The 55,244-nt window shown below is 66.9% G+C and carries 56 protein-coding genes (1 of these 56 cut by a window edge); 20 read left to right on the top strand and 36 right to left on the bottom strand.

The features are described from left to right. Positions 1–124: 124 nt before the first annotated feature. The 12 genes from ISN75_RS09825 to ISN75_RS09770 form a co-directional block, all read right to left on the bottom strand. Positions 125–475, bottom strand: coding sequence for a hypothetical protein (locus tag ISN75_RS09825; protein ID WP_343821251.1), 351 nt, complete (start codon positions 473–475; stop codon positions 125–127). Continuing rightward, positions 472–1,089: a hypothetical protein gene (locus ISN75_RS09820; RefSeq protein WP_343821253.1), complete on the bottom strand. Its 618-nt coding sequence runs from the start codon at positions 1,087–1,089 to the stop codon at positions 472–474. Before ISN75_RS09820 ends, ISN75_RS09825 begins: the two co-directional genes overlap by 4 nt. Positions 1,090–1,100: 11 nt before the next feature. Continuing rightward, positions 1,101–2,840, bottom strand: coding sequence for a putative porin (locus ISN75_RS09815; RefSeq protein ID WP_343821255.1), 1,740 nt, complete (start codon positions 2,838–2,840; stop codon positions 1,101–1,103). A gap of 29 nt (positions 2,841–2,869) precedes the next feature. Then, positions 2,870–3,532, bottom strand: a complete 663-nt coding sequence (locus ISN75_RS09810; protein WP_343821257.1) for a TonB family protein — start codon at positions 3,530–3,532, stop codon at positions 2,870–2,872. 2 nt (positions 3,533–3,534) lie between these two features. Further along, a complete protein-coding gene (locus tag ISN75_RS09805; RefSeq protein ID WP_167257445.1) occupies positions 3,535–3,942 on the bottom strand; it encodes an ExbD/TolR family protein in 408 nt (135 codons plus the stop codon). Between the two features lie 14 nt (positions 3,943–3,956). Beyond that, a complete protein-coding gene (locus tag ISN75_RS09800) occupies positions 3,957–5,747 on the bottom strand; it encodes a DUF2341 domain-containing protein (protein WP_343821259.1) in 1,791 nt (596 codons plus the stop codon). 50 nt (positions 5,748–5,797) lie between these two features. Then, positions 5,798–7,396: a ShlB/FhaC/HecB family hemolysin secretion/activation protein gene (locus ISN75_RS09795; RefSeq protein ID WP_343821261.1), complete on the bottom strand. Its 1,599-nt coding sequence runs from the start codon at positions 7,394–7,396 to the stop codon at positions 5,798–5,800. 863 nt (positions 7,397–8,259) lie between these two features. Then, complete coding sequence (locus ISN75_RS09790) at positions 8,260–9,231, bottom strand: FecR family protein (RefSeq protein ID WP_168647525.1); 972 nt, start codon at positions 9,229–9,231, stop codon at positions 8,260–8,262. A 5-nt stretch (positions 9,232–9,236) separates the two neighbouring features. Next, positions 9,237–9,779, bottom strand: coding sequence for an RNA polymerase sigma factor (locus ISN75_RS09785; RefSeq protein ID WP_168647526.1), 543 nt, complete (start codon positions 9,777–9,779; stop codon positions 9,237–9,239). Between the two features lie 7 nt (positions 9,780–9,786). Continuing rightward, on the bottom strand, positions 9,787–10,476 hold the full coding sequence (locus ISN75_RS09780) for an STN domain-containing protein (RefSeq protein ID WP_168647527.1): 690 nt from the start codon (positions 10,474–10,476) through the stop codon (positions 9,787–9,789). A gap of 146 nt (positions 10,477–10,622) precedes the next feature. Continuing rightward, entirely contained in the window at positions 10,623–11,795 is a 1,173-nt protein-coding gene (gene ampC / locus ISN75_RS09775; RefSeq protein ID WP_343821264.1) for a class C beta-lactamase, read from the bottom strand. 119 nt (positions 11,796–11,914) lie between these two features. Further along, positions 11,915–12,685 (bottom strand): SDR family NAD(P)-dependent oxidoreductase, encoded by a 771-nt coding sequence (locus tag ISN75_RS09770; protein ID WP_343821266.1) that lies wholly within the window; start codon positions 12,683–12,685, stop codon positions 11,915–11,917. A 162-nt stretch (positions 12,686–12,847) separates the two neighbouring features. Between ISN75_RS09770 and ISN75_RS09765 the strand changes: the two genes are divergently transcribed. The 3 genes from ISN75_RS09765 (at position 12,848) to ISN75_RS09755 (ending at position 14,866) form a co-directional block, all read left to right on the top strand. Next, a complete protein-coding gene (locus tag ISN75_RS09765; RefSeq protein WP_343821268.1) occupies positions 12,848–13,741 on the top strand; it encodes an AraC family transcriptional regulator in 894 nt (297 codons plus the stop codon). Between the two features lie 105 nt (positions 13,742–13,846). Continuing rightward, positions 13,847–14,044, top strand: coding sequence for a hypothetical protein (locus tag ISN75_RS09760; protein ID WP_167257453.1), 198 nt, complete (start codon positions 13,847–13,849; stop codon positions 14,042–14,044). A gap of 153 nt (positions 14,045–14,197) precedes the next feature. After that, positions 14,198–14,866 carry a DoxX family protein gene (locus ISN75_RS09755; protein ID WP_343821270.1) on the top strand — a complete coding sequence of 223 codons (669 nt, stop codon included), beginning with the start codon at positions 14,198–14,200 and terminating at the stop codon, positions 14,864–14,866. Here the strand turns inward: ISN75_RS09755 and ISN75_RS09750 are convergent. Continuing rightward, on the bottom strand, positions 14,838–16,025 hold the full coding sequence (locus tag ISN75_RS09750; RefSeq protein ID WP_343821271.1) for an acyltransferase: 1,188 nt from the start codon (positions 16,023–16,025) through the stop codon (positions 14,838–14,840). The two genes, ISN75_RS09755 and ISN75_RS09750, sit on opposite strands and share 29 nt — an antisense overlap. 121 nt (positions 16,026–16,146) lie before the next feature. Continuing rightward, positions 16,147–16,383, bottom strand: a complete 237-nt coding sequence (locus ISN75_RS09745; RefSeq protein WP_343821273.1) for a hypothetical protein — start codon at positions 16,381–16,383, stop codon at positions 16,147–16,149. A 97-nt stretch (positions 16,384–16,480) separates the two neighbouring features. Between ISN75_RS09745 and gnd the strand changes: the two genes are divergently transcribed. After that, positions 16,481–17,386: a phosphogluconate dehydrogenase (NAD(+)-dependent, decarboxylating) gene (gene gnd, locus ISN75_RS09740; protein WP_343821275.1), complete on the top strand. Its 906-nt coding sequence runs from the start codon at positions 16,481–16,483 to the stop codon at positions 17,384–17,386. Positions 17,387–17,389: 3 nt separating this feature from the next. Here gnd and tkt read toward each other — a convergent pair whose 3' ends face one another. Together tkt and tal are read right to left on the bottom strand one after the other, a co-directional pair. After that, positions 17,390–19,438, bottom strand: coding sequence for a transketolase (gene tkt / locus ISN75_RS09735; RefSeq protein ID WP_343821277.1), 2,049 nt, complete (start codon positions 19,436–19,438; stop codon positions 17,390–17,392). A 36-nt stretch (positions 19,439–19,474) separates the two neighbouring features. After that, positions 19,475–20,557 (bottom strand): transaldolase, encoded by a 1,083-nt coding sequence (tal, locus tag ISN75_RS09730; RefSeq protein ID WP_343821279.1) that lies wholly within the window; start codon positions 20,555–20,557, stop codon positions 19,475–19,477. A 383-nt stretch (positions 20,558–20,940) separates the two neighbouring features. On the opposite strand from tal, the gene ISN75_RS09725 reads away from it, so the two are divergent. Further along, positions 20,941–21,768 (top strand): alpha/beta hydrolase, encoded by an 828-nt coding sequence (locus tag ISN75_RS09725; protein WP_343821281.1) that lies wholly within the window; start codon positions 20,941–20,943, stop codon positions 21,766–21,768. An 84-nt stretch (positions 21,769–21,852) separates the two neighbouring features. Here the strand turns inward: ISN75_RS09725 and ISN75_RS09720 are convergent, their stop codons facing one another. Genes ISN75_RS09720 through dbpA form a run of 5 tightly spaced genes read right to left on the bottom strand, consistent with a single transcriptional unit; the run spans position 21,853 to position 25,629 of the window. Beyond that, a complete protein-coding gene (locus tag ISN75_RS09720; RefSeq protein ID WP_343821282.1) occupies positions 21,853–22,185 on the bottom strand; it encodes a hypothetical protein in 333 nt (110 codons plus the stop codon). A 21-nt stretch (positions 22,186–22,206) separates the two neighbouring features. Next, positions 22,207–22,491, bottom strand: a complete 285-nt coding sequence (locus ISN75_RS09715; RefSeq protein WP_343821284.1) for a hypothetical protein — start codon at positions 22,489–22,491, stop codon at positions 22,207–22,209. 59 nt (positions 22,492–22,550) lie between these two features. Next, complete coding sequence (locus ISN75_RS09710) at positions 22,551–23,915, bottom strand: amino acid permease (protein ID WP_167257463.1); 1,365 nt, start codon at positions 23,913–23,915, stop codon at positions 22,551–22,553. A gap of 50 nt (positions 23,916–23,965) precedes the next feature. Further along, on the bottom strand, positions 23,966–24,205 hold the full coding sequence (locus ISN75_RS09705; RefSeq protein ID WP_167257464.1) for a putative hemolysin: 240 nt from the start codon (positions 24,203–24,205) through the stop codon (positions 23,966–23,968). A gap of 44 nt (positions 24,206–24,249) precedes the next feature. Continuing rightward, complete coding sequence (gene dbpA, locus ISN75_RS09700; RefSeq protein WP_343821286.1) at positions 24,250–25,629, bottom strand: ATP-dependent RNA helicase DbpA; 1,380 nt, start codon at positions 25,627–25,629, stop codon at positions 24,250–24,252. A gap of 284 nt (positions 25,630–25,913) precedes the next feature. Between dbpA and ISN75_RS09695 the strand changes: the two genes are divergently transcribed. Both ISN75_RS09695 and ISN75_RS09690 read left to right on the top strand, forming a co-directional pair. Beyond that, on the top strand, positions 25,914–26,192 hold the full coding sequence (locus ISN75_RS09695; RefSeq protein ID WP_343821287.1) for a type II toxin-antitoxin system RelE/ParE family toxin: 279 nt from the start codon (positions 25,914–25,916) through the stop codon (positions 26,190–26,192). Positions 26,193–26,201: 9 nt separating this feature from the next. Continuing rightward, a complete protein-coding gene (locus tag ISN75_RS09690; protein WP_214571815.1) occupies positions 26,202–26,486 on the top strand; it encodes a HigA family addiction module antitoxin in 285 nt (94 codons plus the stop codon). A 19-nt stretch (positions 26,487–26,505) separates the two neighbouring features. On the opposite strand, the gene ISN75_RS09685 is transcribed toward ISN75_RS09690, so the two are convergent. The 3 genes from ISN75_RS09685 to ISN75_RS09675 all read right to left on the bottom strand — a co-directional run bounded on the left by ISN75_RS09685 (position 26,506) and on the right by ISN75_RS09675 (position 28,727). Beyond that, complete coding sequence (locus ISN75_RS09685; RefSeq protein ID WP_343821290.1) at positions 26,506–27,672, bottom strand: AAA family ATPase; 1,167 nt, start codon at positions 27,670–27,672, stop codon at positions 26,506–26,508. A gap of 98 nt (positions 27,673–27,770) precedes the next feature. Next, on the bottom strand, positions 27,771–28,034 hold the full coding sequence (locus tag ISN75_RS09680; RefSeq protein WP_343821292.1) for an Imm32 family immunity protein: 264 nt from the start codon (positions 28,032–28,034) through the stop codon (positions 27,771–27,773). Between the two features lie 27 nt (positions 28,035–28,061). Further along, positions 28,062–28,727: a TetR family transcriptional regulator gene (locus tag ISN75_RS09675; RefSeq protein WP_343821294.1), complete on the bottom strand. Its 666-nt coding sequence runs from the start codon at positions 28,725–28,727 to the stop codon at positions 28,062–28,064. A gap of 91 nt (positions 28,728–28,818) precedes the next feature. On the opposite strand from ISN75_RS09675, the gene ISN75_RS09670 reads away from it, so the two are divergent. From ISN75_RS09670 to ISN75_RS09655, 4 genes are all read left to right on the top strand, one after another. Beyond that, a complete protein-coding gene (locus ISN75_RS09670) occupies positions 28,819–29,472 on the top strand; it encodes an O-methyltransferase (protein ID WP_343821296.1) in 654 nt (217 codons plus the stop codon). Between the two features lie 43 nt (positions 29,473–29,515). Further along, positions 29,516–29,752 carry a hypothetical protein gene (locus ISN75_RS09665; protein WP_343821298.1) on the top strand — a complete coding sequence of 79 codons (237 nt, stop codon included), beginning with the start codon at positions 29,516–29,518 and terminating at the stop codon, positions 29,750–29,752. Positions 29,753–29,927: 175 nt separating this feature from the next. Beyond that, positions 29,928–31,118, top strand: a complete 1,191-nt coding sequence (locus tag ISN75_RS09660; protein ID WP_343821300.1) for an arabinose transporter — start codon at positions 29,928–29,930, stop codon at positions 31,116–31,118. A 99-nt stretch (positions 31,119–31,217) separates the two neighbouring features. Continuing rightward, complete coding sequence (locus ISN75_RS09655) at positions 31,218–31,943, top strand: hypothetical protein (RefSeq protein WP_343821302.1); 726 nt, start codon at positions 31,218–31,220, stop codon at positions 31,941–31,943. Here the strand turns inward: ISN75_RS09655 and ISN75_RS09650 are convergent. The 3 genes from ISN75_RS09650 to ISN75_RS09640 form a co-directional block, all read right to left on the bottom strand. Beyond that, complete coding sequence (locus ISN75_RS09650) at positions 31,912–32,646, bottom strand: hypothetical protein (RefSeq protein WP_168647549.1); 735 nt, start codon at positions 32,644–32,646, stop codon at positions 31,912–31,914. The two genes, ISN75_RS09655 and ISN75_RS09650, sit on opposite strands and share 32 nt — an antisense overlap. A 135-nt stretch (positions 32,647–32,781) precedes the next feature. Beyond that, a complete protein-coding gene (locus tag ISN75_RS09645; RefSeq protein WP_343821304.1) occupies positions 32,782–33,270 on the bottom strand; it encodes a nuclear transport factor 2 family protein in 489 nt (162 codons plus the stop codon). 81 nt (positions 33,271–33,351) lie between these two features. Then, the gene (locus ISN75_RS09640) at positions 33,352–34,188 is read right to left on the bottom strand and encodes a plasmid replication/partition related protein (RefSeq protein ID WP_168647550.1); all 837 of its coding nucleotides are present in this window, start codon (positions 34,186–34,188) and stop codon (positions 33,352–33,354) included. Positions 34,189–34,398: 210 nt separating this feature from the next. Here ISN75_RS09640 and ISN75_RS09635 point away from each other — a divergent pair, with 210 nt between their 5' ends. Then, positions 34,399–36,372, top strand: coding sequence for a ferritin-like domain-containing protein (locus ISN75_RS09635; protein ID WP_343821306.1), 1,974 nt, complete (start codon positions 34,399–34,401; stop codon positions 36,370–36,372). A 912-nt stretch (positions 36,373–37,284) separates the two neighbouring features. On the opposite strand, the gene ISN75_RS09630 is transcribed toward ISN75_RS09635, so the two are convergent. From ISN75_RS09630 to ISN75_RS09605, 6 genes are all read right to left on the bottom strand, one after another. Then, the gene (locus tag ISN75_RS09630) at positions 37,285–38,103 is read right to left on the bottom strand and encodes an alpha/beta hydrolase (RefSeq protein ID WP_343821307.1); all 819 of its coding nucleotides are present in this window, start codon (positions 38,101–38,103) and stop codon (positions 37,285–37,287) included. After that, positions 38,103–38,993 carry a hypothetical protein gene (locus ISN75_RS09625; RefSeq protein WP_343821308.1) on the bottom strand — a complete coding sequence of 297 codons (891 nt, stop codon included), beginning with the start codon at positions 38,991–38,993 and terminating at the stop codon, positions 38,103–38,105. The genes ISN75_RS09630 and ISN75_RS09625 overlap by 1 nt, the downstream gene beginning before the upstream one ends. 132 nt (positions 38,994–39,125) lie before the next feature. Next, complete coding sequence (locus tag ISN75_RS09620; RefSeq protein ID WP_343821310.1) at positions 39,126–39,956, bottom strand: PhzF family phenazine biosynthesis protein; 831 nt, start codon at positions 39,954–39,956, stop codon at positions 39,126–39,128. Positions 39,957–40,022: 66 nt separating this feature from the next. After that, positions 40,023–41,207, bottom strand: a complete 1,185-nt coding sequence (locus ISN75_RS09615) for a hypothetical protein (RefSeq protein ID WP_168649562.1) — start codon at positions 41,205–41,207, stop codon at positions 40,023–40,025. Positions 41,208–41,488: 281 nt separating this feature from the next. Continuing rightward, a complete protein-coding gene (locus ISN75_RS09610; protein ID WP_343821312.1) occupies positions 41,489–44,206 on the bottom strand; it encodes a TonB-dependent receptor in 2,718 nt (905 codons plus the stop codon). 98 nt (positions 44,207–44,304) lie between these two features. After that, the gene (locus ISN75_RS09605; protein WP_167257642.1) at positions 44,305–45,354 is read right to left on the bottom strand and encodes a glucokinase; all 1,050 of its coding nucleotides are present in this window, start codon (positions 45,352–45,354) and stop codon (positions 44,305–44,307) included. Positions 45,355–45,590: 236 nt separating this feature from the next. On the opposite strand from ISN75_RS09605, the gene ISN75_RS09600 reads away from it, so the two are divergent. Beyond that, the gene (locus ISN75_RS09600; RefSeq protein WP_343821314.1) at positions 45,591–46,484 is read left to right on the top strand and encodes a class I SAM-dependent methyltransferase; all 894 of its coding nucleotides are present in this window, start codon (positions 45,591–45,593) and stop codon (positions 46,482–46,484) included. 70 nt (positions 46,485–46,554) lie between these two features. Here the strand turns inward: ISN75_RS09600 and ISN75_RS09595 are convergent, their stop codons facing one another. Further along, positions 46,555–47,844 carry an alpha/beta family hydrolase gene (locus ISN75_RS09595; protein WP_343821315.1) on the bottom strand — a complete coding sequence of 430 codons (1,290 nt, stop codon included), beginning with the start codon at positions 47,842–47,844 and terminating at the stop codon, positions 46,555–46,557. Positions 47,845–48,059: 215 nt separating this feature from the next. On the opposite strand from ISN75_RS09595, the gene ISN75_RS09590 reads away from it, so the two are divergent. Together ISN75_RS09590 and ISN75_RS09585 are read left to right on the top strand one after the other, a co-directional pair. Beyond that, on the top strand, positions 48,060–48,248 hold the full coding sequence (locus ISN75_RS09590) for a hypothetical protein (protein WP_423385148.1): 189 nt from the start codon (positions 48,060–48,062) through the stop codon (positions 48,246–48,248). Between the two features lie 55 nt (positions 48,249–48,303). Next, the gene (locus ISN75_RS09585) at positions 48,304–48,813 is read left to right on the top strand and encodes a ferritin-like domain-containing protein (protein ID WP_167257645.1); all 510 of its coding nucleotides are present in this window, start codon (positions 48,304–48,306) and stop codon (positions 48,811–48,813) included. Position 48,814: 1 nt separating this feature from the next. On the opposite strand, the gene ISN75_RS09580 is transcribed toward ISN75_RS09585, so the two are convergent. Further along, the gene (locus ISN75_RS09580; protein WP_343821317.1) at positions 48,815–50,458 is read right to left on the bottom strand and encodes an ABC1 kinase family protein; all 1,644 of its coding nucleotides are present in this window, start codon (positions 50,456–50,458) and stop codon (positions 48,815–48,817) included. A gap of 298 nt (positions 50,459–50,756) precedes the next feature. Here ISN75_RS09580 and ISN75_RS09575 point away from each other — a divergent pair, with 298 nt between their 5' ends. The 4 genes from ISN75_RS09575 (at position 50,757) to ISN75_RS09560 (ending at position 54,077) form a co-directional block, all read left to right on the top strand. Then, positions 50,757–51,248 (top strand): hemerythrin domain-containing protein, encoded by a 492-nt coding sequence (locus tag ISN75_RS09575; protein WP_167257647.1) that lies wholly within the window; start codon positions 50,757–50,759, stop codon positions 51,246–51,248. 196 nt (positions 51,249–51,444) lie between these two features. Continuing rightward, on the top strand, positions 51,445–52,161 hold the full coding sequence (locus tag ISN75_RS09570) for an HAD family hydrolase (protein ID WP_168649558.1): 717 nt from the start codon (positions 51,445–51,447) through the stop codon (positions 52,159–52,161). Beyond that, entirely contained in the window at positions 52,158–53,000 is an 843-nt protein-coding gene (locus tag ISN75_RS09565; protein WP_167257649.1) for an NAD-dependent protein deacetylase, read from the top strand. The genes ISN75_RS09570 and ISN75_RS09565 overlap by 4 nt, the downstream gene beginning before the upstream one ends. Before the next feature lie 165 nt (positions 53,001–53,165). Then, positions 53,166–54,077 (top strand): CHAD domain-containing protein, encoded by a 912-nt coding sequence (locus ISN75_RS09560; protein WP_343821319.1) that lies wholly within the window; start codon positions 53,166–53,168, stop codon positions 54,075–54,077. 105 nt (positions 54,078–54,182) lie between these two features. On the opposite strand, the gene tadA is transcribed toward ISN75_RS09560, so the two are convergent. Then, positions 54,183–54,674: a tRNA adenosine(34) deaminase TadA gene (gene tadA / locus ISN75_RS09555; RefSeq protein WP_167257651.1), complete on the bottom strand. Its 492-nt coding sequence runs from the start codon at positions 54,672–54,674 to the stop codon at positions 54,183–54,185. Positions 54,675–54,752: 78 nt separating this feature from the next. Here tadA and ISN75_RS09550 point away from each other — a divergent pair, with 78 nt between their 5' ends. Then, positions 54,753–55,244 carry the 5' portion of a hypothetical protein gene (locus tag ISN75_RS09550; protein ID WP_343821322.1) on the top strand. Its footprint extends 258 nt past the window's final position, so only the first 492 of its 750 coding nucleotides appear in the window; its start codon is at positions 54,753–54,755; its stop codon lies beyond the right edge, outside the window.

Below are 55,244 nucleotides of genomic sequence, written 5' to 3'. Positions count from 1 at the left end.
CGCATCGTCGCGTCCCCACGGCGTAGGTTGGGGTGAGCCGCAGGCGAACCCCAACGATGCGAGACATCCGAAGGTGACGATGTTGGGGTTCGCCTGCGGCTCACCCCAACCTACGCCGGTATCGTCAGTGGCCACCGGTCGCTCCCGGCGGCATCAGTTGCGGATACGTCGGCGCAGGCCGCTGCGGAACCACGCTGTGTCCAAGACTGGAACCCATGCGATGTTCCAGCGCCGCCGCGTTGTACTGCCCCACCTGCCGATTCGACGGCTCGCCGCTCACCGCATCCAGCAATGGCGGTGGCGGCGCCGCCTTCTTGCTGCCATCGCCACTCAACTGCCGGCTGAGACAGTCGTACGCCAGCGCCGCATGCTGATTGACACTGACGTCGACGCAGCTTTCCTGCTGCTGCGCCCACGCGTGGCCCGCGATCAGGCAGCCCCACGCGACCAGCACGCGGGCTGCCCGGCGCGTCACGGCTGCCGCCCCGCGGGCGCGACGTAGCGCTGCTCGTACAGGCGGTCGCCATAGGCCTGCGCGGCGTTCTCCAGCTTCACCCGCGCCGACGCGGCGAACGGCTGGCGCGCGCCGAGCACCGAGCCCATGTCCATATGCACATAGGCATCGAGGATCTCCTGCCCCACCTCGTACAACTTCTGGTTGCGCGCGCCGCAGGTGACCAGCGATTGCTTCGCTTCGTCCAGCTGCGCCTGGAACGCGCCGTCGCGGCCCTGCTGCTCCTTCAGCTTCGCCACCGCGTCGGCGTTGTCCTTGCGCGCCTGCTGCAAGGCGGTCTCGGCCTGCTGCCTGGCGCCGCGTTCGGCGGCCACCGCCTTGCCGTCGCCGGCGAAAGCGCGCAGCTTCGCCACCTCGGCCTGCGCCTGTTCCAGCGCCTTGCGCGCCTGGTCGCGCTCACCCTCGATACCCGCCTTCTGCGCCTGCCATGCGGCTTGTTGCCCCTGCAGGTCCTGCAGCTGGCTGCGTGCGTCGCGCAGCTGGGTGCGCAGCTGTTCTTCCAGACTTTGCGCGAACGCGCCCTGGGCCAGCATCAGCGCCGCCATGGCGACGCCCGTGCGTATCACGGTCTTCATCGTCGCCTCCATCAGAACTTGCTGTTGATCTCGAGCTGCACCACGTCGATCGACAGCGGCGGGCCGAATACCTGCCTGGCGTTGAAATAGCGCGCGGTCAGCCAGGTGCGCTCGGCGATGCCGTAGTCGGCGCTGACGATAAAGCCCTTGGCATTGGTGCCGCCGAGGTGGAAGTTGGGATCGGTGAGGCCGTCGAGCACGGCATCCGGCTGCAGGTACTTGTAGCCGAACGCCACATTCCAGTCGTGCGCCTTCATCGGGCTGGGATTGCCCAGGATGCCGCGCAGCAGCCAGCCCACCGGGCCGCTCTTGTACGGGCCGGATTCGTTGGCCGCGGTGCTGGCCTCGTAGTTGTTCACCGGCTGGCCCAGGCCGTTGGGATAGCGCTGGAACGCGTCCTTGGCGTGGTAGGACATGTTGCGCACGTAGTCGGCCTGCACGCGTACCGGCGTGCTGCCCACCGCGAAATCGAACTGGCTGGTGAGGTTGAGCAGGTGGTAGTCGTAGGCCAGGCCGACCAGCTGCGGCTGCGCGTAGTTACCCGGCGAGGATGGATCCGGCACGATGTTGCGCAGCAGGAATACCGAGTTGCCCTTCTGCATGTACTGCGGCGCGTCGTCGTCGGTGCTGCAGAAATTGATGCCGGTATAGATCGGGCACGGCTGCGACAGGCTGCCGCGCATCTTGTCGTAGTAGTAGTACGCCAGCGCGGCGCTCCACTGCATGTCCTCGTCGATCTTCCAGTGCGCGCCCAGCTGCACCGCGGACAGCCACTTCTGGTCGCTGCGGTTCTTCTGGTAGCCGAAGGCCTGGCTGGGCGTGTCGTTGCCGGCGTACTGGATCGGGAACACGCCGGCATTGGCGAAGCCTTCGATATCGCTGGCCAGCTTCCAATGGCCCTGCCCGACGATGCCGTCGAAGTTGAGCTCCGGCGAATAGATCAGGTCGGTGGCGAAGAACGGGTTGGCGAAGCGGCCCGCGGTAAGCGCGCCCCATTCCAGCGGCTGCCAGCGCAGCCAGGCGCGGTCCAGCCACAGGTTCTTCTTGGCCAGGCCGCCGCCCAGCGCCTGGGTGGTCGATACCGGATTGTTGTCGTTGCCCGAGCCGATGCGGATGCCGGCGGTGATGGTGTCGCCCAGCTTCACGTCCACGCCCAGGTGCGCCTGGATCGACAGGATGTTCGGGCGGTTCTGCTGGGTGTTGGCGATGGGCGGATTGACGCCGCGGCCGATCTGGTTGACGTCGAACGGACCGCCGCGGTTGAGCGCGGCGTAATCGATGAAGTACGGCGAGTTGCTGCGGCTGAAGTAGCGCCCCTCGTCGCGCACGCGGATGTCGCCGGACCAGGCGATGCGGTCCAGCCATTCCGGCAGCGCATCCGGCTGCGCCCAGTGCTCGCTGCGCGCCTGCGCGATCACTTCCTGCTTGACCTGCTCACGGATCTCGTTGCGCACGCTCTGCGGCACATAGGGCACGCGCACGTCGCCGGGCTGCGCGCCGTCGTTCGCGGCCAGCGCGGACGAGGCCTGCGCCTTCTGCGCCTGCGCGGCTTCGGCATTCGCCTCGGCGATCAGGCCGTCGGCATCGGCCTGGGTGATCAGGCCCTTCTTCACCATCAGGCGGATCAGGTTGATGGTGGCGTTGGGCGACGGCGCGGCGTTCTGCGCCAGCGCGGCCGGCGCGGCGCCGGCCAGCAGCAGGCCGATCGCCAGGCACAGTGCGCGTTGTTTGGAAAACCTCGAAACATCCATGATCTGCTCCAGAGAAAAGAATGGCGTGCTCATACAGGTCGCCTGCCGCGGATGGACGCGCGCACCGGCATGCTCAGGCGCGGCGGCGGCGGGCTATCGATGCTCAGGCCGCGCAGCACCTCGAGCAGCGCTTCGTCGGTGGCGGGCGCGCCGCTGGGCGCGAGCATTTCGGCGCGGGTGATGCGGCCGCTGGGGTCGATCCACAGGCTGACCTTCACTTCGAACACCAGGCGCCGCGTGCGCTCGTCGCGCTGAATCGCCTGCTGCAAGGCATAGCCCAGGTATTGCTCGTACGAGGAGCCGCCGACGCCGTTGCCGCCGCCGGCCCCGACCATGCCACCGCCGTCGCCCGCGCCGATGTTGAAGCTGTCGTTGCCGGCCTGCGCCGCGCCGTTGATGGTCACCTGCCGCGCCACGTCCGGCGCCTTCGGCGCTTCCACCGGTTTGGCCGGTTCGTTCGGCTTGGGGAGTTCCTGCCTGGTCTCCTCCAGCTTCTTCGGTTCCGGCGGTTTTTCCTTCGGCGGCGGTGGCGGCGGCGGCAATGGCGTGATGGTGGGCACGCGCGGCGCCTCGCGCCGCACGCCGACCTGGTGCCCGGCGTAGTGCCATACCAGGGCGCCGGCCAGCAGCACGGCGGCGATGCCGATGATGCGGCCGCGCCAGCGTTTCGGACTCGGTCCGGACTTGTTCATCGTCAACCGCCCGGCGCCTTGCCGGTGACCAGGCCGACCTGCGAGAGATCCAGCCGGCGCAGCAGGTCGAGGATGTCGACCACCTTCTGGTACTGCACGTTGGCGTCGCCCTTGACGATGATCGGGAATTCCGGCGTCAGCGCCTTCTGCGTGCGCAGCCGCGCTTCGAGTTCGCCGAGGGTCACCGGGAACGCGTCGAGGAAGATCTGCCCGCTGTCGGACACGGTGATCGCCTTGGTCTGCGGCTTGGCCAGGCTGACCGAGGCGCTGGCCTTGGGCAGGTTCACTTTCACGCCCTGCACCGAGGCGGTGGTCATGATGATGAAGATCACCAGCAGCACGTAGGCGAGATCCAGCATCGGCGTGATGTTGATGTCGTCGTAGGGCTTGTCGTCGTCCTGTACCTGCATGGCCGCGCCCTCCCTTAAGCCGCCGCGCCGAGGTCGGCGTCGCGGTGCAGTTCGGCCAGGCGGGTGACGAACTCGTCGACGAACACCTGCATGTTCGCGGTGACCGCCTTGTTGCGCGTCAGCAGATAGTTGTAGCCAAACAGCGCCGGGATCGCGACGAACAGGCCGGCCACCGTGGCCAGCAGCGCGGCGGAAATGCCCGGCGCGATGGCGTTGACGTTGACGTCGCCCGCGGCGGCGATCGCCGCGAAGGTGATCATCACGCCGACCACCGTGCCGAGCAGGCCCAGGAACGGGCCGCCGGAGATGGCGATGGTGAGCATGACCATCGAGCGCGACAGCTTCTGGTTCTCGCGCACCAGGGTGGAATCCATCACCGCGCGGATCGCCTCGATCGATTCGGTGGCGATCACCAGGCGGCCCTTGGCGTCCTTGCGGCGCCACACTTCCTTCTTGCCCACTTCGTAGAGGCGGTACAGCGAGGAGTCGGCCAGGTCGCGCGGCGTGCCTTCGTCGCCCATGCCGAGCAGGTTGGTGCCGAGGTCGCGGTAGCGCTCCAGGAAGCGGTCGTTGGCGTTGGTGACGCTGCTGACGTAGCGGCCCTTCTGCCACATCACCATCCAGGAGATCGCCGCCATCACCAGCAGGATGGCGATCACCACCCAGGCGTCGAGCGTGACCGACTTGATGATGACGCCGAAGTAGCCGAAGCCGGCGCCGGATTTCTTTTCGTCCTCGCCGTACTGCACCAGCTTCGATTCGGCGCCCTGCGACAGTGCGTCGACGCCGATCGCGGCCGCCGAGCGCGCTACGCGCGACAGGCGCACTTCGTCCATCAGGCCAAGGAAATTCGCCAGCGCCGCGCCCTGCCCGGCCGCATCGCCGCCCAGCGTGGCGGCGGAACCCAGCGCCGGCATCGCGCCAGCCAGCGTCGAATACTTCTGGCCGTTGACGTAGAGCGTGGCCTGCTGCGCGTCGAAAGTAACGGCGAGCTGCGTCCACTGCCCGGCCTTGAGCGGCTCGCCCGCGCCGCTGCGCTGCGCGCCCTGCCCGGCGTTCGCTTCCACATAGGGCGCGCCGCCGTTGAGGCCGATCACCACCGAGCGGCCGTCCTGGTGCCGCGCGTAGATGGCGGTGGGCGTGGTGGGCAGCGCGTCCAGCTTGATCCACGCGCTGAAGGTGAAGGCGCTGCCGGCCGCTGCGTTGAGCGAAGCGCTGGATGGCAATGTCACCACCTGGTTGCCGTCGAAACGCGCGGCCTTGCCGACGATGCCGCCATCCACCGGCTGTACGCTGCCCGACTGCGCATGATTGCCGTAGGCGGTGGCGTCCTTGGGCGCCCCCGCGGCGGCTTCCTCGAAGTGGTAGACCAGGGTGTGGTCGGCGTCGAACGCGGCCGGGCCGCTGCTCTGCGCGGTGGCCTTGGGGTTGCCGTAATACATCCAGATGGTCTGCTTCGCATTGGCCGGCAGTTCGCTCACATCCACCCAGACCTGGCCCACGCCCATCACCGGATCGAAGCTGTCGATCTGGTAGTTCAGCGGCGTCTTGCCGTCGGCGGCGATGAAACGCAGGTCCGCGCCGTCCTTCGCCACGCCGTCGAACTGGAAGTTGCCCGGATGCAGGCGGATCAGCACCGGCATGCGGCCCGGCGACTGCGGCAACGGCGCGCCGGTGGGGCTGGTGTCCAGCGTGATGGATTTGCGGTAGGACCAGTCATCGTTCCACCAGGCCGACTCGGCCGCCAGCGAGAGGCGCGGCAGGCAGGCCAGGCACAGCAGCCACGCAAGGATCAGGTAACGCATCGTCGTTGCACCCCTAGAAGAAAAAGAAAGCCGTGTCATCGCCGCGCTCCTCAAAGCCCGGCCTTGAGGCTGAACAGCCAGCGCCCGTCGTGGGCGCGCGTGCGCGAGCCGTCCTTGAGCGGCCAGGCGTATTCCAGTTCGCCGCTGACGGTGTCGAACAAGGTGAAGCGCGTACCCAGGCCCGTGCTGAGCAAGGTGAAGCGGCCGCGCTGCTCCGGCAGCGGATCGATCAGCAGGATGCGCGAGCCGTCGACGAACCAGTGGAAGCGCCACTCGTTGACGTACTTGCCGAACCACGAAGCCACCGACGGGCTGCGCAGTTCCACCGTGGCCGAGCCGCCGTTGTCGCCGGTGTCTTCCGCCGACAGGAAACCGCGCACGCTGTTGGCGCCGCCGGCGGCGAACTGCTCGCTGGACACCAGCGGCGAATCGGCCAGCTGCCCGCTGGCGTGGAAGGCGAACGCATAGCCGTTGGCAAATGCGCGCGTGTAGTTGGCATCCACGCGCAGGTAGGCAAAGTTCTGCCGCGCGTTGTAGCGCTGGTTGTCGAATTCGAGACGCCCGCTGCCGGCGCCGCGCACGCCGAAGTTGCCGGCGATGGACAGGCCCAGCGAGGAGCTGTCGCGCGTGCGCTGGCCGGTATAGGCCACCGTCAGCGGGTAGTAGGTGATCGGCACCGCCTGCTGCTGTTCGCCCACGGTCAGGCGCTGGTCGAAATGCTTGCGCGCCACGCTGAGCGAGAACGACTGGCTGTAGTCGCCCAGGGTCGGCAGGTTGCGGATCGCCTGCAGGCTCACCGCATTGCCCTTGCCCAGCACCGTGGTGCCGCCGAGCGTGTTGGCATTGCTGTTGGACTTGTAGCCGGAGCCGAGCAGGCTCCATTGGCTGTCGAGCGGCGCCAGGTAGGACAGCGCATACACCTCGACGGCGTGGCGATCCTGCGGCGCCACGATGTAGGTGGCGGAAACGGTATGGCCCAGCTGCCACAGATTGTCGTAGCGCACGTTGCCGACGGTGCGCAGCGCGGGCGTGTCGGCGCTGTGGTCGTTGTTGACCTCAAGGCTGGCGTGCAGCGGATAGCTGTCTTCCACCTTCAGCGTGACGTCCATGGTCTGCGGCAGGCTGCCGGGCTTCAGCAGCGGCACCACCTGCCGGCCCGGCTGGCGGTTCACCTGCGCGAGCTGTTCCTGTGCCTGGTTGAAGTTCGGCACCGCGCCTTCGGCCAGCGCCGGCACCGCTTCGCGGATAGCCTGCGGCGAGTGGTAGCGCGAACCTTCCACGCGCACGCGGCCGATGCTGTTCTCGGTGACCTTCAGCAGCAGTACGCCGCCGCGTACCTGCTGCGGCGGCACTTCCACCGTGACCGACTGGTAGCCCCTGGCCTGGTAGATCTTCTGCAGCGCGTCGCGCGCACCGTGCACGTCGTCCAGGCTGCGTCCCGGCCCCAGGAACGGCTCCACCGCCTGCTCGATCTCCACCGCCTGCAGCAGCGTATTGCCGCGCACCAGGTATTCGTTGACGTCGAAGCGCTGCGGCGCTTCCTGCGCCGGGGCGGCGGCCTGCTGCGCCTGCGCCGTGCTCAAGGCCAGCGCCAGCATGACGGCGAGAGCCAGCGGCCGGCGGCCCTTCATCGCGACGCTCCGGTCCATGCGGTCGTCCCTTTCCTGATGTCCCCGTAGCTAAGCGCCGACGCATAACCGCCTCGCGACAGCCACATGTCCGATCCAAGGCCACCCATGCATGCGGGCCGTCCATACGGCCGAACCGCTTTGACAATGAAACGCACACCATCCCCCGGGGCGCGCCACACCAGCCGCGCCCATAGCCCGATCGAGATTTCCGGCACACCCACAAGCGCACCGGGCGAAGAAATTCCGGTGGGCATCCCAGCCCGTACCGCCTTCCTTTGCCCTTAGACGGAACCCTTCCGAGGGAACTGAACCTGCGTCACGAAAAATTCATGACGGAGGATGTTTCGGCTTGTTTGCGGCCAGCAATGACATGGGAATGTCATATGGATGGACATGCTGGACGTGGAATTCACGCGGCAAAGAAGAGCAAGCGGGAGCTTTTGCACATGAGGCAAGACCCCACGCGACGCTCCGCCCGACCCCTCACCCTGCCCTCTCCCCGGAGGGGAGAGGGGTGATGTCGTGAGGTAGGCAGGGGCAAAGAGCAGAAGCTGGCCGCAGTTCTTGAACGTCCTCTCGGCAACGGCACGTTGAAGCACGCGTTACGTAAACGCACTGCCGTTTCGTGTAGACCCAGGTTAATCAAGTTACCGCAGCCGCCCACTGCTCCTTCTAGTCGCGTCGCGAGCCGTTGCTCTTAGGCTATTTCTCTTTGGTTACTTTCTCTTTGAGCCAGCAAAGAGAAAGTGACTCGGGCGCCGGCAGGCGTCCGAAATGCCCGCTGCATAAGCGGCCAGTTCGCGTCACCGCGAAAATCAAACGATACCGTTACTGGATCCCGGCCCACGCCGGGATGCCGAACCTAAGAGCGCAAGCGCCCATCAACTCAGGAGAACGATGCCCCCCGGCAACTCCGTCACTCGAGCGCCGAAGGCCTCCCGAATCAACGTCGCAACATCCGCCAGCTGATTAAGCGAAAACCGCGCATGCACCATCCGCGCCCCCAACACATCGTTGGTCAACACCAACCTCCCCGGCCGATAGCGATTAATCTCCGCCACCACATACGACAACGGCCGGTTATCAAACACCAACACCCGCCGCCGCCAAGCCATCGCCTGCTCAAGATCCGCCGACGCCGGCGGCGTCAGTTCACGCTCACCGTAACTGGCCCGCTGCGCAGCACCGAGCGCCTCACTCTGCCCACGGTAGTCAACGCGCACCGAGCCATCCAGTGCGGTGACCTCCACGTCGCCCCCAAGGCAACGCACATTGCACTGCGACCCCGGCTTGGCCAGCAGGCCACCCTTCGCCGCCCACACCGTAAAATTCCCGGCGCCCTCAGCCAGCTGCAGCTGAATCTCTCCATCCAGCAATTCGATGCCGGCCAACTGGTCATCCACCTTGCGCAGATTGAACGCAGTCTGCGTATTCATCTCCACCGTGACCCCAGGCGCAACCTGCACCGAACGCTGTTCACCGGTCGCAGTGCGGAAATCCGCCGCCATATCGGAGATACCGGGCCACAGCCGGAACGGCGGCTGCGCCAGCAGCAACGCCGCAGCGGAAGCCGCCACCGCCCCGCCCAGAAAAGCGCGCCGCGTCATGCGCCGCGGCGCCACCGCAGGCGCCCGCTCGCGCTGAGCCACATGGGCCGACGCGGCACCCAGCCGCTCCCACATCAACCGCGTCTCGGCGAACGCACGCGCATGCGCCACGCTCTGCGCCACCCAGTGGCGAAAACCCTGGGCATCCGCAGCCGTGGCGCGGCCGGATTTGAGCAGCAGCAGCCAGTCGCGCGCCTCGCGGTGCAGCGGCGAATCGTGGCTCAGGCTGGCGGAATTCGGTTCCATACCCTTCAAGACGCTTTTCCGGCCCCGGGACCGAACCGTTGCACCACGCGGCGATCCAGGCGCTCGCCGCAATGCTCCAGGGCCCTCTTCAGTTCCTTGCCCACCATGCGCACCGAAATGCGGAAACGGTCGGCGATTTCCTGCTGCGGCAGGTCGTCCACCCGGGCGGCGATCAGAATCTCGCGCTGGCGCAGGGTGAGCTCGCCCATGGCATGCTCCAGCGCGGCGATCTCGATGCGGGCATGGGCGATGCGCGCCGGGTCCAGCGCCTCGTCGGCGATGTGCAGCAGGTCTTCGACCTCTTCGCCGGTGAGGTAGCGCGATTCGGCCTGGCGCTGGTCGGCCGCCACGTTGAGCGCCATGCGGAACAGATAGCCGGCCGGGTTGTGCGAGACCGGCGAGCTGTCGCCCAGGCGCTCCACGCGCAGATAGGTTTCCTGCAATACGTCGTTGACCAGTTCGTCCGAGCCCAACCGCCGGCGCAACCGCTTGCGCAGCTCCGGTTGCCATTCCAGGAACAGGCCCATCAGCGACAGCGAGGTCGACATCGCCAACTCAGCAGTGCGCCGGACGCGAGGCGCCGGCGGGCAGCAGCAACAATGTGAGCGGCTGGGCCAGGCCAGGCGGCGGCGGATCGACATGCAAACCGCCAAGGATCGACTCCACTGCCTTGTCGCGCTCTTCGCGCCCCGTGCTGCCGAGCAGGCGCAGGCGATACAACTGGCCGGAGCCGTCGACCCAGACCTGCAGGGCGAGGCGATATTCGCCCGGGCGCGTGAGCGACGTGCGGCAGAGCGCGGCTTCCACCGCGGTCTGCAAGGCGGCGCCGTAGCTGGCGACGACGGTGTCGGCGGTTTCCGCGGGTGCAGCGGACGGCGCCATGTTGGCGATGCCTATGTCGGTGTCCACCGCGGGCATCAAGGTAAAAGCCTTGTCCGAGGTGTAGCGCTCGCGCAGCCCCGTGCCCGCCAGCAGCCGACGCAACGCGTCCTCCGGCGTGAATTCCCCGCGCACGCCGGGGGACACACGCCCCACCAGCAGGCGCTCGTCAACCAGCAAGGCCTGTCCCGTCACGTCGCTGAATGCCCTCACCGCGCTACTCAAAGGCTGCGGACCGATGTCGAAAGACCAGCGCCCGCGCGCATCGTCGGCCGGCCCCACGTCCGCCACCTGCTGCTCCACGGCATGGCCCGCCCCCCCACAAAACCCACACGCTGCCAACAGCACCCACCAGGCGTACTTCATAGACCGTCTCCGGATCGCCGGTCGGCCCGACCTCGCGCCGGGTGAGGCTTTATACATCGGCTACACGTTTTGGGAGGCTAGCAGTGGGTTGTGTCAGTTCTGTAACTGTGGCGTAAGGCAAGGCCCGGTTCACCGTTGTGCTTCGATCAGTGCGTGGCTCCGCCCAACCCATCCGGATCCATCATCTTCAACACCTCATACGCAAACTCCACCCTCGCCTCAGTCGGATGGCTGCGATTGGTGAGGATCACCAGCCCCAGCTTCTTCGCCGGCACGAAGGCGATGTAGGCGCCGAAGCCGTTGGTGGCGCCGGTCTTGTTCACCAGCACGGCGTCAGTGGGCGGATGCGGGGGCTTGATCGCGGTCACGGGCTGGTCTTCGCGGATCATCCGGCTGCTATTGCCGCGCAGCAGGTCGTCGCGGGTGACGGGATAGGGGTACTGCTCCCAGGCCAGGTCCTGGATCATGGGGCCGCTCCGGTAGTAGGCGATGCGGGTGTCTGCGATGGCGCGGCGGATGAGCGCATCGACCGGCGTTTCGCCAAGCTGCACGTGGACGTAATGCAGCAGGTCTTTCGCGCTGGAGATCACGCCGTATGCTTCGTCGCCAAGCACACCGGGGTTGACGTGCACGGGGCTGTCGTCGCCGTTGTAGCCCTGCGCGTAATCGGCCTTTTTGTCAGCCGGTATGCGGATAAAGGTATCGGCCAGACCCAGCTTGGGCAGCAGCGTGTGCTCGACCGCGTCGGCATAGTGCTGGCCCATCCGGCCGGCGGTGATCAGGCCGAGCATGCCGATGCTCGGATTGGAATAGCTGCGCCTGGTGCCTTCCGGGTAGCGCGGTTGCCACGCTTTCAGCCAATCGATGAGTTGCCGATGATTGCCCACTTCGTCAGGCACCTGCAGCGGAAAACCTCCGGCAGTGTGCGTACCCAGGTCGAACAGCGCGACCTTGCCGAACGGCTTGCCTTTAAATTCCGGCAGGTAATCCTCGACTTGATTATCGAGCGACAGCTTGCCTTCGGCCTGCGCATAAGTGGCCAGCGTCGCGATAAAGGTCTTGCTGATCGAACCCAGCTCGAACAGCGTGTCGCTGCTCACCTTCCGCTTGCTCTGCTTCGATGCCACGCCGAAGTTGTAGTAGCACTCCTTGCCGTCCACGGTGATGGCGATGGCCATGCCGGGGATGTGGTTGTCGCGCATGAAAGTATCGGCGATGCGGCGCAGTTCGCTGTCGAAGTCCGGTTGGGTGGCGGCGTGGACGGAACCTGCGGCCAGCAGCAGGCCGGCGGTGCAGAAGCTGGCGAAAAAAGACGGCAAGGTAATGGCTCCGATCCGATAGCGGTGCGGGATAGTAAAAGCCTCGCTGCACCGCCATCGGGCGAAATCCTGGCAATCGGCGGGCAAGCGCCTCGCCGATGCCAACCGGGGAGGCTGCCTCAGATCAGCATGCCGCCGGATACCTCGATGCGCTGCGCATTGACCCAGCGATTGTCCTCCATCAGCAGCGAGGCGATCATCGGGCCGATATCGTCCGGCAGGCCGGGGCGTCCAAGCGCGGTAGATTCCGCCACGCGACGGTTGATCTCGGGATTGTCGCGCACCATGCCGCCGCTGAAATCGGTTTCCACCGCGCCGGGCGCCACCGTGTTGACGGCAATGCCGCGCGGGCCCAGCTCCGTGGCCAGATAGCGCGTCAGCACTTCGACCGCGCCCTTCATCGAGGCATACGGCGCGCTGCCGGGGAACGAAAAGCGGGTCAGGCCGCTGGAGATGTTGACGATACGGCCGCCGTCGTTGATCAGCGGCAGCAGTTTCTGGGTGAGGAAGAACACGCCCTTGAAGTGCACGCGGTACAGGCTGTCCATGTCTTCTTCCGTGGTCTCAGCGATCGGCGCGTGGTGCGAGGTGCCGGCGTTGTTGACCAGGTAGTCGAAGCGCTCCGCACCCAGCGCGGCCAGCGCCTTGCGCACCTCGCCGACGAAGCCGTCGAACTGCGCGGTATCGCCGGTGTCGAGCTGCAAGGCGATGGCTTTGCGTCCGGCTTCGGCGGCGAGCCGGGTTACCTCGGCGGCCTCCGCCTGGTTGGCGCGGTAGGTAAAGACGCTGTCCACGCCGCGGCGCGCGAGGTGCAGCACGGTGTTGCGACCGAGGCCACGGCTTCCGCCGGTGACGATGGCGATCTTGTTTCCGGTGACGCTGGTATTCATGGCAGACCTGCGGGGAGGAGGAAAACGGCGGCAAGCTTAGGCGCCGCCAGCGCCGCATCGAATGCCGGAACCGGCCGTGTTCTTGCCCGATCCTGCTCAGGCCCCGTTGCCGGGGGCGCGAATGGCGCTAGCATCCATTGCATGCATACCGGGGATTGCGCCATGGCTGACACGCTGGTCGATATCGTCAAGCGCCATACCGGCGGGCGTGGCGGCGAAGGCTTCCACGAAACGCCGATCAAAGGCGTTTCGTTCATCCGCGCCGATCGACGGCAGCAGCACCCCACGCACCTGGTATCGCAGCGGGTGCTGTGCGTGGTGGTGCAAGGCGCCAAGTGCAGCATCTTCGGTGGCCGGCGCTACGACTACAGCGCCGGACAGGCGCTGGTGGTCAGCGTGCACATGCCGGGCCTCAGCCGCGTCACGCGCGCCAGTCCGGCGGAGCCTTATCTGTGCGTGGTGATCGAGTTCGATCCCGCCGCGATGCGCGAGATGCTGGAGAGCATGCCGGCGCCGCCACCGCTGTCGGGCAGCGCGCAGCGTGGCATCTTCGTTGCCGACTTCACCGGCCCCACTACCGAATGCGTGCTGCGCCTGGCGCGCCTGCTCGACACGCCGGACGCGATTGCGGTGCTGGCGCCGATGATCAAGCGCGAACTCTGCTACTGGCTGCTGGCCGGGCCGCATGGAGGGGAGATTGCCGATGTGGTGCTCGGCTCCGGACATACCCAGCGCATGATGAAAGCCCTGCACCGCCTGCGCGACCAGTTCCGCAAACCGGTGCGCATCGACGAGCTGGCTGCGATTGCCCGCCTCAGCCCATCGGCCTTCCATCGCCAGTTCAAGGCGCTTACGGCGATGACGCCGCTGCAGTACCAGAAGCAGCTGCGCCTGCTGGAAGCGCGCGATCTGATGATGGCGGGCGCAGCGAACGCGGAATCGGCGGCCTACCGCGTGGGCTACGAAAGCCCTTCGCAGTTCAGCCGCGAATACGCCCGGATGTTCGGCGCGCCGCCGCGGCGGGATGTGGTGGCTTTGAGCACGGCGGTAGCTTGAGGCGCGGCACCGGCCTCTCGTGAAAAACGAGTGAAATGACCTCCCGCATTCGCTTCTCGGGGGCAGTAGGTGTACGGTGAATCTTTCCCGCCCGCGGAGACTGCGATGAACCAGCCCCCGAAAGACATCTCGCTAGCCGAAATCCACTCTGCCTACGCGAGCAAGCCGGTGGACAAGAAAAAAGCCCCGGTGGGCGAGAAAGTGAAGAGCTATACCAAGTCCAACCACTACGACCGCGACCCGAACCATACCGGCGAAGCGCCGTCCAAGCCGGACGTCAAGCGTCCGGGCACCCGGAAGTAACCCTGCCACTCCGGGACACCCGGTTTCCGGGTTCTCTCTTCCGCGCATAGGGCCGCCCCGCCCCAGGCCGCGTCCCACGGGACTTCCGGCACGGGCGGGCCGGCGGTGAAGCCTGGGTAGACTCGCCCACCTTCCCAACGCAACCCGCAGCCCATGTCGGATACCTCGGTCTTTCTGGCGCATGCGGGGATCGCGGCGCTGCTCGCCCTGGGCATTCTTCTCCTACCCATCCGTACGCAAGGGCGGCGGACGCTGTCGGCCATCGTGGTGGGCGCGTGCCTGCTTCTGGGCCTGGCATGGCTGGCCGGCGTGGCGCTGTTGCCGGTGGTGCCGGATGCGGTGAAGAACCTCCTGCGCCAACTGACGAGCGGCACCGTGTCACTCGGCCCGTGGCTGGTGGGCATGGCGGCGGTGGCGACGGTCGATGCGGCCAGGCAGCGGTCCTACGGCACGCAGGCTGCCGCCAGGCTGGCCGCGGCGCTATCGGTTTACGTCGCGCTCAACTTCATCGGCTTCGAGATCGGCAAGGCCCTGCCCGATGCACAGATGCGGCAGTTCTTCCAGGCTTCCGGTTATCCGGTGTGGTCGATGTACGTGGTGATGGCGGTCGAAAGCCTGTGCGCCTTTGCACTGCTGCTGCGCCCCCTGCGCCCGGTGGCGGCAGCGGTGCTCGTGCTGATGATGCTCGGCGCCATCGCCACGCATGTGCGCAACGGCGATCCATTCGGCGATGCGCTCGATGCCCTGCGCATGCTGCTGGCCGCGGCCTGCGTGCTGCTGCTGGCGCAGCGGCTCAAAGCACGCGGGCGATTCCGGGGATAAGCCGCAGGATCGCCGTGGTCAGCCAGCTGAGCAGCACGGCTCCCACGAAGACGATCAGCGCCTTTTCGAACGCCGGCAGCGGCCAGTCGAGCAGCGTCCACTGCAGCCAGGTCACGAACACGTAGTGCACCAGATAGATGCCATAGGCATTGCGCGACAAGCTGTTGCCGATCCGGCCGCCGCGCTTGAAAAAACGCAGGAACAGCGCGAGGAAGGCGATGCACGACACCGCGCAGGAGGCGACGAAGGCGAGGTTCTCCGCAATGCGCCAGATATCCGTTGACGCTCCCGCGCCCTGCGCCTTGGCCAGGCCCATCTGAATGGCCACCAGCAGCACGTACACCACCGGCGCCGAAACCAGCCAATCCCGCCATTGCCGCGCCAGCGGGCCATCCGGCGCGAGCAGCCCTTGCTCGAACGTCATGGCACCCATGCCGATGCCCACTACGAAGTACAGCGCATAGATTGGCGCGCGGCTGATCTGCACGAAGAACGGGCCGAAACTGAGCCAGGCCTGCGGATCCACCGTATGCGTCGCTGGCAGATAGACCAGCGCCGAAAGGCCCGCCAACACACCGAACAGCACGATCGGCTTCTGCCCTGTCAGCCGGCGCCCGAGCGCCGCGCCGGCTTTCGGCGCAAGCGCATACACGCCCGCAGCAAGCACACCGAACACCAGCAAGACCCAGAGAAACCAGGCCGGCCCCGCCGGCCACACGCTCAAGCGCATCCAGTCCTGCAGAAACGCCAGCACCCCCAGGCCGCCACCGCCGCCACCGCTTATCCGCCAGGCCGGGTAATACGCCAGCGGCGCGAGCACGGCGGCGGCATACATGAAGGGCACCGCAAGGCGCAGCAGCCGCTCGCCGATGAAATCCACGGTGCCGCGGCGCGCCAGCGCAGGCCACACGAACAGGCCGGAGACCAGGAACATCAGCGCCATGAAGAACACGTCGTTGAAGCCGACCACCCACTCCGCGCCGGGCAGGCGCACGCTGTCCACCACCGGGAAGGCCGTCCAAAGCAAGGCCGGCGCGTTGAACGGAGCCGCCGGCGGCGCATAGGGGTGATAGGCGAGCAGGCTGTGATGCAGCAGCACCAGGAGCGTGACGAAGGAACGCAGTCGATCCAGGGCTACGTTGCGCGGCGTGGCGGTCATGGGGCTCGCGGTGGAAAGAGGAGGATAGCGGTGAGACGGCAGATTATCGTGCCGCGAGGCCGCCTTCCATCAACCGCCCTTCTCCATCGAGACGAGAGAAGCCGGAAAAGTACGCGAGCGCCTAAGCCGGCGGACTCCACTTCTGCGCAACCAGCCATTCGCTGCGCAGTACCGCGGCATAGATTTCCCCCGCCTTCGCCTTGCCGCCCGTCGCCTCCATGATCGCGTGCGTGCGCGCGGCCTGTGCCGTGAGACCAGGCTTGCGCCTCGCTTTGCCCAGCAGCTGCCACTGCCCCGCAGCGGTCTGCTTCAGCACGACGAAACCAGGTGACACAGGTTGTTGCGAACGTTCGGCCATGGGAGCGTCCTCGGTTTTCGCGGCGAATACATGTCGCCGGCTGCTCCGATGGTTCATCATGCCGCTCTGCCATGACAACCCACGCGAGGAACCCACCATGAAACTCGGCATGATCGGCCTGGGCAGGATGGGCGCCAATATGGCGCAGCGGCTGATGCGCGGCGGCCACGCCATCGTCGGCTTCGATCCGCAACCGGCTGCGCGCAAGGCGCTCGAAGACAAGGGCGCCGCCTCGGCGGAATCGCTGGCCGCACTGGTCGCCGCCCTGCCCGCGCCGCGCGCGCTGTGGCTGATGGTGCCGGCGGGCGATCCCACGGATGCCAGTCTCGATACGCTGCTGCCGCTGCTCGCCGCGGGCGACACCGTGATCGACGGCGGCAACTCCTATTACAAGGACACCCAGCGCCGCGCGAAGCGCTTCGCCGAGCACGGCATCGCCTATGTCGACAGCGGCACCAGCGGCGGCATCTGGGGCCTGGACGAGGGCTACAGCCTGATGATCGGCGGCGACGAAGCGGCGGTCGAGCGCTTGCGTCCTGTTTTCGAGACGCTTGCGCCGGCGCCCGATCGTGGCTGGGCGCGCGTCGGGCCGGTCGGTGCCGGCCACTACACCAAGATGGTCCACAACGGCATCGAGTACGGCCTGATGCAGGCGTATGCCGAAGGCTTCTCGATCCTCAAGCACAAGGCCGAATTCGCGCTCGACCTGCACCGGATCGCCGAGATCTGGCGCCACGGCAGCGTGGTGCGTTCCTGGCTGCTCGACCTCACCGCCGACGCGCTGGGCAAGAACCCGGAGATGGCCGGCATCGCGCCGTACGTGCCGGATTCCGGCGAAGGCCGCTGGACGGTGGACGAGGCGATCGAGCTCAATGTGCCCGTGCCGGTGATCGCGCAGTCGCTGATCGAACGCCTGCGTTCGCGCGACAAGGAATCTTTCGCCGACAAGCTGCTGGCCTCGATGCGCAACGAGTTCGGTGGGCACGCCATCACCAAGGAATAAGCACTACCTGGCGAGCAGGGCCTTGGCGCGGGCGTAGACCCCGTCCGCGGTAAAGCCGAATTTCTCCAGCAGCACTTCGGCCGGCGCCGACGCGCCGAAGTGCTCGATGCCCAGCATGTCGCCGCGCGGGCCGATATAGCGTTCCCAGCCCTGGGACACGCCAAGCTCAACGGCCAGCCGGGCGCCGACCGAAGGCGGCAGCACCTCGTCGCGTTGCTCCTGGCTCAATGCGTCGAACAGTTTCCAGCACGGCATCGACACGCAACGCACCGCCACGCCATCGCTTTGCAGGCGTTCCGCGGCGGCCACGACCAGGCTCACTTCCGAGCCGCTGGCGATCAGGATCAGCTCGGGCTGGCGGCCCGGCGTATCGAACAGCACGTAGCCGCCGCGGCGCAGGCCGTCGGCCGCCGCGCAGCGCTCGCGATCCAGCGTGGGCACCTTCTGCCGGGTCAGTGCGAGCAGCACCGGGCGATCCTTGGTTTCCATGGCCACGCGCCAGGCCACCGCGGTCTCGTTGGCATCGGCGGGACGGATCAGCAACAGGTTGGGAATCGCGCGCAAGTTCGCCAGCTGCTCCACCGGCTGATGTGTCGGTCCGTCCTCGCCCAACGCCACGCTGTCGTGGGTGAACACGTGGATCACGTGCAGTTTCATCAGCGCCGCCAGCCGTACCGGCGGCCGCATATAGTCGGAGAAGATCAGGAAGGTAGAGCCGAACGGAATCATGCCGCCATGCGCCGCCAGGCCGTTGGCGATGGCGCCCATCGCGTGCTCGCGCACACCGAAGTGGACATTGCGGCCGGCATAGCTCCAGCCGGCGGAATCGGTGCCTTGCAGGTCGGCGCCCTGCGCCGCGCCGGGATGGAAATCGCCCTGCCCCTTCAACGCCGTCATGGTCGACGGATCGAGATCGGCCGAACCGCCGGTGAAACCGGGTACTTTCGACACGAAGGCGTTCATCACCTTGCCGGAAGCATCGCGCGTGGCCATGCCCTTGGCGTCGGCTGGAAAGCTGGGAATGCCGGCATCCCAATCCTTGGGAAGCTCGCGCCGGATCAGCAGCTGCAAGTCCTCGTGGAGGTCTGGAAAGGCCTGCGCATAGGCCGCCATCCGTTCATTCCACGCCGCCTCCCACCGCTCACCGCGCCGCTGCGCCTGGCGGAAATGCGCCAGCGCATCGTTGGGAATCAGGAAGTCCGGCTCCGTCGGCCAACCCAGCTTCTGCTTGGTCTTGCGCACGCTCTCTTCGCCCAGCGGCGAGCCATGCACCTTGAACTTGTCCTGCTCCGGCGAACCATAGCCCAGGTGCGTGCGCACCAGGATCATGGTCGGCCGCGTGGTCTTCGCGCGCGCGGTCTCCAGTGCCGCGTCCAGCGCGATCAGGTCGTTGCCGTCCGCCACCGCGATGGTGTGCCAGCCGTAGGCATCGAAACGGCGCCGCACGTCCTCGCCGAAGGTGATGTCGGTGCCGGCGGAGAGCGTCACCGAATTCTGGTCGTACAGGCAGATCAGCTTGCCCAGCTTGAGGTCTCCCGCCAGCGACGCGGCTTCGGAGGCCACGCCTTCCATCAGGTCGCCGTCACTCACGAGGGCATAGGTGCAGTGGTCGATCACCGTATGCCCGGGACGGTTGTAGCGCGCCGCCAGTTGCGCTTCGGCGATGGCCATGCCCACCGCATTGGCCATGCCCTGCCCCAGCGGGCCGGTGGTGGTTTCCACGCCGGGCGTGTGGCCGCGTTCCGGATGCCCCGGCGTCTTGCTGCCCCATTGGCGGAATTGCTTGATGTCGTCCAGCGAGAGATCGAAGCCGGTGAGGTGCAGCAGGCTGTAAAGCAATGCCGAGCCGTGGCCGGCCGAAAGCACGAAACGGTCGCGGTCGAACCAGTCCGGGTTGGCCGGGTGGTATTTCAGCCAGCGCGTCCACAGCACGTAAGCCATCGGCGCCGCGTCGAGCGGCAGGCCGGGGTGCCCGCTGTTGGCTTTCTGCACCATGTCCACCGACAGGAAGCGGATGGTGTTGATGCATTTCTGGTCGAGATCGTCCGCCATGCGGGTCACCTGATGTCGTGAAGGGGAATGCGCCGCTCAGGCGCCAGCCAGCCGCTCGCTCTTTTCGGCGATGCGCTGCAGCAGTTGCTTCCAGGACTTCACGAACGAAGCCGCACCTTCCTGCTGCAGCTGCTGCGCGAGCGCGTCGATATCCACGCCGGCATCGGCAAAGCGCGCCAGCACCTGCTCCGCATCGCCGCCGTCGGTGCGCATGGCGCTGCCGACCGTGCCGTGGTCCGCGAACGCGAGCAGCGTCTTGTCGGGCATGGTGTCGATGGTGTCCGGCGCAGCCAATGCCTCGACGTACAAGGTGTCGGAGGCCTTCGGGTCCTTGCTGCCGGTGCTGGCCCACAACAAACGCTGCGGACGTGCGCCGGCCTCGGCCAATGCCTGCCAGCGCTTCGACGCCAGCTGTTCCCGGTAGGCCTGGTACACGCGCCCGCCGATCGCGATGCCGAGCCGGTTGCGCAATTCCTCCGGCACCTTGTCCTGCACCGCCACGTCCCAGCGGCTGACGAACAGCGAAGCGACCGAACCCACGCGCGGATCCAGCCCGGCCTCCAGGCGGCGTTCGATGCCGCGCATATAGGCTTGCGCCACCGCCACGTATTGCTCGCGCGAGAACAGCAGGGTCACATTGATCGGCACGCCGGCGTAGATCGATGCTTCGATCGCCGGCACACCCTCCGGCGTGCCGGGAATCTTTACGTAGAGATTCGGGCGTTGCGCCTTGTCGTGGATGTCGCTGGCGGAACGGATGCTGCCGTCGGTGTCGTGCGCCAGCAGCGGCGACACTTCCATCGACACCCAGCCATCGGCCTGCTGGCTCGCCTTGAATGCCGGACGGAACAGGTCGGCGGCACGGCGCAGATCGTCCAGCGCCAGCTCGATGAAAAGATCCTCGCCGGCCAGGCCCGCGCGCGCCTTTGCGCGGATATCGCCGTCGTAGGCGCGGCCTTCGCCGATGGCGGCGTTGAAGATGCTCGGGTTGGAAGTAAGCCCGGTGATCGACAGTTCGTCGATATAGCGGCGCAAGCTGCCATCGTCGAGCATGTCGCGGGTGATGTTGTCCAGCCAGAGGCTCTGGCCGAGCTGGCGCAATTGCTGGATGGGCTTCATGGTTGGCCTCGAAGGGATGCTGGCGGCTTCGACATGGCGGCGTGGTCTGCGCTTGGGCATGCGTTCCGGCCAGGGCAAAGCTGGACTGTGCTGCAGCCGCCGTTAAATCCAGGCATGCAACGCGCCCACGCCATGCATGCGCGCGGGCTCGCGTCCGCTTCGGCGGGGTACGGCGCAGGGTCGCGAAGGCGTACCAGCGGCGATACATGCTTCAGGCCTTGAACGGGTGTGGCAAAAGAAATGCCAACCGCGCCGACAAGGAAACACTGTGTCATCCGCGAAGCGCTGTGACTTTGACGCCGCCGGCGATACGCTGGCTGCCTTTGCGTAGCATGCACGGCAGCTGCGCAGAGACCTCAGCCTTCATCCACGGAGTGCACACCATGACCGACAAGATCGTTACCAAAGACGGAGTCGAGATCTTCTACAAGGACTGGGGCAAGGGGCAGCCCATCGTCTTCAGCCATGGCTGGCCGCTGTCCTCGGACGACTGGGACGCCCAGATGCTGTTCTTCCTGGACCACGGCTACCGCGTGATCGCGCACGATCGTCGCGGCCACGGCCGTTCCACCCAGACCGACACCGGCAACGACATGGAGCATTACGCGGCCGACCTCGCCGCCCTCACCGAGGCGCTGGACCTGCGCGACGCCATCCATATCGGCCACTCCACCGGCGGCGGCGAAGTGGCGGCCTATGTGGCGCGCCACGGCCAGAAGCGCACGGCCAAGATCGTGCTGATCGGCGCGGTGCCGCCGATCATGGTGAAGAGCGCCAACAACCCGGGCGGCACGCCGATCGAAGTGTTCGACGATTTCCGCAAGCAACTGGTGGCCAATCGCGCGCAGTTCTTCCTGGATATCCCCGCCGGCCCGTTCTACGGCTTCAACCGCCCGGGCGCCAAGGTCTCCGACGGCATTGTCCGCAACTGGTGGCGCCAGGGCATGATGGGCGGCACCAAGGCCCATTACGACTGCATCAAGGCCTTCTCGGAAACGGATTTCACCGAGGACCTGAAGAAGATCGAGCAGCCCGCCCTGGTGCTGCACGGCGACGACGACCAGGTGGTGCCGTACCAGGATGCCGGCGTACTGTCGGCGAAGATCCTGAAGAACGCCACCTTGAAGATCTATCCCGGCTTTCCGCACGGGATGGCGACGACGCATGCGGATGTGATCAATAACGACATCCTGGCGTTCATCAAGGGCTGATGCAGTGAAGGCGGCCTCGCGACCAGCGGGGCCGCCGGTGGCGTTGACAGCGCCTTATCGGCACCCGGCTGTCCGCCGCCCTGCTCAGACCAAATAGTAAACCGTGTGCAGTGGCTTGCTGATTTTCCATGGCCACACGACATAACGATCACGGTGCACGGTGACATGAAGGTATCGCGGGACGCCGTAATAGACGTCCACGACAAAAGGCCATCGAATCCTCGATTCGACGTCGGCAGCATTGACCTCGACTACGGTTCCGCTGAAGTCCCTGCCCTTGATGTGCTGTTCCATCACGGCTCGTGCGGTATCGCTCACGCATTTGTCCCGCGCGGCAAAAGCCAGCCCATAGCCCAGTGCGAAGAACAGGACGGCAGATATCAGCGCACCGCCCGCCATTCGCTTGAGTATCTTCATGAGAGCCTCGCTGCCCGACCGTCAGTAAAGCGCAGCCAGCACGATACCCGCCGGCACGACTACCAGTGCTGCCGCCAGCAAGGAACGGCGGCGGGCTCCGGCGAAAGATCGTCCCGATAGCCACAGCGTTCCCATCAGACACGCGATGCCGAGCAGCAAGATGGTCGTCGAAACGTCGTGCTGTCTTTTGATGACGGACTCCGGCACCGTCGGCGCCGGATCACCGAACTGCGACATGACGCCGTACCAGGCCAGCAGCCAGCCAAGCACCACCAGCGCCAAAGCCGTATTGGCGGATCGCCCCATACCCGCTCCCCCCGTGGACAGCCATTCCCATCCGTCGCCCAGGGCCCTTCGGCCGCCTTCTACGCGACCGCTTTACGGCCCAGCCCGAATACGTAGTACAGCACCGTCAACGACACCAGCCACAGCGGCCCGACCACCAGGGCCACGCGCGTGTCGGGAAAATAAGCCATCAAGCCGACCACCAGCAGCAGAAACGCCAGCGCCAGATACGAAGCGTAGGGAAAGAACGGCATGCGGAAGACCAGCTGCTCGCGTGCCGCATCGCTCAGGCTGCGGCGGTACTTCATCTGCGTGATCAGCACGATGCCCCAGGTCCAGATCGCGCCGAAAGTCGCCGCCGAGGTGACCCATACGAACACTTTCGCCGGCACCAGGTAATTGAGCAGCACGCCCAGCAGCAAGGCCACGAGCGAAACCAGGATCGCCCGGTTCGGAATGCCGGTGCCCGATGTCACGGCAAACGTGCGTGGCGCCTGCCCTTGCTGGGCCAGGTTGTAGAGCATGCGGCCGGTGCTGTAGATGCCGCCATTGCAGGACGACAACGCCGCGGTCAACACCACGAAGTTGATGATGCCCGCGGCCGACTTGATGCCCAGCCGCTCGAAGGTCATCACGAACGGGCTGCCCTGCGTGCCCAGCTCGTTCCACGGGTAGATCGACAGGATCACGAACAGCGCGCCGACATAGAAGATCAGGATGCGCCAGAACACCGAATTGATCGCATCGGGAATGGATTTCTTCGGGTTGTCCGCCTCGCCCGCCGTAAGGCCGATCATCTCCACGCCCAGATACGCGAACATCACCATCTGCAAGGCCATCAGCATGCCCTTGGCGCCGTTGGGCATGAAGCCGCCGTGCGTCCACAGGTTGCTGATGCCGGTCGGCACGCCCTGGTTGCCAAGGCCGAACACGATCATGGCGCCGCCGCCGAGAATCATGAGCACGATGGTCACCACCTTGATCATGGCGAACCAGAATTCGAACTCGCCGTACGCCTTCACCGCCGCCAGATTGACCGCGCCCATGGTCACCAGCGCCGCCAGCGCCCAGATCCACTGCGGCACATCCGGGAACCACACGCCCATGTAGACGCCCACCGCGGTGATCTCCGCGATGCAGGTCATCAGCCACATGAACCAGTAATTCCAGCCGGTGAGATAACCCGGCAGCGGCCCGAGATAATCCTGCGCATAACGGCTGAAGGAGCCGGCCACCGGATTCTGCACGGCCATTTCGCCGAGCGCGCGCATGATGATGAAGATCGCCAGGCCGCCGAGCACGTAGGAAAGCAGGATGGCGGGGCCGGCCAGCCGGATCGCATTGGCGGAACCGAGAAACAGGCCCACGCCGATGGCCGAACCCAGCGCCATCAGGCGGATGTGGCGCTCCTGGAGGCCGCGTTGCAACGAGTCGTTGGTGTGCATGAGGAGTCCGTTGGAAGGGCGGTAGGTCTTTGCTGTCTGCTGCCTGCGAACTACTTGTGGTCCCGGCGGAAGAGCTCCCACTCTTCGATCCGCTCACCGCCGGGCAAGGTGCAATAACCCGTTTCCCCACCGTCCTTGCCTTTGGCGATGTCCAGCTTGCCGCCGAGCTGCTGGCAGTAGACGGAGGCGGGATTGGCCATCTGCGCGGAGCGTGGCGGGGTTGCCGGTTCCCGTTGCGAGGCGCATGCGGCAAGCAAGCCGGCGAAAGTCGCGAGAATGAGCAGCTTCATGGCCCGATGCCCCTGGGAGGATGGTTGGCGGAGTCTACGGCGGATTAGCCCAGCGTACGCACCCGGAAATTGCGCCCCTTGATCTTGCCAGCGCGCAGACGCTCCAGCGCCTTGTTCGCCAGGGATCGACTTACAGCGACGTAGGCCCGGGTGGCAAACACATCGATCTTGCCGACGTCGTCCGCCTTCAGGCCGGCGTCTCCCGTAAGCGCACCGAGAATATCGCCAGGACGAAGCTTGTCCTGCCGTCCCGCATCGATCACCAGCGTTTTCATCGGCGCCAGGTTCAAGGTCTTTCCACGCGGTGCCGAAAGCTTGAGCGCATGCCAGGCCAGCGGCTGGCCGAGCACCTGCTCGATATTGTCGGCCTTGGGCTTCTCGCGCGGCGTGCACAGCGTGATCGCCAGGCCGGTCTGCCCCGCGCGGCCGGTGCGGCCGATGCGATGGGTATGCGTATCGGGATCGTGCGCGATGTCGTAGCTCACCACCAGCGGCAAGGCGGTGATGTCGAGTCCGCGCGCGGCCACGTCGGTGGCCACCAGCACGGCGCAGCTGCGGTTGGCGAATTGCACGAGCACTTCGTCGCGGTCGCGCTGTTCCATGTCGCCGTGCAGGGCGAGTGCGGAGAAGCCGCGCTGGTCCAGCTCCAAGGCCACGGCATCGACATCGCGGCGCATATTGCAGAACACCAGCGCATGCTGGCCGCGTTCGCCGGTAAGCAATTGCGCCAGCGCATCGAGCTTGCGCGCAGGATCCACCTCGACGAAGCGCTGCTCGATAGCAGGCTTGGTATCGGCCGGCGCCTCCACCGTGATCTCGACCGGATCGCGCTGCAGGCGCCGGCTCACCTCGCGGATGTCTTCCGGATAAGTGGCGGAGAACAGCAGCGTCTGATGGTGCTTGGCGATGCGCCCGACGATATCGTCGATGGCCTCGCTGAAGCCCATGTCCAGCATGCGGTCCGCCTCGTCCAGCACCAGCACCTGGATGCCGCCGCCATGCAGGCTGCCGCGCTTGAGGTGTTCCTGCACGCGGCCCGGCGTGCCGACCACGATGTGCGGATCGTGCGTGAGCGAAGCCAGCTGCGGCCCCAGCGGCATGCCGCCGCACAGGGTCAGCAGCTTGACGTTGGGGATATTGGCGGCGAGCTTGCGGATGGACTTGCTGACCTGATCGGCCAGCTCGCGCGTCGGACACAGCACCATCGCCTGCAGGCGGATCGTCTCCACGCTCAGCGACTGCAGCAGGCTGAGGCCGAAGGCGGCGGTCTTGCCGCTGCCGGTCTGCGCCTGGGCGATCACGTCGCGCCCCTCCAGCATGGGCGGCAGGCTCTGCGCCTGGATCGGGGTCATCTCGTCGTAGCCCAGCGCCTGGACGCTGGCGAGCAAGGCGGGCTTGAGGGGGAGCGTGGTGAAAGCGGTCATGCGGCATGATCGCACGGGCAGCCCCATAAGACATGTCCTAGCGCCAGGAAACTCCTGCTGTCGGCGAACTCCCGACTTGCGTAGGGGAACGCCTTTTTTATGTAGTCCTGCCCAGAGACGCCCGCCAAATTTGCAAAACTTGCGGACGAAGCGACATTGATCGCTGTATATCGATGCTATACAGTACGCATCGATCGTCCATCCGTGATCGCCAGGCTATCGACATGGCGCAATGAGGCCCCAAAGCCTCATGCACGGGCTCAACCAGTCTCTGGGGCAGGCAGATGATCAGGAGTTTTCGCCACAAGGGTGTAAGGAAATTCTATGAGACCGGCTCGATCGCAGGCATCCAGGCGCATCACCGATCGCGCCTGCGCATCTTGCTTACAGCGCTGGATGCAGCCGTCGCGCCCTCCGACATGGGGGCGCCAGGCTGGGAGCTTCATCCGCTGAAAGGCGAGCTCGCAGGGCTTTGGTCAGTCAAGGTCAACGGCAACTGGCGGCTGACCTTCGCCTTCGAAGGCATGAACGCCATCCTGGTGGACTATCAGGACTATCACTGAGGAAACATCATGTCCCGCATGCACAATCCCGCCCACCCCGGTGAAGTACTGCGTGAATACCTCGGCGATCTTTCGGTCACGGAGGCGGCTGAGCGCCTTGGCATCACGCGGGTTTCCCTCTCCCGCATCCTCAACGGCCGCAACGGCATCTCCGCCGACATGGCCCTGCGCCTGGAAGCGGCGCTCGGCACCAGCGCGGAAATGTGGACGACGATGCAGGCTCAGTTCGACCTGTGGGAGGCGCGGCGCAAGAAGCGTCCGAAGATCGTGCCGTTTCCGCCGGCGGCTGCCTGAGCGGCTGGCGGCATCGCCGTCACCTCTCCGGCCAATACCAAGCCGGCTCGTCCAACTCCCTCAGCCCCACCACCCGCGTCTGGCTCAGGTTCTTCTCCAGCGCCACCACGTTGCAACCCGGCGCATCCTCCAGCGCTGCGATCAAGCGCCCCGCGTGCGACACCACCCATACCTGGCTGCGCTTCGACGCCTGCACGATCAGCCTTGCCAAGGCCGGCAGCAGATCCGGATGCAGGCTGGTCTCCGGCTCGTTCAGCACCATCAGCGGGGGCGGCCTGGGGGTTTGCAGGGCCGCGATCCAGAGCAGATAGCGCAGCGTGCCGTCGGAGAGTTCGGCAGCGGAGAGCGGACGCAGCAGGCCGTGCTGCGAGAACAGCAGATTGAAGCGGCCGCCGCGGGTCTCGACATGGACGGAGCCGCCCGGAAAGGCATCTTCCACCGCCGCGGCCAGCGCCCGCGTATCGCCGATCTCGACGATGGTCTGCCAGGCCGCCGCCAGATCGCCACCGTCGTGGCTGAGCACCGGCGTGCGCGTACCCAAGGGGGTCATGCGTGCGGGAGCATCGCGGTCGGAACGGAAATGATCGTAGAAGCGCCATTGGCGGATCCTCTCGCGCATCACCATCGCTTCGGGCGCACGCTCGGCGTCGGCCAGCTGGGCAAACAGGCTCTCGAATACGTTCAGATGTTCGGCCATCACGCGCCAGTTGCGGCCTTCCTTGGTGCGGGCCAGCGCGCCGCGGCGATCGATCAGTACGTTGGCCGGGCGCAGGAAAGGTCCGGCCCAGATCGCCTCGCGCTTGATCTGCGGATCGAATTGGAAAGCCGTCGGAAAATCGGATGGTGGTGGCAAGCCCAGGTCAATGGCGTAACCAAAATCATCACCGGCAAAACCCAGCTTGAGCGCCACCGGCTCCTGCCGCGGCAGCCCCTGGATCGGTATCTCGCCGGTAATCATGCGGCGCGTGATCTTCTCCGGCCCCGCCCACAAGGTGGACGACAAACCACCCTCACGCGCCAGCGCACTCACCACGCCCCCATGCGCGGTTTCCGCCAGCAGGCGCAGGGCGCGGTAGAGGTTGGACTTGCCGCTGCCGTTGGCACCTGTGATGAGATTGAGCCGGCCGAGCGGGATGGTGAGCGAGCGCAGGGAGCGGTAGTTGGCGACGGCCAGGGTGTTGATCATGGGTGCGTCCAGGCGAGGGCTGCTTTGGCGGGGTGCCCTGGATCGTCCGTGGCGTACGGCTCAAACATTGAGACCGGCGTTATCCAGATAATCCGGATCTATCGTTCCGTCTTCTGCAGTTCGCTGGCAAGGGGATTGAAAACGACAAAGTGAGGTGAGCTCGAGAAAACGGGCAGCTTGTCCGCAAGATGCTCGTGGCTAAATGCAGGCCCCATGCTTTCCATGCTCCCGGCGGCCGCGGTGAGGAAGGAGGCCATCTGCCGCAATTCCTCGGGGCCGGCGACCAGTGTGATTTCCGCCAGCTCCATCGGCTCTATGAGTTCGGGCGGCAACTCTCTATCGGCATATCCGTAAATCTTCATGGCATTCCTTCGTTCCAGACCATCATTTCAAGCTTCGCTGCGCTTGGTCGTCTTACGAGTATCCGAAGCCGCTAACTGCTTAAGGTAAGCACAGAACATATCGGACATGGCATCCGCATACGCCATGATCTCCCCTTCAGTACGCGAACTCTCCGAAAACTCCTTCCCCACCGCACTCATCGTCGCCTTCACCAGCTCCCCCGCCAACTCCCTCTTGGCCTTAGGCGTCTCAGGCAACACCTCCCGCATGAACGCCTGCATCGCCCTCTCTCCGGAAGCCTTCACCTCCTTCGCCTCCGGCGCATCGCGATAAAGCGGCGCGGCATCGCTCAGCGCCACGCGCATCGCGGCCTCCTCGCATTCGGAGCGGATAAAGGCGTGGATCAGGGCGCGCAGACGATCGAGCGGCGCCCTGCTCTTGTCCTGCAATATCTGGTGCAGCAAGCCCGTGGTCTGCTGCCATTCGTCGCTCTGCAGCCGGAACAGGATCGCTGCCTTGTTCGGGAAATACTGGTAAAGCGAGCCGATGCTGACACCTGCCTTCTCGGCCACCCGCGCCGTGGTGAAGCGGTGCGCGCCCTCCTTCGCCAGAACCTGAGCAGCCGCTTCGAGAATGGCCGCCACCAGCTCGTTCGAGCGGGCCTGTTTGGGCTGTTTTCGCGAGGAAATCCTGGGGTTCTTGGGTTCGCTCATGGCCGCTCCGGCAATGCGAATAGGAAAACTGACGAATTACTCGCATTCTAATCCGGCCCCGCAATACCCACGCAAGTACCGGAGAAAACCCATGAGCACCCTCACCACTGCCCCGCTTGCCCCGCTGCTGGACGACCTGTTCGCGCAGTCCCAGGCGAACAGCCCGAACTGGTCCGATTTCCCGCGCGAGGAACTGAACCGGCTGATGCACAGCAAGACCGAGTATCGCGATCTTTATGAACGCATGAAGGATTTGTGGCTTCCCGTGTCGCGCGAAACGGCGCAACTGCTCTACATGCTGGCGCGCAGCACCCGCGCGAAGACCATCGTCGAATTCGGCACCTCGTTCGGCATTTCCACCCTGCACATGGCCGCGGCCTTGCGCGACAACGGCGGCGGCCGCCTGATCACCACCGAGTTCGAGCCGGCCAAGGTGGCGCGGGCGCGCGAGCACCTGAAGGCCGGCGGCGTGATCGACCTGGTGGAGATCCGCGAAGGCGACGCGCTGACGACGCTCCGCACCGACCTGCCCGATGCGGTCGACCTCGTGCTGCTCGATGGCGCCAAGGCGCTCTATCCGGACGTGCTCGCCCTGCTGGAAAGCCGCCTGCGCCCCGGCGCCCTGGTGGTGGCGGACAACGCCGACTACAGCCCGGAATACCTGGAACGCGTGCGCGCCCCGGCCAGCGGGTACATGTCGGTGCCGTTCGCGGAAGACGTCGAGCTGTCGATGCGGCTCGGCTGATGGAGCACTGACCGGCCTTAGAACACGGCCGCGGAGGACAACCATGAGCAATAGTCTGCTGCTGCATATCCTTGCTCTGGCGGAACAAGTCGAGCCCGACCGCGAGGCGATCTGGGAGTGGTTCTTCCGGACGCCCATTTCGCCTTACGGCAGGACGGCTTATGAGCTGGGAACAGACGATCGTGGGGATATCGTCATTGCGTTCCTTGAGCGGGTGCTGGACGAAGCCGGCAAGATACCGACCGTCGATCACAGCCCCTATGGCGTCATCCCGGCGTAGGCCGGGATCCAGTGGCGTCAACGCGTGATGGACGCCAGAGCGATCTGCGCTTCGCTGAAACCAAACGCTACCGCCGCTGGATCATGGCCTACCCCAGGATGACGTGCGGCGCACCCATCTCACCGACCGGCTCGAAGCAGCATACCGGGCCGCCGACCCAACGCCCGGAACACCCATGACTTCCACTCCCGCACGCGACCCCGCACAGGGTCGCCTCCTTCTGCTGACCGCCATTCTGTTTATTTCCTACCTGTGCATCGGCATCGCCCTGCCCATCGTGCCGGTCTACGTCACCACCCGGCTGCAACTCGGCAATGCCTGGGCCGGCCTCGGCATCGGCATTGCGTTTCTCGCCACTATCGCCACGCGCGGCTATGCCGGCGGCATCTCGGATCGCCGTGGCGCCAAGCTCGCGGTGGGACGCGGCCTGGCCTTCTATATGGCTGGCGCACTGGTTTCGCTGATCGCCGACGTTTCCTTGCCGTCGGCATGGATCGCCTATGCAGGCCTGCTCGCGGGGCGCTTGCTGGTCGGGCTCGGCGAAAGCCTGGTCGGCGTCGGCATCGTGGCCTGGGGCATCGGCATCGCCGGCCCTGCCCGCTCCGGCCGCGTGCTCGCCCTGATCGGCGCGGCTATCTACGGCGCGCTGGCGGTGGGCGGACCCATCGGCGTGGCGCTGCTCGGCCGTATCGGCTTTGCGGGCGCGATGGCGATCAGCGCCGTGCTGCCATCCTTGGGATTGCTGGCCATCGCCTTTATCGACGGCGTACCGGCGCATCCGGATATCAGCCGCCCTTCGTTCCTCAGCGTGATGAGCCGGATCTGGCTGCACGGTTCCATCGTCTGCCTGCAAGGCATCGGCTTTGCCGCGATCGGCGCATTTTTCACGCTGTACTTCCTGGACCGGCAATGGAGCTATGCGGGACTCGGACTGACCGCCTTCGGCACCGGCTTCGTGCTGATGCGCGTGTGCTTCGGCCATCTGCCGGACCGCATGGGCGGCCTGCGCGTGGCGATCGGCTCGCTGGCCATCGAAGCCGTCGGGCAGGTGCTGATCTGGGGCGCGCACGATCCCGCGCTCGCCTTTGCCGGCGCCTTCCTTACCGGACTGGGCTGCTCGATGATCTTTCCGGCGATGGGGCGCGAAGTGGTGCAGCTGGTGGAACCGCATCTGCGCGGCACGGCCCTGGGCGGTTTTGCGGCATTCCAGGATGCCGCTTACGGCCTCACCGGCCCGTTGGCCGGATTACTGGCCGACCGGGCGGGATACGGCAGCGTGTTCCTGATCGGCGGCGTGGCGGCAGGCATTGGCTTGCTGATCGCGGCAAGTCTCCGCCACGCACGTGCCGTCGCGCTGGAAAGATGACAAAAGCCACCACGGCGCGCTGGCCATTCGGTCGATACCGGATGCTGCCTGCAGCGGGCTAGCATCGGTGCGTTTCGCGCCACGCCAAGGAGTGCACCGATGCCACGAAACCTCCGCCTCGCCGCCCTCGCCCTCGCGGCGCTCGCCGCCACGCCATGCATGGCGCAGCACGACCACCGCTCCATGGTGCCGAACGGCTGCCAGCCGCTGGGCACGCACAAGGTGGGCGATACCGGTTGCTATATCGTCGCGCAGGAGTCGATGGCCGATCCTCCGGCCGGGCCGCTGTACTGGCATCTCGATACCTTCGCCGATGCCAGGGCAGCGCGCACGGCGCGCGGCAGGAACGGCAGCGTGATCGAAGCCTTCGGGCAGGTGTGGCTGCTGACCATCGCCGAAGAAAGCTGGCGCCCGGAAGGCGGCCGGCACGTCGCCACGATCGGCCCGTTCACGCCGCCGACCGACGGCGTGCAGACGGCGACTTATATGGTCGCCACCACCGACGCCACGATGGATTCACTGCCGCATAGCCATCCCGGCCCGGAAGTCTTCTATGTCGTCGAAGGCGCGCAATGCCTGGAAACGCCGGATGGCACGCAGACCCTGCAGGCGGGCGAAGGCAGCGCCGTCGCCGCCGGCGTGCCGATGAAACTCTATGGCGCGGGAGATACGACGCGCCGCGCACTGGTGCTGGTGCTGCACGACGCCGCGCAGCCCGCGGTCATGCGCAATCCGCCGTGGAAACCCAAGGATCTGTGCCTGGCGCAGGGCGGAAAAACGCCGGGCGGCGCGATCAGCCAACCGGAATATCAATCCGCTCGATGAATTTCCGCCGCGGAAACCATTTCACGCCCGCATCGCGCAGCTTCGTGGCCAGCTTGGGCATGGCCTCCAGCGTGGCGGGAATGGACTGGTAGACGTTGGTCGCCGCGGTTTCCCAGCGCGCGAAATGCATGTCGCCAAGCGCCTGCTTGAACTGCTCCATGGTGATCGGCTTGCCCATGATGCCGGCGCGGGCCGCCATGGGATGCACGATCTCGAACAGCAGGTCGTTGCGGATATTGAGATGCAGAATGCAATCGTCGTAGCGGCGCTGCACGGCTTCCACCTGCACGATCAGGTGGGCATCGCCGCGCTCCACCAGAAAAGTCAGGTCTTCCGCGCGCTGGCGCGCATGGCTGCTGGGCGGGTTGGGAAACGCGCGCAGGTTGGAGATCTGGTGCCAGGTGTCCTTGCCCTTGGTCAGCTCGGCCTGCACGGTGGAGAGGTAATGCGCCTGCGATACCAGCACCAGGATGGCGCGGTTGATCGCGCCGGCGCGCAGCTCCTCGCGCCGCATGGCTTCGTTGATGCCCTGGTATTTGAAGGCGAGGATCGCGCCGAGCAGCGTGCCCACGAAGGGGAACGTCCAGGTCGCCAGGTCCTTGGGCGCGACGGCTTCCGTGTAGAACGCCACGGCCACCAGCAGCCCTACGAACAGCAAGGCAAGCAGCGCGAGCAGCCCACCACCTACGCCAGACAGTCTCATGGGATCACCCTTCGGTCACCAGTCCGGTCCCCCTGGTCGATCGACGATGTTCGCACAGCATAGTGTGAAGGCGCCGGCGGGCCGGCCCTCGACGGCAGCCGAAGGGGGTTGCCGTTCAGCCAATCGGCGTTGCGCTTATTTGCCGCCGTTCTCGATGCTGTGGTGGTCGTAGCTGACCACGCGCGTCAGCTGCCACTGGCCGTTCTGGTAGCGCCAGATATGGAGGAACTTGCCCTCGCCCTGGCAGGTCTTGCCGCCGATCTGGCAGAAGCGGTGCGTGCCCGTTTCGATCGCGCCGTAATCCTTGATCGGATACACCTCCAGCGTGCCGACCAGCTCGCGCCGCACCTTGTGGCAGATATTGCGGCGGGTGGCTTCGACCACCGGTTCGCGGCCGAGCATCAGGCCGCCGTTGTCGTGATAGAACTCGATGTCGGCGCTGAAGAAATCGCCGAAGGTCTTCAGGTCGCAGCTGTTGTAGGCGTCGAAGACTTTTTTATCGAGCTCGTTGACGGTGCGCACCAGCGCATCGCCTTGCGGGATGGCGGCGGGCGCCGCGGCATGGACAACGCCGCCAACGAACAGCGGGACCAGCCAAAGGGCAAGACGGCGCATATCGAACATGGAAGGCTCCTGGTCGGCGGTTGACCCCTGAAGCCTAAGCCTTGGAGGCCTTCCGCACAGCATGCCTGATGGCATCCCGCTTCAGCCCTGCAGTTCGGCCAGCCGGCGGCGCAGCTCCTCGTTCTCCGCGGTCAGCTCGGCCACGCGCTGCCGCAGCATCAGCAGCTCCTCGCGCTCGTCCATTTCCGCGGACCCGGCGGCGGCCTCGCCTTCTTCCTGCTCTTTTTTGCGCGGCTTGCGCTTCGACTCGCGCGCCCGCTTGGCCGCCTCCTTCAATTCCTTTCCGCCCGCCTCGGCCGCCGCGCGCTGTTCTTCGGCGGGAAGGCTGGCCACGGCGGCGGCGGCATGGATCGACAGCACGCCGGACTTCACCGCGGCCACCACTTCCTCGGTGGCCTGCTTCTGGATCTTCTCGATCAGGCCGACCTGGCTGTGGCTGAGGCGCGCCTCGCGGGCGAGGTCTTCGCGGCTGGGTACCGGCTCGGGCGACGCAACCGGCGTTTCCGCGGCCGCCGCTTCGGCGGGTGCTTCCGGCGCGGCATGGACCTCGAAAGGCGGCGTTTCGTCTTCGGCTTCCTTTACCCGCCCGCGCCGCGCCGCCAGGATCTCGCGCTTGCGCAGCGCCAGCACGCCGCGCTGGAACGGCGACACGCTGCGCCGGCCCAGGTGCTGCTCGATCATCCACAGGTGCACGTCTTCCATCGACTGGAAGCGCGTGTTCTGGATGGTCTGGAACGGCAGGCCGTGCTTGCGGCAGACACTGTAGCGGTGATGGCCATCGACCAGGGTGTCGCCCCACAGCACCAGCGCGTCGCGGCAACCCTCGGCCAGGATGCTGCGCTCCAGCGCCTCGTACTCGTCGGGCGTCATGGGGTCGATATAGGCCTTGAGTTCCTCGTTGACGACCAGGTCCGCCATCGCTTGTCTTCCGGAAGGGCAAAGGGTGCGCATTGTAGAGAGGCCGAGGCGCCGGCGCTGCCTTGACGCGGAGCGGCATTTGTCCTCAGCTTCCGGCCGACCGGGCGCAAGTGGCGGCGGCCGGCTTCCAGGCCATGGCCGCGCCGCGCTATCGTGCGCGGCGGAGTACCCTCGATCTCCCCACGACACGCTCATCCGGGAAGCCAGCCCATGGCCAGCAACCACCCGCATCTCTCCGCGCCCAGCCGCGAGCAGGCCCTGCACGCGCTGTACGAGGCGGCGGAACTCGAACACTGCCTGATGTGCACCTATCTGTACGCCGCCTTCTCGCTGAAGACCTCGGTGGACGAAGGACTGACGCCGGCGCAGCTGGAAGCGGTGATGCGCTGGCGGCGCGCCATCCTGCAGGTGGCGACGGAAGAAATGGGCCACCTGGTGGCGGTGTGGAACATCACCGTCGCGCTGGGCGGCGCGCCGCGCATCGGCCGCTTCAACTTTCCGCTGGACCCCGGCATCTTGCCGGCCGGCGTGGTGGTGAAGCTGGCGCCGTTCAACCTGGCCACGCTGCAGCATTTCATTTACCTGGAACGCCCCGCCGGTTCGGACGAACCGGATGGCGAGGGCTTCACCTCGGACCGCAGCTTCGTGCGCGGCGCCGACGGCCCGCGCCTCACGCCGATGGGCGTGGACTACGACACCGTGGGCCAGTTCTACGAAAAACTCGGCGAAGGCCTGCGCCGCATGGTCGACATCTATGGCGAAGCCGGCGCGCTGTGCGGCACGCCGGAGCTGCAGCTGACCGACGCGGACGCCAACCTGCCCGGCTGCAAGCGCGTGATCTGCCTGAAGACGGCGCTGGCCGCGTTCGATGCCATCGTCACCCAGGGCGAAGGCGCGCTGGAAAACGTCGAAGACTCGCACTACCGGAAGTTCGCCGCGATCCGCACGGAATACCAGGCGCTGCTGGCGGAGGATCCCCTGTTCACTCCCGCCTTCCCCGCCGCCACCAATCCGGTGATGCGCCGGCCGCCGCGTCCCGAGGGCCGCGTATGGATCGAGGATGCGCGCGCGATTGCCACCGTCGACCTGGCCAATGCCGCGTATGGCCTGATGCTGCGATTGCTCGGTTACGCGTATGCGGTGCCGGCGCCGGATCCGGACAAGGCTCTGTCGGTGGACCTGGCCGTGGGCTTGATGTGGGCGATCGCGCCGCTGGCCGAACGCGCGGCGCGTTTGCCGGCGGGGCCGTCGAATCCGCAGTGCCATGCGGGGCTGTCGTTTATCGCGCTGCGTGATGCGTCGGCGTTTCCGCCGGGGCCGGGCGCGCGGCGGTTCTTCGTCGAGCGGCTGCAGCAGTTGACGGAAGCGGCGCTGCGCTTGAACGAGCAAGGCGATGCGCGCACGGCGGCGGCGGCGACCTTGCTGCAGCGGCTGGCGCAGAGCGCGACGCAGGGTTTCGAGCTTGATCGTGCGGCAAGCACCGCGGGCGCACCGGTGGCTGCCGTCGCCGCACCGCCCTCGCCGTCCACGCCGTCGACCGTCGAAGACGGCATCGAACGCGTCGAGGGCGAGAAGCTGACGCTGCTGTTCGAAACCAGGCGCTGCATCCATGCCCGCTTCTGCGTCACCGGCGCGCCCACCGTGTTCCTTGCCAATGTGCAGGGGCCATGGATCCATCCGGACACCATGGACGTGGAACGCCTCGCCGACATCGCCCACGCCTGCCCTTCCGGCGCGATCCAGTACCGCCGCCGCGATGGCCGTCCCGACGAAACCGCGCCACCGGTGAATCTGGCCGGCACGCGCGAAGCCGGCCCGTATGCATTCCGCGGCGAGCTGTATCTGAACGGTGTGCCGGCCGGTTATCGCGCCACGCTATGCCGTTGCGGCGCGTCGAAGAACAAGCCGTTCTGCGATGGCTCGCATCACGACGCAGGCTTCACGGCCAGCGGCGAACCGCCGACCGGCAAGGCCACCGACATGCTGGCGGTGCGCAACGGGCCGCTGCATGTGGAGCCGCAGCCGAACGGGCCGTTGAAGGTGCGGGGGAACCTGGAGATCGTCAGCGGCACCGGGCGGATGGTGGCGCGGGTGACCGGCGCGTTTCTGTGCCGGTGCGGCGGGAGCAAGAACAAGCCGTTTTGCGATGGGACGCATGCGACTATCGGGTTTGTGGCGGATTAGTGGGGCACGCCCCAACTTTCACATTGTCGCCTGGTTTTCGCGGTGCGGCGACTTGGCCGCTTATGCAGCGGGCATTTCGGACGCCTGCCGGCGCCCGAGTCACTTTCTCTTTGCTGGCCCAAAGAGAAAGTAACCAAAGAGAGAATGGCCTGAGAGCCAAGGCTCGCGACGCGACTAGAAGGAGCGGTGGGCGGCTGCGGTAACTTGATTAACCTGGGTCTACACGAAACCACAGTGCGTTTACGTAGCGGCTTCTTCAACGTGCCGTGGCCGAGAGGACATTCAAGGACTGAGGTCCGCTTGAGCGGTGCGCTCTGCCTCAGCTTCTCAGGTTGAACCCTTCTCCCTCCGGGAGAAGGTACCGGCAGGCGGATGAGGGTTCGGGCGGAGCGCAGCGTTACACCCCGCCACACAAGGGTAGGTTGGGGTGAGCCGCAGGCGAACCCCAACGTGGCGAGGCGCGTGAAGGTGCCTGTGTTGGGGTTCGCCTGCGGCTCACCCCAACCTACGTCACGGCAAGATTTAGCGTTGCGCTCCGCCTGGCCCCTCACCCTGCCCTCTCCCCGGAGGGGAGAGGGGTGATGGCGTGAGGTGAGGTGTGCAGGAACGAAGAGCAAAAGCTGGCCTCGGTCATTGAAAGTCCTCTCGGCCACGGCACGTTGAAGCAGCCGCTACGTAAACGCACTGTGGTTTCGTGTAGACCCAGGTTAATCAGGCTACCGCAGCCGTCCATCGCTCCTTCTAGTCGCGTCGCGAGCCTTTGACTTCAGGCCATTTCTCTTTGGTTACTTTCTCTTTGGGCCAGCAAAGAGAAAGTGACCCGGGCGCCGGCAGGCGTCCGGAATGCCCGCTGCATAAGCGGCCAAGTCGCGGCCACGCAAAACCAGGCGACACCGCAAAAAAGATCCCGGCCTAAGCCGACATAATCACGGAGTCCCCGAGATAATCGAGCATCGCCCGATTGAATTCCTGCGGCCGCTGCAGCAACGCAAAATGAGTCCCCCCCGGCAACGCAATCAACTTCGCACCAGGAATAACCTCCGCCAGGTGCTCCGTATGCCCCCGCGCAACAAACTCATCACGCACCCCCACCACGATGGCCACCGGCACGCGTATCGCCGCCAGCTCCGCATCGCCATACGTAGGCTGCGTATCCGTCATCCGGCCGACCGCCTGGGCAATCTCCTCGAACCGTTCCGCCTCCGGCGAAAACCGCGCATGGTCGTGCTTCACGCGGTTGAACATCCGCCCCAGCACGGGGTCGTCCATATCCAGCGGCGTCAGGCCGTCCAGATGCATCACCGTGCCGAATGCAAACACCCGGGACACCCGTTGCGGCTGCTGCATCGCCATGGTCAGGCCGATGATGGAACCGTCGCTCCAGCCCACGATGGAAGCTGCCGGCAAGTCCAGCGCATCCATCACCGCAAACACCTCTTGCGCTTCCAGCGCATAGCTCAGCGGCCGCGTACCCAACGTGCTGCGTCCGCGGCCGCGGTTGTCGATGGCGATGGCGCAGTAGCCGGCCTCGGTCAGCGCGGCGATCTGGCGGCTCCAGTCGGCGGACTGGTTGAACGCGCCGTGCAGCAGCAGCACCGGCGCGCCTTCGCCGTAGACACCGCACCAGATCGAGGCGCCGGCATAGTCCACGTGCAGCTCCCGCACAGGCGCCGGCAACGGCGGCGTGCCGTGGGCGGCGTAGTGGCTCAGATCGTCGTCGCGGAAGTCCATCAGGCCACCGCCACGTCGCGGCCGGCCAGCCACAGCGCCACGTTGCGCACGTAGCGGCGCGTGGCGTCGAGCGCATGCGGATGTTGCCGGATCGCATCGCCCGGCGCTTCGCTGACGAAGCTGGGACAGCCCAGGCGCGGGTCCCAGTTGTAATCGGCGAAATGATGGAAGGTGGATTGCGCGATCGCCCTGCCGCCTCCGTCCTTCGATTCGAACGCCACCGCCAGATTGAAGGCCTGCCCCGTCGCCCTGCTGCGCCCCTGCGCAATCACGCGGGCGCTCGCATCGCCGGCGGGCGCGTCGACCGCACCCTCATGCGGATGCGACGGCAGGTAAGCCAGCACACCGTTCGCTTCGTCGGGATCGTGCAGCACGGGATGCGGCTCGCCCACGGCGACGACGTGCTGCCAATCGCCATTGGCACCGGAGTGGAAGTTCGGCCACAGGATGTAGGCGGTGTCGCGATCGTCGATCTGCCGGCGCGCGGGATCCGGATCGAGATTGTGCGTATGGAAATAATTCGCCGCACCGATGCCGGCCAGCGAGCAGATCGAGCAGCCCAGATCCATATGGTCGCGCGCCACCAGCACGCCGCCGCCGCGTCCGCGGAAGCGCCCGATGGCTTCGCAGTCCGCATCGTGCAGGCCGTCGCCGACGTCGACGGCGAACAGCCAGAGCTGGTCGAAGCCGGAACGGTCCAGCGTGGACAGCACCGGATCGGGCTGGCCTACCGGGCCGCGGTCGCGTGCGCTTACCTCGAACAGCGGCGCGCCATCCGTGCCGCGTGCCGCGGCCAGCGTCTGCGCCAGCTGCGAAAAGCGCCCGATATGCCAGTCGTCGGCGGCAGTCGGGATGGTGGTCTGCAGGAGCACCCGGATCGGCTGGCTCATGAAAGCGTCCTCATGTGGTGCGGCACGGAAGGCCAAGCTGACAGCATGAACCGAAGACCGGCGCCTGGGAAGGAAGCGCGGCGCGCATCACCGTGTTGCGCCGGCTGCAACAGCCGCCACCGGGGCAACGGCCTAGAGCGCGAGCTGTCCGTCGACGCGCGTGACGCAGGCGCCGCCGATCCACAGGTCCGCACCGCCGCCGCGCACATGGATGCGGCCCGCGCGCCCGATCGCGGTGCCTTGCGCCATCGCGAAGGGCGCCGCCGCCATGCCCTCCTCCAGCAGCCAGCGCGCGAGGCCGGCGTTGAGGCTGCCGGTGGCCGGGTCTTCGGGCACCGCATCGCCGCCGATAAACGCGCGCACTTCGAACGCGGCATCGCCGCCGGGCCACGGTGCGAACAGGCCGATGGGCACGCCGTGCAATGTGGACAGGTCCGGCGCCAGGCCGAGCAGGCGATGGCGATCGTCCAGCATCAGGGCCAGCCAGCCGGCGCCGTTGTCGACCCACTGTGCCCGCTGCACTTCATGGCGCTGCAGCCCGAACGCGCCGAGGATGCCTGCCAGCAGCGCTTCTTCCACCGGGCCGGCACGCAGCAGAGGCGGCGCGCGGAAGGCCAGCTGCGCGTGCTCTGCGCGGACATCGACGAGGCCCACGGCGCAGGACTGCACCAGCTGCTGGCCCTTGGGCACACCACCGGCCGCCAGCCAGGCATGCGCGGCGCCGAGCGTGGGATGCCCGGCGAACGGCATTTCGCGCAACGTAGAGAAGATGCGCAGGCGGTAATCGGCGCGCGGATCGTCGGACGGCAGCAGGAAGCAGGTCTCGCTGAGGTTCGTCCAGCGCGCGAGCGCCTGCATGTCCTGCTCCGACATGCCGCCGGCGTCGTGCACCACGGCGACGGGATTGCCGCGAAACGCTTCGGTGGAAAAGACGTCGACCAGGGTGAATCGGTTCGCGCGCATCGGTGTCCCGCCATGGCCGGCGCGCACCGCGCGGCGCCGGAAAGGCGCGACTTTAGCGCAGCGCGCTTATCCCAGCTTGGGCCCCTGCGGCGCGGCCTGTGCTTCCTGCCGCTGATCCAGCGCGGCCGAGCGCTGCAGGCTTTCCTGCAGCGGCGGCGCGGGCCTGGCCAGGTCGACCTGGCCGAGCATGCCGGGAATGCGGCCGGCGATGTAGACGGTGTCGTTCTCCACCAGCACGGCGCGCACGTGGCCGGCCTTGATGCCGCCTTCCTTCGCGGCGAGCGTGACCTGGGCGAGGCGGTCTTCCGGCAAGCCGGGGGGCAGCTGCGGCTTCAACTCGTCGTAGAGCGCCGGTGCGATGTCGCGCGCGGCGAGCGTTGCGGCGGCGGGCTCGGCAACCGGCGGTGCGGACGGCGTGCGTTCGGACAGTGCGAACGGGCTGGCGGCAAGTTCGTGGAAGCGGTCCGCCGGATGGATCTCGCGCAGCTTCTGCGCGCGCTCCAGGCGCACCTGGCGCGCATCGTCCAGCTCCGCGCGTTCCTTGGGATCGGTCACCGGCCCCGCCACGTCGTGCTGCCACTGCCGGCTGTGCGGATCGAAGGCGTAGCGGTCGTCGCCGCGCTGGATGCGGTCCGGGTCGACCTGCGGCGTGGCGGCCATGGCGCCGGCGTAGGCCACGCCCATGTCCTTGACGTATTCGGCACGGCGCATCTCGTCGTCGCCATAGGCGGCGACCACCGCGGTGAGCGTGTCGTAGCCGCGCCAGGCGCCGAGGCGGCCGCCGTCGAGCATGCTGCGCCAGGCGCCTTCGGTCGCGGTCTCGCCGCCGTGGCGGCGCGCGGCGTCGAGCAGGCGGTTGGGCGTCCAGGCGTCCGCGTCGATGCGCTTGCGCGCGAAGGCTTCGGTGTAGGTTTCCTGCACGTCCTTCACCGGCAGGTTGAGCGCCAGCTCCGGCGCGCCGCCGTTGAAATGCGCGGCGCGGCGCGCGTAGTCCACGCGCACCAGGTCCTGGCCGAATTCCTCCCAGCCGCGTTCGCTCAGGATGGTGTGGTTGCGGCTGTAGGCGTAGTTCTGCGCATAGAGATTGGCGACGGCGCCCGGCGTGCTGTCGTTGCGCACCGCGCCCAGCGCGAGCAGGCCGTAGCCGTCGGCGCCTTCGTGCCTTGCCAGGTAGTTCCAGTAGCGCTCGCGGTTGCCCTGGCGGGCATAGTGGCCGAGCACGTCCATGTCCCTGGGGGTAAGGCCTTCCATCGCTGCGTCTCCCTGCATGCCGATGACGCGCGCCGTGCCGACGGCAACGCGAACACACCTCGCAGCCCACCCTGGGCCGAGGCGAAGCGCAAGATCATAGCGGCTGGCCGGCGAATCGACCACGCGGGCACGGCTTTTACCCGGGCCTCTGGCTGGAAATGTCGTTGCGCGCACATTTCCGGAACGTTCCGGTGGCATGAACCGGCGGGATAAAAAAGGGGCCGGCCGCGGCGGAGGGGAGATATCCCGCCGTGACCGGCCCGGCGCCTAAAAGTTTGGCGTTACAGCTTGAAGTTGACGCCGACGGCGAAGGTGCGGCCGTTCTTGTACATGCCGATCGGCGCGTACTTCACGTCGTTGTACCAGTAGTAGGTGGAATCGAGCAGGTTGGTCGCGCTCAGGGTCACCGCCATCCACTGGTTCACCTGGTACGAGGCGCTGACGTCCAGCTCCTTGTACTGGTCGGCGAACACGTGCGAATCGAGGCGGCCGATCTGGGTGAAGTACGGCGAACGCCAGCTGTAGTTGACGCGCGCCGACCACGGCCCCTTCTCGAAGTACGGAATGATGTTGAAGGTGTTCTTCGACAGGTACGGCAGGTTCAGGCCCGTGCTGGTGTCGGCATGCGCATAGGTGTAGTTGGTCTGCACGCCGAAGCCGTGGCCCAGGTCCTGCTGGTACAGCAGGGAGATGCCGCGCACCTTGGCGTTGGAGACGTTCACCGGCGAGGTGATGGTGTAGACGTTGGTCTGGCCGTTGGTCGGGTCGAAGAACGTGCGCTCGTCGGTGGTGCTGACGATGTAGTTGCCGATCTTGCGGTAGAACACCTCGGCGCCGAGCATGCTGGACGGCGCGAAGTACCACTCGCCGGCCAGGTCGTAGTTGGTGGACGAATACGGCTTGAGGTTCGGGTTGCCCGCGCTGCCGGTGCAGTTGCCGCCGGTGCAGCTCAGCGAGACCGAGCCGGCCAGGTCCGCATAGCGCGGACGCGCGATCACCTTGGACACGCCGAAGCGCGCCACCTTGCTGTCGTCGATGTCGTAGGCGATGTTGAAGCTGGGCAGCGGCTTGTAATAGTGCGTCTTGCCCTGCGTCAGGTAATACGCGCTGCCGCTGGTCGACTGGTAGTAGGTGGACTTGTCGGTGGTGTCCACGTAGCGCACGCCGAAGTTGCCACGGAAACCGCCGGCGTTGTAGTTGAACTGCGTGTACAGGTCGCGCGTCATTTCGCGCACGTTGTAGATCGACGGATAGTTGATGTTGTACGGACCCTGCGGCTGGCCGTTGAGGTAGGACTTCACCGTGCCCAGGTTCGCGGTGGGCCAGTCGGTCAGGTCGCCGCCGGCGTGCAGGCCGTCGTACAGGTTGCCCGGCGTGGTGCCCGGATCGAAATCGGTCAGCGAGATCGCATCGGTGGTGTTGATGCGGTTGCCCTGCGAGAACTGCGAGTTCACGTGGTTGATGTACTTGAAGCCCATCTGCACCTGGTAGATCGGGCCCCATTCCAGGTCGCGGCTGGCGTCGAACTGGGCGTAGCGCTCGCGGTCCTTGGTGGTCTCGTAGTAGATGCCGCCGGCCTGGTACTTGCCGTTGAGCGTGGAATCGCCCGGCGGCGAACCGGCCGGCGAGGCGGGCAGGCCCCAGTTGGCGGCCGAGCCGTTGTCGTAGTTCACCGCGGTGTTGCGGCCGTCGTAGCTGAAGTTGTAGCCGCCGGAATTCAGCAGGTACTTCATCAGGTATTCGGGGTCCTTGCCGCCGCGCGCGGCGGTGTAGCCGACCTGGCTGGTGAAGATCCACTTGTCGCCGTTGTAGTCGTGGCGCAGGTTGAGGCTCTTGGTGGTCACCTTCGACATGCGGTAGTTGGCGTCGAGTTCCGCATACGGCTGGCCGTTGGCGGTATTGCCGGACACCGTCGCGTTGGTAATGTAGCCGTTGTTGACCGTGAGGTCGGTGATCTTGTTGGTGTCGCCGCAGCCCGGGCAGACGTAGCGCGATTCGCTGAAGTTGTTGTACGAGCCGCGCACGTAGATGCCGGTGAGGTTGAACTCGTTCTTTTCGTCCGGCCGCCACTGCAGCGCGGACTGGATGCCGTCGCGCTTGCGCACCTGCTGGAAGTAGGAGCTGTTGATGCCCACCGGGTACTTGGCGGTGGCCACGTCGCCGCTGCCGTGCACGGTGGCGGTGGACGGAATGCTGGTGCCGGGGGTGGAATAGCCGAAGAACTCGATGCCGGCGCGCGACAGGTTTTCCTTGTCGTGCGTGACCGCGGTGAGGAAGCCGAAGGTGCTGTCGCTGTTCTTCCAGCTCCACAGCACGGAGCCGCGCGGATTGCCTTCCTGCGAGCGGTCGTTGTAGCTGTAGCCGAGCGAGCCGCGCAGGGTGTTGGCCGGCAGGTCCAGCGGCTTGCGCGTGTTGACGATAACGGTGCCGCCGATGCTGCCTTCGTCGATATGCGCCTCGGGCGACTTGTACACCTGCATGTTGCCGATGATTTCCGGCGACAGCAGGGTGTAGTTGAAGGTGCGTCCGCTGGTGTCGGTGGGGTTGCCGCCCCAGTCGCCGGAAGCGATGGTCTGGCCGTTGATCAGCACGCGGTTGAGCGCCGGATCGGTGCCGTTGATGCTGACCTTCTCGCCCTCGCCGAACTGGCGGTCCACCGAGATGCCCGGCAGGTGCGACAGCGATTCGGCGGCGTTGGTGTCGGGGAACTTGCCGATGTCCTCGGCGTTGATCGCATCGACGATGGCATTGGCGTTGCGCTTGATCTCGATCGCCTTGGCCAGGCTCTCGCGGTAGCCGGTCACCGTCACCTGCTGGAGGTTCTGCGCCTGCTTTTCCTGCGCGCGCTGCTGCGGGGTCTTGCTCTTGTCGCCGCTGCCGGCGGCGGTGCTGCCGTTCTGCGCCGCCGCGGCGGTGTCGTTCTGCGCATGCGCGGCGCCGGCGAGGCCAAGGCCGCACAGGATGCTGACGCACAGGAGTTTCTTGCCGTTCTTGATCATCAGGTCCCACCCCTTTCGTTGATTGCCGCGGCCTCCCTCCCAGGAGGCGCGCCGGCGACGCTGTGCTGTGGATTCCGCCCGCTCGGACGGTTCGGCCCTTATCCCGGCGCCTGTTTCGCGGTGCGTGTATGCAGATGCCAGCTGGCGGCACCGACGACGCCGAGCTGTCCGTGGTCCACCACGCGAATGGGGACCTTGTGCAGGAACGGGCGCATCACGCCCTTGTCGAGGAAGCGTTCGACCAAGGGGCCGCAGCGCAGCAGGTCGACGATGCGCGAGAGAAAACCGCCGGCCAGGTACACGCCGCCGGTGGTGCCGTAGAGCATGGCCAGGTCGCCCGCGAAGGAACCCATCCAGCCGCCGAACATCTGCAGCGTCTCGTAGGCCACTTCGTCGCCGGCCTCCGCGGCGGCGACCACGTCGGCCGGCTCGGCGTACGAGGGATAGCGGTCGTACACCGCGCACAGCGCGGCATACAGGCGATGCAGGCCGGGGCCGGACAGCACCGCTTCGTAGGGCGTGTGGCAATCGGGCGCGGCGATGCGGTCCAGCACTTCGCGCTCCAGGCCACCGCGCGCGGCCAGCTGGATCTGCCCCGCCTCGGTGGCGATCACGCGCGGCGGCTCGCCGGGGAACCACACTGCGGCGCCCAAGCCGGTGCCCGGGCCGATCACCGCGATGGGGCCTTGCTGCGCATCGGGCGCGAACGCGGTCTTCAGCGCCACCGAGCTGTGCTCGTCGACGTAGGCGATGGCGTGGGCCAGCGCTTCGAAATCGTTGAGGAAACGCACGCGCTCCAGGCGCAGTTCCTGCGCGAGCGTGGCCGGCACCAGCGGCCAGGCGAGATTGCGGTTCACCACCACGCCGGCATGCAGATAGCCCGCGCTGGCCAGCACCAGTTCGCGCGGACGCGCGTCCAGCTCCGCGCAGAACTGCCGCACGATGCCGTCGAGATGCGGATGGTCCGCGCAGCGGTAGCTGCGGTAGCTCAGCACGCGCGGCGCGCCTTCCAGCTGCGGCGCCACCAGGCCGAGGCGCGCATGGGTGCCGCCGATATCGGCAGCCAGGAACGGACGCTGCGCATCGGCGTCGCGCACCGTGGGCGCGGAGAAGTACGCGAGGTCTTCGCCGGATTCGATGTTTCGCACGCTCGCAACCACTGGATGTGTCATAGCCGCCCAGCCCTCCCGGCCGCCTCCCCGGCGACCCATGTTCACTGGCGAAACAGAATTTCATATTTAATTTAGATCGTGGCAAGCCGCGCTGCAACAACGACTTACGCGAGGCCCGCTTCGTAAAAAAAAGGAAGAAATTGAAAGAAAAAGGAGGGTCCGGCGGGGCCGTGCCATCATCCCGGCACTCCCTGTCCCCAAAGGACGCGCCCATGCAGAACAGCGTTTCCACCCGCCGCCTCGCCGATGCGCTGGCCGCGATCGCCCATCACGAAGCCGCCGCGCAGGCGCGCGACGCGCTGCAGGCAGCCGTGGCCGATGGCGCGCTGCTGGCGCAGGCGCTGCTCGATCTGCTCGACGAAGGCGAGGCGCGCGCGGCCTACGATCAGCCGGCGGCGTTCGAGGCGTTTATCCGCGGCGGCGACAACGTGCCGCTGTACGAAGCGACCAGCACGGCGCTGGCGCGCCTCTACGACACGCTGCCGGTGACTTCATTGCTGGATATCGGCTGCGGCGACGGCATGGCGCTGATCCCCGCCCTGCAGCGCGCGCGGCACGCGCCGACGCAGCTGGATCTGGTGGAACCGTCGCCGGCCCTGCTCGGCCATGCCAGCGAAGCGCTGCGCACGATCCCGCTCGCACTCGATCATCTGCTCGCCTGGCCGATCGGCGCGCAGGATTTCGCCGCGTCGCTGCGGCCGGAACAGCAATGGGACCTGGCGCAATCCACCTTCGCCTTGCAATCGCTGCCGCCGGCCGAGCGCAGGGACACGCTGCGCCGCCTGCGTCCGCATGTGCGGCAGCTGGCCGTGGTGGAATTCGACGTGCCGGTGCTGGAAGCGCGCAGCGCGGAGTATTTCGATTCGCTCGCGCAGCGCTATGAGCGCGCGCTCGCCGGCTATGGCGAAGATGCGCCGCTGGTCGCGGGCGGCTTCCTCGCGCCGATGCTGCTGGGCCAGCTGCGGCAGGCCTCGCGGCCGTCCAACTGGGAGCAGCCGATCCAGGCCTGGCTGGAGGAATTGCGCGAGGCCGGCTATGCCACCGTGCGCACCGAGGCGCTGTACGACTACAGCTGGTCGCCCGCGGTGCTGATGCTGTTCGAGTAGGTTGGGGTGAGCCGCAAGGCGAACCCCAACGTTGCCGCGCCGTTGGGGTTCGCCTGTGGCTCACCCCAACCTACCGCAGCCACTGGCGGAACCATGCGCCGGCAAGCGCAGCTACGTGCTCCAGCGCGCCGAGTTCGTCGAACAGATGCGTGGCGCCGGGCACCAGCACCAGTTCGACCGTATGCGTCATCGAGGCCAGCGCGGATTTGTTGAGTGCGACCACGTCGGTATCCGCCGCGCCGACGATCAGCAAGGTCGGTGCCTGCACCTCGCCGAGCGCGCCATGGCCGGCCAGGTCCGGCCGCCCGCCGCGCGACACCACCGCCTGCACCGCGCGCGGCAGGCGTGCCGCCACCGCCAGTGCGGCCGCCGCGCCGGTGCTCGCACCGAACAGCCCCAGCGGCAAGCGCGCCAGCGACGGCAGGCGCATCGCCCAGGTCACCGCGGCTTCCAGGCGTCCGGCCAGGCGCTCGATATCGAAGCGCGATGCCAGCGCGATGTCTTCTTCCGCACCGAGCAGATCGAACAGCAGCGTGGCCATGCCGTGCTTGCCGAGTTCCTCCGCCACCTGCCGGTTGCGCGGACTGAAACGGCTGCTGCCGCTGCCATGCGCGAACACCACCAGGCCCCTGGCCTGTTCGGGCACGTGCAGGTCGCCTTCCAGGCGCACGCCGTCGGCCGGGATGCGCACCGTCTGCATGCCGCCGGCCGGCGCCTGCAGCCGGGTCAGCAGGCGCACCACTTCGTCGTCCGTCACCGCGGGAAAGTCGCGGTAGTACTGGCTCACCGCGCCGAAGTCGCGCGGCGACGCCGGGCAGACCACGTCGTCGCACAGCGGCCGCAGCTCCGCCAGGCTGCGCGACGAAGCGACGGGCACGGCGCAGACCAGCGACTGCGGCCCCAGCGCGCGCACCGCGGTGAGCGCCGCGCGCATGGTGGCGCCGGTGGCGAGGCCGTCGTCCACCACGATGGCGATGCGTCCGGCCACCTCGAAAGCTTCGCGATGGGGGTCGTACAGCTGGCGGCGGCGGGCGATCGCGTCGAGCTGGTGCGCGGCCTCGCCGCGCAGATAGTCCGCGTCGGCGCCGGCACGCGCGGCATGTTCGGCCACCAGCACCTGGCCGTCCTCGCCGATCGCGCCGACCGCGAATTCCTCCTGGCCCGGCGCGCCGAGCTTATGCACCAGCACCACGTCGAGATCGCCGTCGAGCCGGTCGGCCAGCACGCGGCCGATCGGCACGCCGCCGCGCGGAATCGCCAGCACCAGCGGATGCCTGCCGCGATAGGCCAGCAGCGCTTCGGCGAGCTGCTCGGCGGCATGCTCGCGATCGTCGAAATAACCCTGGCGAGGAAGCGTCACCCGTACCGCCCTCCGCATCGAGATCGCCGCCCGGCGCCGCGCGCCAGGCGGCGAGGCTCAAGCATAAATGGTGGGTCCGCTGGCGTTAATGCCGCGCGATGGCGCGTGAATACAGGGCTACCGCTTTGCCGGGCCGCTCACGCGCGGGTCACGGCCGCTGGACGGCAGCGGCGCCAGAGTGCGGACCTCTCATTGCAGTTCGAGGAGCAAGCGCCATGGCAGAGAACGGCTTCAAATGCGCACACCGGCCGTGCAAATGCACGGTGCCGTCCGAGGGAGAGTTCTGCGGGGATCATTGCAGCAAGGCGGCGGGCAGCCAGGCGCCGGAGACCTTGTGCGGCTGCGGCCATCCGGCCTGCGGCACCAGCCCGCAAGCGCGCCCCGAGGAACAGTCGGACGGTTGATGCCCCAGCCGCGACGGCACCGTCGATACCAACCTCCCAAGCCTTGAGGCCGCCGATGAACACCGCCCATGCCCAACTGCTGGACTGGCTGCGCAATGCGCACGCGATGGAAGTGCAGTCCGAGGAAATGCTGAAGACGCATATCCGCCGCCTGCGCCACTATCCGCGCTTGCGCGACCGCATCGTCGGCCATCTGGCCGAGACCTGCGAGCAGCAGGCGCGGCTGGAAAGCTGCCTGCGCGAACTGGGCAGCGAGCCTTCGGGGCTGCGCGAGTTCAGTGCGCGCTTTCTGTCGCTGGGCCATGGGCTGCTGCAGGTGGCCTCCTCCGACGAGGTGGTGAAGAGCCTGGTGCTCACCTACTCCTTCGAGTCGATGGAAGTGGTGGTCTACCGCACCCTGGCCACCGCGGCGGAAGTCGCCGCGCAACCGGAAGTGGCCGGCATGTGCGAGGAGATCCTGCGGCAGGAGGAAGCGATGGCCGAATGGCTGCGCGAGCATCTGCCGGATATCGTGCGGCAATACCTGGTGCGGCTGGAGCTGCCGGGCATCCAGGCCAAGCGCTGAGCTAGCGCCCCGGGTCGCCGTCGTCCGGCGGCGCGCGGTCGCGGCGCAGCGCATTCACCACCAAGCCGAAGCCGATGATGCCGGCCAGCGCGAACATCGCACCCGCCAGATAGCCATAGCCGGAACCGGCCGGCGCCAGCCGCGCGATCAGCGCGCCGGCGATCAGCAGCGCCGCGGTGATCAGGCCGGCGGCGATGCGGTTGGCGATCTTCTGCAGGTTCTCGATCAGATGCGATTCCTCCAGGCCGTCCAGGCGCACGCGCAGGCGGTTGTCCGCCAGGATTTCCACGAAGCGGCCGAGCTGGCCCGGCGCATTGATCGAATAGCGCTGCGCTTCCAGCAGCAGCGCACCGCCACGTGCCTGCGACACCGGCCGCAGCAGTTGCGAGGCCACCACGTCGAGCAGACGGGCGCGCATCATCTCGCGTGTCGGCAGGCCGTCGGCCAGGCGCGCCAGCGCCGGCTCCAGGTTGAGCAGCGCGCGGCCGAGCAGGCTCAGTTCGGCCGGCGGGCGCAGGCCGTTGTCGGCGCCGATGCGGGTGAGCGAAAGCAGCAGGCGCCCTTCTTCCAGGCGGCTCTGGTCGCTGGCGCCGGCATAGCGCAGCACCGCGTTGCACACCGCGCGGCGATACGCGGCGCGGTCCATTTCCGGCAGTACCACGCACAGGCGTTCGCCGATATCGGCCACGCCGTCGCCGTCGCCATCCGCGGCGGCGAGCATCAGCCGCAGCAGGTCGTTGCGCATGGCCGGCGACAGGCTGGTGACCATCCCGAAATCCAGCAGGCCCAGCCGGCCATCGTCGGTCAGCACCAGGTTGCCGGGATGCGGATCGGCATGGATCAGGCCATGCACGAACACCTGGTCGACATAGGCCGACAGCAGCTCGCCGGCCAGTTCGGCGCGCGGCGGCTGCGGCACGCCGCCCGGCGGCGCGCCGAGCTTGTGGCCGTGCACGCGCGCCATGGCCAGCACGCGCGAGCTGGTGAAGTCGAAGAACGGCGCGGGGATGTACAGCCCGCGATAGCCCTCCAGCTGGCGGCGGAAGGTATCGAGGTGGCTGGCCTCGGCCATGAAATCCAGTTCGTTGAGCAGGCTGCGGCGCAGCTCGGCGATCCACGGCACGAAGCCGTAGCGGCGGCCGACTTCGGTATGGCGTTGCGCGGTGAGCGCGAGGCGTTCGAGGGCGTCCAGATCGGAGCGGATGCGCTGGGCGATGCCGGGGCGCTGCACTTTGACCACCGCGTCCATGCCGTCGGGCAGCACCACCGCGTGCACCTGCGCGAGCGAACCTGCGGCGAGCGGCACTGGGTCGAAAAAGCGGAACAGTTGTTCCGGCGGCGCGCCGAGTTCGCGGGCGATCACGCCGCGCACGTCGGCGACGTCGATCGGTTCGACGCGGTCCTGGATGCGCGTCAGCGCCGCCAGGAACGGCGCGCGCACCAGGTCCGGCCGGCACGACAGCGCCTGGCCCAGCTTGATGAAGGCGGGGCCGAGGCGTTCGAGGTCTTCCACCAGGCGCTGCGGCAGGCGCTCGTCGGCCAGCTCCGCGCCGCGGCGATGGCCCGGCAAGCCGCGCAGCACGCCGGCGCGGCGGTAGCGCAGCACGAACAGGGCGATGCGCGAATAGCGCGAGAGATAGGTCATCCGCGGTGGCGGTCGTCGATGGCGAACGGGCGTCCGGGGCGTTGCGGTCTCATGGTCGGCGCGCGCGGTTGAAAGCGGTGGCTGCGGCGGATCAACAGGCTCGTCCACAAGGCCGCGATGAACGCTTTGCGCGCGTGGATGACCGGCGCGTGGATGAGTCGGGGCACGGCGCGTCGACGTCGATGAATCGCAGCTGGCGCGCAGCCGCCGCGTTCACCGCCGCCCGACGCGGCATTCATCGCCGAAGCGCGATCAATGGCGTCCCTTCCCTAACCTCACCCAGCACGGAGCCAGGCCCATGAATGCCATCGATCTGCTCGTCAGCGACCACCGCACTGTCGAAAAACTGCTGGAAGAGCTGACGGAAACCACGCCGCGCGCGGTGAAGACACGCGAGATGCTGGTGCAGAAAATCGGCGCACTGCTGAAGGCGCACACCATGATCGAGGAAGAGATTTTCTATCCGGCGTTCAAGCAGGCCGGCGACAAGGAAGAAGCGAAGATGTATTTCGAGGCGGTCGAGGAACACCGCGCCGCGGGCGAGCTGGTTCTGCCCGACCTGCTGGAAACCGATCCGTCGGGCGAGCAGTTTTCCGGCCGCGCCAAGGTGCTGAAGGAACTGATCCTGCATCACGCCACGGAAGAGGAGAAGGAGATGTTCCCGGCCGCGAAGAAGCTGCTGGACGCGGCGAAGCTCAAGGAGCTGGGCGAGCAGATGTCCCAACGCAAGCAGGAACTGCTGAAGGACAAGGAGGAATTGCTGCAGGAGACGCTGCGCGAGCGCGCCTGAAGCACGCCGGCGGGCCAGGCGGGTTGGGGCGAGCCGGCCGCGGGTCCGGCCGGGCGCACCGTGGAGCGTCCGCACCGGCTTGCCGGTGCTCGCCCCAACCCACCTGGCCTGCCCACCTGGCCTGCCGCGCGCACTCGCTACGCCTGCGGCGACGCGCTATCGTTGAGCGCTTTCCTGGCAGCGCGGGCAGTACACCGTGATCGAATGGGTCGGTTTCGACGGCGACGATACCCTCTGGCATAGCGAGGGCTATTACCAGGACGCGCACGCGCAGTTCGAGGAGATCGTCGGCCGCTATGTCGACCTGGCCAACCTGCGCCTGCACGACCGCCTGCTGGCGGTGGAACGGCGCAATATCAAGCTGTTCGGCTACGGCGCCAAGGGCATGACGCTGTCGCTGCTGGAAGCGGCGATCGAAGTCACCGGCTCGCGCATCAGCGCGGCCGATCTGCACCGGATCATCGGCATTGGCAAGCAGGTGCTCGCGCATCCGGTGAAACTGCTGCCGGGCATCCGCGCAGCGGTGGAAGCCGTGGCGGCGACGCATCGCGTGGTGCTGATCACCAAGGGCGACCTGTTCCACCAGGAGCAGAAAGTGGCCGCCTGCGGGCTGGCCGACCTGTTCCATCGCATCGAGATCGTGTCGGAGAAGGACGAGCGCTCGTACCGCCGCCTGCTCGACGAATTCGGCGTGGGCGCCGAGCGCTTCGCCATGGTCGGCAATTCGTTGCGCTCGGATATCGCGCCGGTGGTGGAGCTCGGCGGCTGGGGCATCTACATGCCCTACCACGTGACCTGGGCACACGAGGCCGACACCGATTTCGCCGCCGCCTCGCCGCGCGTGGCGCAGGTGAGCGATGCCGGCGGCATTGCGGCCGCGCTGGCCGAACTGGGACTGCGGGCCGCGGCATGAATGCGGACGCGCTGCCGGATGGTTCGCTGGAAGACGACCTGGCGCGCCTGCGCGACTTCATCGCGGCGCATCCGCGCCTGTTCGTACTGACCGGCGCCGGTGTCAGCACCGATTCGGGCATTCCGGACTATCGCGACAACCAGGGCGGCTGGAAGCGCCCGCAGCCGGTGACCTACCAGGCCTTCATGGGCGACGAAGCCACGCGCCGGCGCTACTGGGCGCGCAGCCTGGTGGGCTGGCGGCGCTTCTCGCGGGCGCATCCGAATGCGGCGCACCTGGCGCTGTCGCGCATGGAGGCCGCCGGACAGGTGGAAGTGCTGCTGACCCAGAACGTCGATGGCCTGCACCAGGCGGCGGGCAGCCACCACGTGATCGACCTGCACGGACGGCTGGACCGGGTGCGCTGCATGGCACACGGGCACCTGGTGCAGCGTTCGGCGTTCCAGGCGGTATTGGAAGAACGCAATCCCGAGTGGGCGCTGCTCGATGCCGGGGACGCCCCGGACGGCGATGCCGATCTGGAAGGCCAGGATTTCTCCCGCTTCGACGTACCCGCCTGCCCGCTCTGCGGCGGGCTGATGAAGCCGGACGTGGTGTTCTTCGGCGAAGGCGTGCCGCGCGAACGGGTGCTGGCCGCCACGCATGGCCTGGAACAGGCGGATGCGGTGCTGGTGGCCGGTTCCTCGCTGATGGTGTTCTCCGGCTTCCGCTTCGTGAACGCGGCGGCCAAGGCCGGCAAGCCGATCGCGGCAGTGAACATGGGCCGGACCCGGGCCGACGATCTGTTCAGCCTGAAGATCGAGCGGCCGGTAGCCCAGACCCTGGCGGCTATCGCTTGAGGCTGTCTCGCCAGCTGGCGGATTTTGTAGCAGAGTAAAGAGCCCGGCACGGCCTTCGGTCGCGTCCGGCTCGTTCATGTTGACCTGCATCAGGAGGCGCGGTCGGCGCCTCGGCTAGAAATGACGGGTGGAATCCGTCCCTCTCCGCAGCGGTCGAGTCGAGCCATGAGTGCGATACCTCACCAGCCCAGCCAGTCCATTCCCCGCCCTCGTCCGCCGAAGGCCGCCAAGCCGCCTTCCGCCATCGCCGACCTGTGCGCGACCTACGACGGCTACCTGGCCAAGGCGACCAAGGCCCGCGCGGCCCTGCTGCGCAAGTACGAATCGAAGTCGCTGCACGCCTGGCGGGTGAGCCTGCGGCGCATCACCGCCACCCTCGACCGCGTGGCCGCGGCCCTGCCCGGCGAGCAGCCGGATGGTGTACTGGCGCAGCTCAAGGAGTTCCGCAATGCCACCGGCGGGGCGCGCGACCTGGACATTCTGTTGGACGAGACCCTGCCGGCCTTTCTTGCGCACGGCGGGCATGGCGACCGGCTGGATGGCGAACTGCTGCATGCCTTGAATGCCCGGCGCGTGCATGGGCATCAGGAAGCGGTCGAGGGACTGAAGAAGGCCCGGCTGACCACGGCGGTCCATCATTTCCACGCCTGGGCCGAGACCCATCGCAACGTCACCGAAGACGAACTGCGTGCGGCGGCGGCGAGCGTGATCGACACCCGCTTCCGCCAGCTGCGCAAACGGGCGGCGCGGATGCACGAGGGGCGGATCCGCCTCCATCGCGCGCGCACCGCCACCAAGAAGCTGCGCTACACCATCGAGCTGTTCCAGCCGCTGTTTCCGCGCGAAGCCAGCCAGGCCTGGCTGGAAAAACTGGCCGAGGTGCAGAGCCATCTCGGCGAGGCGCATGACCGGCTGACCGCACGAGCCTTGTGCAAGGAGCTGCTGCCGGCGTCGAGCGAGCACGCCCAGCTGAGAGCCCTGCGCAAGTGGGCCAAGCACACCGCGGGGGAAGCGGCGGCCAAGGCGGAGCATTCGCTGGAGCGGCTGGACAAACTAGGTCACTACTGGCGGCACTGAAGCTGCCATGCAGGTTGGGGGTGAGCCGCAGGCGAACCCCAACAATGCGCTAAATCCTAGACACTGCGTTGGGGTTCGCCTGTGGCTCACCCCAACCTACGACGGTCAGCGCCTAGATCGAAAGAAATCCCTCAACATGGCCGACGACTCCTCGGCCAGCAGCCCACCATCGACCTGGATACGGTGGTTGTGCCGCTCCGAGATCAGCGTGTCGAACACGCTGCCGGCGGCGCCGGTCTTCGGATCGGTCGCGCCGTAGACCACCCGCCCCACGCGGGCATGCACCAGGGCCATCGAGCACATCGCGCAGGGTTCCAGCGTCACGTACAGCGTGGCGCCGACCAGGCGGTAGTTGCCGATCTTTTCGCCGGCCGCGCGGATGGCCTGGATCTCGGCGTGCGCGGTGGGATCGTTGAGGGTGATGTTGCGGTTCCAGCCCAGGCCGATGATCTCGCCGTCGAGCACGACCAGGGCGCCGACCGGCACTTCGTTCTCCGCATCGCGGGCATGCCCCGCCAGCTGCAGCGCGCGGCGCATGAAGCGCTCGTCTTCGTCGCTGAAAGTGGGCGTGGACGAATCTGGGAGATCGCTACTCATCGGGAGGACAAAGATCAGCAAATAGTCTGAATTGTAGGGTCCTGCTGACTGTTTAGATACGAACAGCTGCTACTTGGCATGCCTGTCCTTTCGCACAAGGCCATGGCGATGACCCAAGACCGGCTTGCCGCGTATCAGGCATTCTGCCGCGACTGCCGCGGCGACTTCCGGCGCATCGCGCGCAAGGCAGGCGACTGCGATGCGGACGATGTCGCCTGCGAAGCCTGGCTGATGGCGGCGGCGTTCGAGGCCGGCGGGGCCGGCGTGGATTTCGCGGACGCCGATTTCCGGCAACGCCTGCTGGCGCACCTCTTTCAGCATTTCGTCCGCTACAACGACCGCAGGATTGCGGCTGCGCTGCGCTTCGAAGTCGAGGACGAGGCACTGCCGCTGCTGGAGAGGCTTGCGGCGCCGACGCCCGACCCGCTGTCCGTGGCCTTGGCGACCGAAGAACACGTCGATATGCCGCTGCCGTCCTATCGCCATTCGCAGGCAGCCGCCTGGGCCAGTTTCATATCCGTGCGCGGCGGCCATATGCCGACGGTCGCGCGCCATCTGATGATTTCCCTG

The sequence above is a fragment of the Dyella marensis genome (assembly GCF_049532885.1).
Lineage (GTDB): Bacteria > Pseudomonadota > Gammaproteobacteria > Xanthomonadales > Rhodanobacteraceae > Dyella_D > Dyella_D marensis.
Note: the sequence above shows the minus strand (reverse complement) of the source record. Positions and strands in the feature narration are given on the sequence as shown.

Bases quoted from the DNA above. Each gene is read 5' to 3' on its own strand.
- ISN75_RS09655 (WP_343821302.1), top strand. From the start codon at position 31,218: ATGCCACGAAACCTCCGCCTCGCCGCCCTCGCCCTCGCGGCGCTCGCC.
- ISN75_RS09565 (WP_167257649.1), top strand. From the start codon at position 52,158: ATGAATGCGGACGCGCTGCCGGATGGTTCGCTGGAAGACGACCTGGCG.
- ISN75_RS09705 (WP_167257464.1), bottom strand. From the start codon at position 24,205: ATGAAGCTGCTCATTCTCGCGACTTTCGCCGGCTTGCTTGCCGCATGC.
- ISN75_RS09710 (WP_167257463.1), bottom strand. From the start codon at position 23,915: ATGCACACCAACGACTCGTTGCAACGCGGCCTCCAGGAGCGCCACATC.
- ISN75_RS09630 (WP_343821307.1), bottom strand. From the start codon at position 38,103: ATGGACTTCCGCGACGACGATCTGAGCCACTACGCCGCCCACGGCACG.
- ISN75_RS09815 (WP_343821255.1), bottom strand. From the start codon at position 2,840: ATGGATGTTTCGAGGTTTTCCAAACAACGCGCACTGTGCCTGGCGATC.
- ISN75_RS09650 (WP_168647549.1), bottom strand. From the start codon at position 32,646: ATGAGACTGTCTGGCGTAGGTGGTGGGCTGCTCGCGCTGCTTGCCTTG.
- gnd (WP_343821275.1), top strand. From the start codon at position 16,481: ATGAAACTCGGCATGATCGGCCTGGGCAGGATGGGCGCCAATATGGCG.
- ISN75_RS09800 (WP_343821259.1), bottom strand. From the start codon at position 5,747: ATGCGTTACCTGATCCTTGCGTGGCTGCTGTGCCTGGCCTGCCTGCCG.
- ISN75_RS09610 (WP_343821312.1), bottom strand. From the start codon at position 44,206: ATGATCAAGAACGGCAAGAAACTCCTGTGCGTCAGCATCCTGTGCGGC.
- ISN75_RS09770 (WP_343821266.1), bottom strand. From the start codon at position 12,685: ATGAATACCAGCGTCACCGGAAACAAGATCGCCATCGTCACCGGCGGA.
- ISN75_RS09755 (WP_343821270.1), top strand. From the start codon at position 14,198: ATGTCGGATACCTCGGTCTTTCTGGCGCATGCGGGGATCGCGGCGCTG.
- ISN75_RS09580 (WP_343821317.1), bottom strand. From the start codon at position 50,458: ATGACCTATCTCTCGCGCTATTCGCGCATCGCCCTGTTCGTGCTGCGC.
- ISN75_RS09670 (WP_343821296.1), top strand. From the start codon at position 28,819: ATGAGCACCCTCACCACTGCCCCGCTTGCCCCGCTGCTGGACGACCTG.
- dbpA (WP_343821286.1), bottom strand. From the start codon at position 25,629: ATGACCGCTTTCACCACGCTCCCCCTCAAGCCCGCCTTGCTCGCCAGC.
- ISN75_RS09575 (WP_167257647.1), top strand. From the start codon at position 50,757: ATGAATGCCATCGATCTGCTCGTCAGCGACCACCGCACTGTCGAAAAA.
- ISN75_RS09680 (WP_343821292.1), bottom strand. From the start codon at position 28,034: ATGAAGATTTACGGATATGCCGATAGAGAGTTGCCGCCCGAACTCATA.
- ISN75_RS09685 (WP_343821290.1), bottom strand. From the start codon at position 27,672: ATGATCAACACCCTGGCCGTCGCCAACTACCGCTCCCTGCGCTCGCTC.
- ISN75_RS09760 (WP_167257453.1), top strand. From the start codon at position 13,847: ATGAACCAGCCCCCGAAAGACATCTCGCTAGCCGAAATCCACTCTGCC.
- ISN75_RS09635 (WP_343821306.1), top strand. From the start codon at position 34,399: ATGGCCAGCAACCACCCGCATCTCTCCGCGCCCAGCCGCGAGCAGGCC.
- ISN75_RS09675 (WP_343821294.1), bottom strand. From the start codon at position 28,727: ATGAGCGAACCCAAGAACCCCAGGATTTCCTCGCGAAAACAGCCCAAA.
- ISN75_RS09620 (WP_343821310.1), bottom strand. From the start codon at position 39,956: ATGCGCGCGAACCGATTCACCCTGGTCGACGTCTTTTCCACCGAAGCG.
- ISN75_RS09715 (WP_343821284.1), bottom strand. From the start codon at position 22,491: ATGGGGCGATCCGCCAATACGGCTTTGGCGCTGGTGGTGCTTGGCTGG.
- ISN75_RS09615 (WP_168649562.1), bottom strand. From the start codon at position 41,207: ATGGAAGGCCTTACCCCCAGGGACATGGACGTGCTCGGCCACTATGCC.
- ISN75_RS09585 (WP_167257645.1), top strand. From the start codon at position 48,304: ATGAACACCGCCCATGCCCAACTGCTGGACTGGCTGCGCAATGCGCAC.
- ISN75_RS09600 (WP_343821314.1), top strand. From the start codon at position 45,591: ATGCAGAACAGCGTTTCCACCCGCCGCCTCGCCGATGCGCTGGCCGCG.
- ISN75_RS09725 (WP_343821281.1), top strand. From the start codon at position 20,941: ATGACCGACAAGATCGTTACCAAAGACGGAGTCGAGATCTTCTACAAG.
- ISN75_RS09765 (WP_343821268.1), top strand. From the start codon at position 12,848: ATGGCTGACACGCTGGTCGATATCGTCAAGCGCCATACCGGCGGGCGT.
- ISN75_RS09645 (WP_343821304.1), bottom strand. From the start codon at position 33,270: ATGTTCGATATGCGCCGTCTTGCCCTTTGGCTGGTCCCGCTGTTCGTT.
- ISN75_RS09660 (WP_343821300.1), top strand. From the start codon at position 29,928: ATGACTTCCACTCCCGCACGCGACCCCGCACAGGGTCGCCTCCTTCTG.
- ISN75_RS09780 (WP_168647527.1), bottom strand. From the start codon at position 10,476: ATGAAGTACGCCTGGTGGGTGCTGTTGGCAGCGTGTGGGTTTTGTGGG.
- ISN75_RS09625 (WP_343821308.1), bottom strand. From the start codon at position 38,993: ATGAGCCAGCCGATCCGGGTGCTCCTGCAGACCACCATCCCGACTGCC.
- ISN75_RS09640 (WP_168647550.1), bottom strand. From the start codon at position 34,188: ATGGCGGACCTGGTCGTCAACGAGGAACTCAAGGCCTATATCGACCCC.
- ISN75_RS09750 (WP_343821271.1), bottom strand. From the start codon at position 16,025: ATGACCGCCACGCCGCGCAACGTAGCCCTGGATCGACTGCGTTCCTTC.
- ISN75_RS09820 (WP_343821253.1), bottom strand. From the start codon at position 1,089: ATGAAGACCGTGATACGCACGGGCGTCGCCATGGCGGCGCTGATGCTG.
- ISN75_RS09790 (WP_168647525.1), bottom strand. From the start codon at position 9,231: ATGGAACCGAATTCCGCCAGCCTGAGCCACGATTCGCCGCTGCACCGC.
- ISN75_RS09690 (WP_214571815.1), top strand. From the start codon at position 26,202: ATGTCCCGCATGCACAATCCCGCCCACCCCGGTGAAGTACTGCGTGAA.
- ISN75_RS09795 (WP_343821261.1), bottom strand. From the start codon at position 7,396: ATGGACCGGAGCGTCGCGATGAAGGGCCGCCGGCCGCTGGCTCTCGCC.
- ISN75_RS09695 (WP_343821287.1), top strand. From the start codon at position 25,914: ATGATCAGGAGTTTTCGCCACAAGGGTGTAAGGAAATTCTATGAGACC.
- ISN75_RS09665 (WP_343821298.1), top strand. From the start codon at position 29,516: ATGAGCAATAGTCTGCTGCTGCATATCCTTGCTCTGGCGGAACAAGTC.
- ISN75_RS09810 (WP_343821257.1), bottom strand. From the start codon at position 3,532: ATGAACAAGTCCGGACCGAGTCCGAAACGCTGGCGCGGCCGCATCATC.
- ISN75_RS09785 (WP_168647526.1), bottom strand. From the start codon at position 9,779: ATGTCGACCTCGCTGTCGCTGATGGGCCTGTTCCTGGAATGGCAACCG.
- ISN75_RS09805 (WP_167257445.1), bottom strand. From the start codon at position 3,942: ATGCAGGTACAGGACGACGACAAGCCCTACGACGACATCAACATCACG.
- tkt (WP_343821277.1), bottom strand. From the start codon at position 19,438: ATGGCGGACGATCTCGACCAGAAATGCATCAACACCATCCGCTTCCTG.
- tal (WP_343821279.1), bottom strand. From the start codon at position 20,557: ATGAAGCCCATCCAGCAATTGCGCCAGCTCGGCCAGAGCCTCTGGCTG.
- ISN75_RS09720 (WP_343821282.1), bottom strand. From the start codon at position 22,185: ATGAAGATACTCAAGCGAATGGCGGGCGGTGCGCTGATATCTGCCGTC.
- ISN75_RS09745 (WP_343821273.1), bottom strand. From the start codon at position 16,383: ATGGCCGAACGTTCGCAACAACCTGTGTCACCTGGTTTCGTCGTGCTG.
- tadA (WP_167257651.1), bottom strand. From the start codon at position 54,674: ATGAGTAGCGATCTCCCAGATTCGTCCACGCCCACTTTCAGCGACGAA.
- ISN75_RS09560 (WP_343821319.1), top strand. From the start codon at position 53,166: ATGAGTGCGATACCTCACCAGCCCAGCCAGTCCATTCCCCGCCCTCGT.
- ISN75_RS09590 (WP_423385148.1), top strand. From the start codon at position 48,060: ATGGCAGAGAACGGCTTCAAATGCGCACACCGGCCGTGCAAATGCACG.